58 protein-coding genes and 3 pseudogenes (1 of these 61 cut by a window edge) are annotated in these 56,269 nt (G+C 59.5%); 40 read left to right on the forward strand and 21 right to left on the reverse strand.

Annotated elements, in window-relative coordinates:
• The first annotated feature begins 197 nt into the window (after positions 1-197).
• Positions 198-968: an SOS response-associated peptidase gene (locus tag NL154_RS03790; RefSeq protein WP_221155566.1), complete on the forward strand. Its 771-nt coding sequence runs from the start codon at positions 198-200 to the stop codon at positions 966-968.
• Between the two features lie 177 nt (positions 969-1,145).
• On the opposite strand, the gene NL154_RS03795 is transcribed toward NL154_RS03790, so the two are convergent.
• Both NL154_RS03795 and NL154_RS03800 read right to left on the reverse strand, forming a co-directional pair.
• Positions 1,146-2,084, reverse strand: coding sequence for an IS110 family transposase (locus tag NL154_RS03795; RefSeq protein WP_210628346.1), 939 nt, complete (start codon positions 2,082-2,084; stop codon positions 1,146-1,148).
• Positions 2,085-2,708: 624 nt separating this feature from the next.
• The gene (locus NL154_RS03800; protein WP_434733603.1) at positions 2,709-3,671 is read right to left on the reverse strand and encodes a sterol desaturase family protein; all 963 of its coding nucleotides are present in this window, start codon (positions 3,669-3,671) and stop codon (positions 2,709-2,711) included.
• Between the two features lie 638 nt (positions 3,672-4,309).
• On the opposite strand from NL154_RS03800, the gene NL154_RS03805 reads away from it, so the two are divergent.
• From NL154_RS03805 to NL154_RS03815, 3 genes and pseudogenes are all read left to right on the forward strand, one after another.
• A complete protein-coding gene (locus NL154_RS03805) occupies positions 4,310-4,546 on the forward strand; it encodes a hypothetical protein (RefSeq protein ID WP_405048791.1) in 237 nt (78 codons plus the stop codon).
• Between the two features lie 327 nt (positions 4,547-4,873).
• The gene (locus NL154_RS03810; protein ID WP_221146790.1) at positions 4,874-5,245 is read left to right on the forward strand and encodes a COG4315 family predicted lipoprotein; all 372 of its coding nucleotides are present in this window, start codon (positions 4,874-4,876) and stop codon (positions 5,243-5,245) included.
• Between the two features lie 121 nt (positions 5,246-5,366).
• A pseudogene (locus NL154_RS03815) lies at positions 5,367-5,683 on the forward strand (sunset domain-containing protein).
• A 92-nt stretch (positions 5,684-5,775) separates the two neighbouring features.
• Here NL154_RS03815 and NL154_RS03820 read toward each other — a convergent pair.
• The 3 genes from NL154_RS03820 to NL154_RS03830 form a co-directional block, all read right to left on the reverse strand.
• Positions 5,776-6,024, reverse strand: coding sequence for a hypothetical protein (locus NL154_RS03820; RefSeq protein ID WP_210628774.1), 249 nt, complete (start codon positions 6,022-6,024; stop codon positions 5,776-5,778).
• 867 nt (positions 6,025-6,891) lie between these two features.
• The gene (locus NL154_RS03825) at positions 6,892-7,695 is read right to left on the reverse strand and encodes a heparin lyase I family protein (protein WP_210628773.1); all 804 of its coding nucleotides are present in this window, start codon (positions 7,693-7,695) and stop codon (positions 6,892-6,894) included.
• 129 nt (positions 7,696-7,824) lie between these two features.
• A complete protein-coding gene (locus NL154_RS03830) occupies positions 7,825-13,155 on the reverse strand; it encodes a DUF4082 domain-containing protein (protein ID WP_434733604.1) in 5,331 nt (1,776 codons plus the stop codon).
• Positions 13,156-13,779: 624 nt separating this feature from the next.
• Here NL154_RS03830 and NL154_RS03835 point away from each other — a divergent pair.
• Together NL154_RS03835 and NL154_RS03840 are read left to right on the forward strand one after the other, a co-directional pair.
• Positions 13,780-14,130 (forward strand): ethanolamine utilization protein, encoded by a 351-nt coding sequence (locus tag NL154_RS03835; RefSeq protein ID WP_434733605.1) that lies wholly within the window; start codon positions 13,780-13,782, stop codon positions 14,128-14,130.
• Positions 14,131-14,299: 169 nt separating this feature from the next.
• Positions 14,300-14,638 (forward strand): antibiotic biosynthesis monooxygenase family protein, encoded by a 339-nt coding sequence (locus tag NL154_RS03840; RefSeq protein WP_221146794.1) that lies wholly within the window; start codon positions 14,300-14,302, stop codon positions 14,636-14,638.
• On the opposite strand, the gene NL154_RS03845 is transcribed toward NL154_RS03840, so the two are convergent.
• From NL154_RS03845 to NL154_RS03875, 7 genes are all read right to left on the reverse strand, one after another.
• Positions 14,608-15,504 carry an alpha/beta hydrolase gene (locus tag NL154_RS03845; RefSeq protein ID WP_434733606.1) on the reverse strand — a complete coding sequence of 299 codons (897 nt, stop codon included), beginning with the start codon at positions 15,502-15,504 and terminating at the stop codon, positions 14,608-14,610. The genes NL154_RS03840 and NL154_RS03845 overlap by 31 nt on opposite strands.
• A 201-nt stretch (positions 15,505-15,705) precedes the next feature.
• A complete protein-coding gene (locus tag NL154_RS03850; RefSeq protein WP_434733607.1) occupies positions 15,706-16,326 on the reverse strand; it encodes a glutathione S-transferase family protein in 621 nt (206 codons plus the stop codon).
• Complete coding sequence (locus NL154_RS03855; RefSeq protein WP_434733608.1) at positions 16,319-16,801, reverse strand: SRPBCC family protein; 483 nt, start codon at positions 16,799-16,801, stop codon at positions 16,319-16,321. Before NL154_RS03855 ends, NL154_RS03850 begins: the two co-directional genes overlap by 8 nt.
• On the reverse strand, positions 16,798-17,127 hold the full coding sequence (locus tag NL154_RS03860) for an ArsR/SmtB family transcription factor (RefSeq protein WP_210628766.1): 330 nt from the start codon (positions 17,125-17,127) through the stop codon (positions 16,798-16,800). Before NL154_RS03860 ends, NL154_RS03855 begins: the two co-directional genes overlap by 4 nt.
• A 190-nt stretch (positions 17,128-17,317) precedes the next feature.
• Positions 17,318-17,734: a GFA family protein gene (locus NL154_RS03865; RefSeq protein ID WP_221155424.1), complete on the reverse strand. Its 417-nt coding sequence runs from the start codon at positions 17,732-17,734 to the stop codon at positions 17,318-17,320.
• 41 nt (positions 17,735-17,775) lie between these two features.
• Complete coding sequence (locus tag NL154_RS03870) at positions 17,776-18,240, reverse strand: SRPBCC family protein (RefSeq protein WP_434733609.1); 465 nt, start codon at positions 18,238-18,240, stop codon at positions 17,776-17,778.
• The gene (locus tag NL154_RS03875; protein ID WP_210628764.1) at positions 18,237-18,566 is read right to left on the reverse strand and encodes an ArsR/SmtB family transcription factor; all 330 of its coding nucleotides are present in this window, start codon (positions 18,564-18,566) and stop codon (positions 18,237-18,239) included. Before NL154_RS03875 ends, NL154_RS03870 begins: the two co-directional genes overlap by 4 nt.
• Positions 18,567-18,856: 290 nt before the next feature.
• On the opposite strand from NL154_RS03875, the gene NL154_RS03880 reads away from it, so the two are divergent.
• The 8 genes from NL154_RS03880 (at position 18,857) to NL154_RS03915 (ending at position 24,673) form a co-directional block, all read left to right on the forward strand.
• Complete coding sequence (locus NL154_RS03880; RefSeq protein ID WP_210628763.1) at positions 18,857-19,159, forward strand: hypothetical protein; 303 nt, start codon at positions 18,857-18,859, stop codon at positions 19,157-19,159.
• Positions 19,160-19,173: 14 nt separating this feature from the next.
• Positions 19,174-20,313 carry a sialidase family protein gene (locus tag NL154_RS03885; RefSeq protein ID WP_434733610.1) on the forward strand — a complete coding sequence of 380 codons (1,140 nt, stop codon included), beginning with the start codon at positions 19,174-19,176 and terminating at the stop codon, positions 20,311-20,313.
• A 97-nt stretch (positions 20,314-20,410) separates the two neighbouring features.
• Positions 20,411-20,977 (forward strand): nutrient deprivation-induced protein, encoded by a 567-nt coding sequence (locus NL154_RS03890; RefSeq protein WP_434733611.1) that lies wholly within the window; start codon positions 20,411-20,413, stop codon positions 20,975-20,977.
• The gene (locus tag NL154_RS03895) at positions 20,970-21,386 is read left to right on the forward strand and encodes a phage holin family protein (RefSeq protein WP_434733612.1); all 417 of its coding nucleotides are present in this window, start codon (positions 20,970-20,972) and stop codon (positions 21,384-21,386) included. The genes NL154_RS03890 and NL154_RS03895 overlap by 8 nt, the downstream gene beginning before the upstream one ends.
• Complete coding sequence (locus tag NL154_RS03900) at positions 21,386-22,393, forward strand: DUF3618 domain-containing protein (protein WP_434733613.1); 1,008 nt, start codon at positions 21,386-21,388, stop codon at positions 22,391-22,393. Before NL154_RS03895 ends, NL154_RS03900 begins: the two co-directional genes overlap by 1 nt.
• 330 nt (positions 22,394-22,723) lie before the next feature.
• Complete coding sequence (aac(3), locus tag NL154_RS03905; protein WP_434733614.1) at positions 22,724-23,527, forward strand: aminoglycoside 3-N-acetyltransferase; 804 nt, start codon at positions 22,724-22,726, stop codon at positions 23,525-23,527.
• Between the two features lie 133 nt (positions 23,528-23,660).
• Complete coding sequence (locus NL154_RS03910) at positions 23,661-24,002, forward strand: hypothetical protein (protein ID WP_168302381.1); 342 nt, start codon at positions 23,661-23,663, stop codon at positions 24,000-24,002.
• A 140-nt stretch (positions 24,003-24,142) separates the two neighbouring features.
• A complete protein-coding gene (locus tag NL154_RS03915; RefSeq protein ID WP_221146800.1) occupies positions 24,143-24,673 on the forward strand; it encodes a YidB family protein in 531 nt (176 codons plus the stop codon).
• A gap of 282 nt (positions 24,674-24,955) precedes the next feature.
• Here NL154_RS03915 and NL154_RS03920 read toward each other — a convergent pair whose 3' ends face one another.
• On the reverse strand, positions 24,956-25,801 hold the full coding sequence (locus NL154_RS03920; RefSeq protein ID WP_434733615.1) for a dienelactone hydrolase family protein: 846 nt from the start codon (positions 25,799-25,801) through the stop codon (positions 24,956-24,958).
• 969 nt (positions 25,802-26,770) lie between these two features.
• Between NL154_RS03920 and NL154_RS03925 the strand changes: the two genes are divergently transcribed.
• From NL154_RS03925 to NL154_RS04000, 16 genes are all read left to right on the forward strand, one after another.
• Complete coding sequence (locus tag NL154_RS03925; RefSeq protein ID WP_210628754.1) at positions 26,771-27,007, forward strand: spike base protein, RCAP_Rcc01079 family; 237 nt, start codon at positions 26,771-26,773, stop codon at positions 27,005-27,007.
• Positions 27,008-27,024: 17 nt separating this feature from the next.
• Positions 27,025-27,495 carry a terminase small subunit protein gene (locus NL154_RS03930; protein WP_210628753.1) on the forward strand — a complete coding sequence of 157 codons (471 nt, stop codon included), beginning with the start codon at positions 27,025-27,027 and terminating at the stop codon, positions 27,493-27,495.
• On the forward strand, positions 27,461-29,032 hold the full coding sequence (locus tag NL154_RS03935; protein ID WP_434733616.1) for a terminase: 1,572 nt from the start codon (positions 27,461-27,463) through the stop codon (positions 29,030-29,032). The genes NL154_RS03930 and NL154_RS03935 overlap by 35 nt, the downstream gene beginning before the upstream one ends.
• Positions 29,032-31,128, forward strand: a complete 2,097-nt coding sequence (locus NL154_RS03940) for a hypothetical protein (protein ID WP_434733617.1) — start codon at positions 29,032-29,034, stop codon at positions 31,126-31,128. Before NL154_RS03935 ends, NL154_RS03940 begins: the two co-directional genes overlap by 1 nt.
• A gap of 16 nt (positions 31,129-31,144) precedes the next feature.
• Entirely contained in the window at positions 31,145-31,456 is a 312-nt protein-coding gene (locus NL154_RS03945; protein WP_210628750.1) for a hypothetical protein, read from the forward strand.
• A gap of 40 nt (positions 31,457-31,496) precedes the next feature.
• A complete protein-coding gene (locus tag NL154_RS03950; protein ID WP_221155449.1) occupies positions 31,497-32,525 on the forward strand; it encodes a hypothetical protein in 1,029 nt (342 codons plus the stop codon).
• 15 nt (positions 32,526-32,540) lie between these two features.
• Entirely contained in the window at positions 32,541-33,515 is a 975-nt protein-coding gene (locus NL154_RS03955; protein WP_064817688.1) for a phage major capsid protein, read from the forward strand.
• A 22-nt stretch (positions 33,516-33,537) separates the two neighbouring features.
• Positions 33,538-34,323 (forward strand): hypothetical protein, encoded by a 786-nt coding sequence (locus tag NL154_RS03960; protein WP_434733618.1) that lies wholly within the window; start codon positions 33,538-33,540, stop codon positions 34,321-34,323.
• A gap of 180 nt (positions 34,324-34,503) precedes the next feature.
• Positions 34,504-35,067, forward strand: coding sequence for a hypothetical protein (locus tag NL154_RS03965; protein WP_434733619.1), 564 nt, complete (start codon positions 34,504-34,506; stop codon positions 35,065-35,067).
• A 35-nt stretch (positions 35,068-35,102) separates the two neighbouring features.
• On the forward strand, positions 35,103-35,807 hold the full coding sequence (locus NL154_RS03970; protein WP_434733620.1) for a hypothetical protein: 705 nt from the start codon (positions 35,103-35,105) through the stop codon (positions 35,805-35,807).
• Complete coding sequence (locus NL154_RS03975; RefSeq protein WP_434733621.1) at positions 35,804-37,627, forward strand: hypothetical protein; 1,824 nt, start codon at positions 35,804-35,806, stop codon at positions 37,625-37,627. Before NL154_RS03970 ends, NL154_RS03975 begins: the two co-directional genes overlap by 4 nt.
• The gene (locus NL154_RS03980) at positions 37,624-38,040 is read left to right on the forward strand and encodes a GNAT family N-acetyltransferase (protein ID WP_210628743.1); all 417 of its coding nucleotides are present in this window, start codon (positions 37,624-37,626) and stop codon (positions 38,038-38,040) included. Before NL154_RS03975 ends, NL154_RS03980 begins: the two co-directional genes overlap by 4 nt.
• The gene (locus tag NL154_RS03985) at positions 38,006-39,010 is read left to right on the forward strand and encodes a tail fiber domain-containing protein (protein WP_434733622.1); all 1,005 of its coding nucleotides are present in this window, start codon (positions 38,006-38,008) and stop codon (positions 39,008-39,010) included. The genes NL154_RS03980 and NL154_RS03985 overlap by 35 nt, the downstream gene beginning before the upstream one ends.
• Complete coding sequence (locus NL154_RS03990; protein WP_434733623.1) at positions 39,007-39,708, forward strand: hypothetical protein; 702 nt, start codon at positions 39,007-39,009, stop codon at positions 39,706-39,708. The genes NL154_RS03985 and NL154_RS03990 overlap by 4 nt, the downstream gene beginning before the upstream one ends.
• Before the next feature lie 159 nt (positions 39,709-39,867).
• The gene (locus NL154_RS03995; RefSeq protein ID WP_434733624.1) at positions 39,868-41,226 is read left to right on the forward strand and encodes a hypothetical protein; all 1,359 of its coding nucleotides are present in this window, start codon (positions 39,868-39,870) and stop codon (positions 41,224-41,226) included.
• A 50-nt stretch (positions 41,227-41,276) separates the two neighbouring features.
• Positions 41,277-41,837: an acyltransferase gene (locus tag NL154_RS04000; RefSeq protein ID WP_221122610.1), complete on the forward strand. Its 561-nt coding sequence runs from the start codon at positions 41,277-41,279 to the stop codon at positions 41,835-41,837.
• Between the two features lie 74 nt (positions 41,838-41,911).
• Here the strand turns inward: NL154_RS04000 and NL154_RS04005 are convergent, their stop codons facing one another.
• The 6 genes from NL154_RS04005 to NL154_RS04030 are packed head-to-tail and all read right to left on the reverse strand — an operon-like array spanning position 41,912 to position 48,387.
• Positions 41,912-43,609: a hypothetical protein gene (locus NL154_RS04005; RefSeq protein WP_434733625.1), complete on the reverse strand. Its 1,698-nt coding sequence runs from the start codon at positions 43,607-43,609 to the stop codon at positions 41,912-41,914.
• Between the two features lie 59 nt (positions 43,610-43,668).
• Positions 43,669-44,514, reverse strand: coding sequence for an FkbM family methyltransferase (locus NL154_RS04010; RefSeq protein ID WP_434733626.1), 846 nt, complete (start codon positions 44,512-44,514; stop codon positions 43,669-43,671).
• Positions 44,515-44,542: 28 nt separating this feature from the next.
• A complete protein-coding gene (locus NL154_RS04015; protein WP_434733627.1) occupies positions 44,543-45,283 on the reverse strand; it encodes an FkbM family methyltransferase in 741 nt (246 codons plus the stop codon).
• A gap of 5 nt (positions 45,284-45,288) precedes the next feature.
• A complete protein-coding gene (locus NL154_RS04020; protein WP_434733628.1) occupies positions 45,289-46,065 on the reverse strand; it encodes a class I SAM-dependent methyltransferase in 777 nt (258 codons plus the stop codon).
• A gap of 1 nt (position 46,066) precedes the next feature.
• Positions 46,067-47,395, reverse strand: a complete 1,329-nt coding sequence (locus NL154_RS04025) for a glycosyltransferase family 2 protein (RefSeq protein ID WP_221122615.1) — start codon at positions 47,393-47,395, stop codon at positions 46,067-46,069.
• A 5-nt stretch (positions 47,396-47,400) separates the two neighbouring features.
• Entirely contained in the window at positions 47,401-48,387 is a 987-nt protein-coding gene (locus NL154_RS04030) for a lysylphosphatidylglycerol synthase transmembrane domain-containing protein (RefSeq protein WP_434733629.1), read from the reverse strand.
• A 266-nt stretch (positions 48,388-48,653) separates the two neighbouring features.
• Here NL154_RS04030 and NL154_RS04035 point away from each other — a divergent pair, with 266 nt between their 5' ends.
• From NL154_RS04035 to NL154_RS04065, 7 genes and pseudogenes are all read left to right on the forward strand, one after another.
• Positions 48,654-48,908: a hypothetical protein gene (locus NL154_RS04035; RefSeq protein ID WP_221122617.1), complete on the forward strand. Its 255-nt coding sequence runs from the start codon at positions 48,654-48,656 to the stop codon at positions 48,906-48,908.
• Positions 48,883-49,044, forward strand: a pseudogene (locus NL154_RS04040) (glycoside hydrolase family protein); the annotation flags it as partial. The gene NL154_RS04035 and the pseudogene NL154_RS04040, both read left to right, overlap by 26 nt.
• 222 nt (positions 49,045-49,266) lie before the next feature.
• Complete coding sequence (locus NL154_RS04045) at positions 49,267-50,313, forward strand: acyltransferase family protein (RefSeq protein WP_434734141.1); 1,047 nt, start codon at positions 49,267-49,269, stop codon at positions 50,311-50,313.
• A 249-nt stretch (positions 50,314-50,562) separates the two neighbouring features.
• Positions 50,563-50,910 (forward strand): IS66 family insertion sequence element accessory protein TnpB, encoded by a 348-nt coding sequence (tnpB, locus tag NL154_RS04050; protein ID WP_221144469.1) that lies wholly within the window; start codon positions 50,563-50,565, stop codon positions 50,908-50,910.
• A 68-nt stretch (positions 50,911-50,978) separates the two neighbouring features.
• Positions 50,979-52,547, forward strand: coding sequence for an IS66 family transposase (gene tnpC / locus NL154_RS04055; RefSeq protein WP_434733630.1), 1,569 nt, complete (start codon positions 50,979-50,981; stop codon positions 52,545-52,547).
• Between the two features lie 43 nt (positions 52,548-52,590).
• Positions 52,591-53,598 (forward strand): hypothetical protein, encoded by a 1,008-nt coding sequence (locus NL154_RS04060; RefSeq protein ID WP_434733631.1) that lies wholly within the window; start codon positions 52,591-52,593, stop codon positions 53,596-53,598.
• 72 nt (positions 53,599-53,670) lie between these two features.
• Positions 53,671-53,871 (forward strand): hypothetical protein, encoded by a 201-nt coding sequence (locus NL154_RS04065; protein WP_434734142.1) that lies wholly within the window; start codon positions 53,671-53,673, stop codon positions 53,869-53,871.
• A 91-nt stretch (positions 53,872-53,962) separates the two neighbouring features.
• On the opposite strand, the gene NL154_RS04070 is transcribed toward NL154_RS04065, so the two are convergent.
• Complete coding sequence (locus NL154_RS04070; RefSeq protein ID WP_210628730.1) at positions 53,963-54,646, reverse strand: methyltransferase family protein; 684 nt, start codon at positions 54,644-54,646, stop codon at positions 53,963-53,965.
• A 127-nt stretch (positions 54,647-54,773) separates the two neighbouring features.
• A complete protein-coding gene (locus NL154_RS04075; protein ID WP_434733632.1) occupies positions 54,774-55,310 on the reverse strand; it encodes a hypothetical protein in 537 nt (178 codons plus the stop codon).
• A gap of 202 nt (positions 55,311-55,512) precedes the next feature.
• On the opposite strand from NL154_RS04075, the pseudogene NL154_RS04080 reads away from it, so the two are divergent.
• The 3 genes and pseudogenes from NL154_RS04080 to NL154_RS04090 all read left to right on the forward strand — a co-directional run.
• Positions 55,513-55,715, forward strand: a pseudogene (locus NL154_RS04080) (hypothetical protein).
• The gene (locus NL154_RS04085) at positions 55,690-56,154 is read left to right on the forward strand and encodes a lysozyme (RefSeq protein WP_434733633.1); all 465 of its coding nucleotides are present in this window, start codon (positions 55,690-55,692) and stop codon (positions 56,152-56,154) included. The pseudogene NL154_RS04080 and the gene NL154_RS04085 overlap by 26 nt, the downstream one beginning before the upstream one ends.
• Positions 56,154-56,269 carry the start of a DUF2486 family protein gene (locus NL154_RS04090; RefSeq protein ID WP_434733634.1) on the forward strand. Its footprint extends 247 nt past the window's final position, so only the first 116 of its 363 coding nucleotides appear in the window; its start codon is at positions 56,154-56,156; its stop codon lies off the right edge, out of view. The genes NL154_RS04085 and NL154_RS04090 overlap by 1 nt, the downstream gene beginning before the upstream one ends.

Below are 56,269 nucleotides of genomic sequence, written 5' to 3' on the forward strand. Positions count from 1 at the left end.
GCACGGTCATCACCTCGGCGCTCGTACTGGACAGCAGATCGAAGAGCTATAGCGCGTCGATCGAGTAGGATAGCTATCTTGTCTTTTGCTTCGGCAGCCGCGAAGCTGCGGAGCAATTCCGGGATTGTTGGAACGGCCAGTTCATCGACGCGAACGAAGTGGACAACAATGGCGTATGGACGCCGAGGGAGGGAGATGTGTGCAATTTATACCGGATGGACGCGAAGGATTGGGTCAATAAGTGGACCCAAGACGTCGAGAGTCTGGTCAACTTGATGCCGGCCTACCAGATGAACCCGGACCAGATGGGCCCGATCGTCCGCAACACAGCAGATGGCCGCAAGCAGCTTGTCCATGCGAGGTGGGGTCTTCCCTCGCCATTTTTCGTAATAAAGCAGGCGGCCGAGGCTCGGGCAGAGAAGTTGCGCCAGAAGGGCAAGCCCGTCGACATGGACATGCTCATCCGTATGGAGCCCGACAAGGGCGTTACCAACATCCGGAACCTGAATGTTCCCCACTGGAAGAAATGGTTCGGTGTCCAGAGCCGTTGCATAGTGCCGGTGACCAGCTTTGCCGAACCCGACCCCGCCAGCAAACAGGACGGGGGAAGCACCCCGAACGCTTGGTTCGCTCGTGACGAAGGCAAGCCGCTGATGTTTTTCGCGGGCGTCCACGTTCCGCAGTGGCAAAGCGTCCGCAAAGTCAAGGACGGATTGACGACCGACGACCTTTACGCGTTCCTCACAACCGAGCCGAACGATGTTGTACGGCCAATCCATCAAAGGGCGATGCCTGTGCTGCTGCTGACACAAGAAGAAGTCGACGTGTGGATGCGCGCCCCGTGGGAAGAGGCAAAGGCGCTCGCCCGCCCGCTGCCGAACGACGCAATCAGGGTGATCTCGCGCGAGGCCTACGGTTCGACCATCGTCAGCAACGCCGGGGAGCCGGTGCAAACGAGTTTGCTATGATCACTATTCGTGGAGAAGGGCATAAGGGCATTCAGCAGCGCCGGGCGCTAACTGATCATCGAGCACTATTGCAGTGTCGCCGGCTGCGCGAAGTGGGAAAGCTTCGGCTTTTCCCAATCGAGGACGGTCGAAACGCGCTGTCATTTCTGTCAATCGGAGCTAGAGTATCCGTTTTGATCAAGCGGCTTTTGGTGTCCATTTTTGGTTTTTCCGCAGGAGTGCGTTTGCCAGCAGGATGATCTTTCGCATGATGGCTGTGATGGCGACCTTCGGCGGCTTGCCGGCTTTGATGAGGAGGTCGTATTTGGCGCTGAGTTCCGGGTTGAAGCGGCATGCAACGAGGGCCGGCATGTAGAGTGCTTGCCGGACGATGGCCCTTCCGCCGGCAATGAAAGCGCGTCCGGTCCATCGTCCGGACTGACGGGAGATCGGCGCCAGTCCCGAGAGCGCGGCTGCGGCCTTCTCGTCAAGTTCCCCCAGTTCGGGCATCTCGATGAGCAGCGTAAAGGCCGTGACCCGCGACACGCCAGGGATCGAGATGAGAATCTCGAGCCTGGCCTTCAGGGTCGCGTCTTCGGCAATGAGCGCCATGATGGCCTCGTCCACGGCCTTGATCTGGCGCTCGATCTGCCTGAGCCGGTGGGTGTTATGTCTCTTCAACAGTGGATTGGACAGGTTCTTCGCCCTGTTCTTCGCGGCGGTCCTGTCCTTGATGAGGGCCAGCCGCGCCATATGCAACTCTTTCAGATCATTGTGGATTTGCGTGTTGGCTTGCAGGATGCGCGGTTCAAGAAGCGCGCCGAAGCGGGCCAACAGTGCGGCATCGATCCTGTCTGTCTTCGCAAGCCGGCCGGTGGCCTCTGCAAAGCGCCGGGCAACGCGGGGATTGACCTTGCAGAGCTGCAATCCCTGCATCGCCATGAAGCGCTCGAAGGCCTTGTGATAGGGGCCGGTTGGCTCATAGACAATGCGCCCCGCGCCCTTTGGGCCGATCCATTTGAGAATGGCAGCAAAGCCCTTGCGGTCATTGGTAACATTCAGCGTTTGGCCGTCCGGCAGGCGGTGCAAGTCGATATGGTCTTTCGAGATGTCCGCGCCGATGGTAATATCCGTCATCTTTTCCGCCTCCTATGCTTGTCATCCGAGCCCAAAGCTCAGGTATCCGTTCAGGACGATAGGAAAAGATGGGGGCGATCAAACTCTAGCTCGGCCCGGCATTCGCAAGAACGTCGACCTGCCATTTCACGATCCGTCCCCCATCGCCGGAGAAGGATGGCCGTCCTCTCCGGCGCTTCTTTATCTCAACAAGAAGCGTGGAAATCATAAGACAAGCTTTTCCGGGTTAGATTGAAGCATTCTGCCGGAGCAGGTTTTCGTCAGGGCGAAGGCGATTGGCGACGGGCATACCCCAGGTACGTCCGAGCCGATCGCCTTTGATCCTGGCGGAAGCATGCCCGGCCCACCGGCCGCACCGCTTCGCCGTGGGCGAAGCGACAAGTGCGTCCGGCGATTCCAAGGTCTTGCAGATTTGCCAGGCAAATCTGCGGGAGGGTTGGCTGAAACGGGCCGGCTGATCGACCGGCCGGCTTGGCCGTAGAACTGGGCTACGACGCGCGCCGGCCGGTCGACCATCCGACTCCGTTTGAGCCAACAGAATGCTTCAATCTAACCCGGAAAAGCTCTAGTTCGTTGATTCCAGAAAGCTGTCGCTTATCACAACAGAGCGATGCCAGCTTCGCGCTACCGGCGCTGTTTGTGGCCCGACAGCCCCCGCGGCGAGGCAGGTTTTCCCCTTATGGGGCTTATGCCGCACTTGGCCTTGGCAGCTTGCCACGCGCGTTGGAAGAAACGAATTTCCGTGGCGATGGTTTCGCGGAACGGATCGGTTTGGTTGAAGTAGTCGCGGTCCAGACCGAGCTTTGCACCGTCTGCATCGCCCTCGTAATAGGTGCCGAACAAATGATCCCAGATCGGGAAATAATTGGCGAAATTCTTGTCGTGATGTTCCGGCACTCGGGAGTGATGGATGAAGTGGTCGCGTGGTGACTGGATCACGTATTTGCCAAACCAGCCATGCCACGGAATGGCACTGTGCTTGACCAGACCAATGGCGCCAAAGGTGATGGTCACGAAGGCGAATTCGGCCGTTGGCAGGCCGATAAGCAGCGCCGGAACGACCATAATGGCCATGTTTATGGCCTTCTCCAGCGGATGCTCCCGCGACGAAGTCAGCGCGTTGAACTCTTCGGCTGCGTGGTGAAATTCGTGCAGCCGCCATAGTACGGGCAGCCGGTGCATCAACCGATGCTGCCAATAGCTCAAGAAGTCTGACAGCACTAGGAACAAGAGAACATGTGCCAAGCCAGGCAGCCTCCGGGCAAGGCCCAGGTGGGGGGCATTCTGAGCCGCGTGGGTGATGGCATAGGAAAGACCAAATGATGCGAGGGCCGCGAATAACGTAATCATTCCCGTCGCCTGAAGGACGAAATAGACGATGTCGGTGATTGTGGATTTGCTGCGTTCGAAGAAAACCCGACGGAACCCGGAACTGCCGAACCCCACATAGGTGAGCTCCACCGCGAAAACCGTCAGAACCAGGCCGATGGAAATGGCGAAACTGAGCGCCATTGCCTTACCATTCAGATAATAAGTGTTGTAAAAAAAGCTTCCAAGCTTGTGCAGGCAGTATTCGACCAGCACCATGGCACTGCTCCAAACACGAACCCTTACAGCTTGGTCCTGACGATGCGCTTTTGCCACATTGCTCAAAGGACGATCGGGGCGTCCTTTTGATGTATTACCGGCGGTGGAAGTGCAGTGCCGGGAGGCATGCAGGAGGGTCGAGGAGCACTCCGAAAAACTGCTGGAATTACATGGTCGGCCGACAGGCTCATGAAAAGAACTTAGGACGGGAACAATAATAGGCAGCGCCGTCGTAGGACCTTAGGCCGTGGTGAGATTTGTTCCACAGCAGCCTCTCGACACTTCGATGTGCGGCCCAGCGCAACCCATAACTGGCCCCGCCCTACCGAAGGCGGGGTTTTTTGGCATTGGAGTTTTGGCCGAAATGGTCCATTGATCCGGCATCGACTTTCCAGGAGGTTGGATGAGCGACAGCGGCAAGCCGGCGCTGACCAATTCGCCCCAGATGGCGACCACATGGAATGAATTGAGGAAACGGAGCTCCTCGAGATGATTGCTGGGCTGATCATCTGCGCCTCTCTGACGGCGGTCGACTGCGACACCGTGAAATGGGATGGGCAGAACATGAGACTGCTGGGGAAGGAGTTCCGTTCGTCTCCGGCATCGAGAGGCCGGAGATCGGGAGCCATGCCGAATGCATGAAGGAATGGAAGCTGGCCCTGATCGCCAAGGGCAGGTTAAAAGAGCTTTTGGCTGAAAAGGGTCTGAGGGTGGTGTTCAGCGGCTCGGTCGACAAGACGCCATCGCATCGGCCGCTCATCAACATCTACCGTACGAATGGTGAAGAAATCGGCAAGAAGCTGCTTCGGAAGGTTTCGCCAGGACGTGGAGCCCGAAGCAGCGAAATGATTGGTGCGACTGACGTCGGCTGCTGATTTGACGCCCGCCAAAAGGATGAGCCTCGGGAACCTTCATCGCGGCCCTACGTTAGTCCTGAGCGTGCGCTAGGCGCCCTCAACCGCCTTGCCATGCACGCTCACTGGCCCCGCGAGCCGCGCGGGGCTTTTTTTAAACGCGGGGTTCATCAGTTAATCTTGAGCCAATGCCGCAGCCAGGCTACAGCCCCGTCGCTCATCCACACAAGACAAATCCGAATCTGCATCGCCGTCAGTTAGATCACGGAACCGCCACCTCGCCGGAGCGTTTCTTGCTCACATCGGACCCTGCCAGATCCCGCTGGCACTCCCGAACTGGAGGTATTCATGAAAACGCTGATCGTCTCCATGGGCCTGTTGGCTGCGACTGTCTTTTCGGCTTTTGCAGCGGAACCGGCCAAAATGGTCGACACGAAGATGGGTAAGATCCTGGCAAACGCCAAAGGTATGACACTCTATACGTTCGACAAAGACGCCATGGGCAAATCAAACTGCGACGAGGCCTGCTTGAAGAAATGGCCGGCCTTCCACGCCGCCGCCAAGGCCAAGGCCGAAGGCGAATGGTCACTTGTCAAGGCGGCCGACGGCAAGGAGATGTGGGCTTACCAAGGAAAGCCGCTTTACACCTTCGCCGGAGACAAGAAGCCTGGCGATACGACCGGCGATGGCGTCGGCGGAGTTTGGCATGTCGCCAAGTAGTCCGGCGCACTGGAACCTTCAGGGCCGCTCAGCCCAAGCAGGTCCAGATAAGCCTTTTGGATAGATATTCGCCATGCTCTAACGCGGCTACAATCCTCGCGCGAAATGACGGGGATGCGGCATGCGTCAGGAGTATCGCGTTCCGCAGAAGAAATCGGTGCTGTTCAGGGCGCCGGGTTTGGTCATCGGCGCGGTCGCGTTTGGTGCAGCCGGCGGCTGGACTGCAAGCGACATGCTGGCCTCCTGGGGCGCTTCTGGCGGCTCCGGTCTATCGTGCAGGATCAAGGGCAACATCTCCATCGAGACTGGCGAGCGCATCTTCCATGTGCCGGGACAGCGATACGACGAGCAGACGAAGATCAGCCCCACGTATGGAGAACGATGGTTCTGCTCGGAATTTAAGCTTGGGCCGCCGGCTGGCGGAAAGCGAAATCGTAATGAGCGGAGATGGCCTGAATTGGAAAGGCCGCTTGCGTGGCGACCCTGTCGGTCACCTGCCGGCGCTCGGCATTCATGGCCGATATCACTGGTCAATGATGAGATGTGGACGTCGGCGCGTTGACCTGCAGCGAATGACTGCTATCAAACTTCATGATCAGCAGCGTGACCAGCTCCTCGCGCGTCTTATGTCCTTCATTAAATAGGTCGACTGCCGAGCTGCAAAGAAGCTGCATTGATTGTTCCGTCGGCGCGGCGTGATTGTGCCGGAACCAAGTACGAACAGCATCCGAAATCACGTTCACGTCTTCCAGCTGAAGTAAGAGATTGAAGTCCGCCATATCATCCTCCCTAAGCGTCGCAACAGTTCGCTCGGAGCGCGATAAGAAAACCGTAGTGCATCAGCCTTCTAAGACCAACCGTCAGTGCGGTTTCGCACATTTATGCATTCGACCCTAAGTCAAAGTGATAAAGTCGTACTTATTGCAGTAAAGAAAACATCGTTGAGAATAGTTGTGCAGCGCCTAGGTGCGCAAAGCCAAAAAAAACCCCAATCTGCTAATCCCCGCTGAGCTGCGGGGCTTTTTTTGCGTCATGCTTGAACCGCACTACAAAACCACGGCGCCCAATGCCCGACTTAAGTCCGTCTTTTTCTTGGTAAGAGTCGAGCTAGATTTTATTCATCCTTGTCAAGAGGACGCCAGGGAGGTTTAGCAATGTTGCTGTATCCAGTCAGAACCTCCCTGGCGAGACAAATAACGCCTTCTTCAAGTGCTCAATGAGAAGATGAAGCTGCGTTCTACTATGTCCAACACCGTACCGGAACATAGCCAGTCCCTCTTTCGTTGAAGCAACAGGAAAGCACGGGTGTTCCTCCTGTGCGATCCGTGTTGTCAAGCCTTGCCCCGTTACGGCGGGGCTTTTTTGTCGGCATCCTACCGGAGCCGCTCTACGCCCGATCATCTCGCCGCTGATTGAGGAAGCGATCGACAAGCTGATCGATCTTGACGAGACTGCCCGAGCCCACTTCCAGGAGAATTCGAAAGAAATCGCCGAGTGATGTTCAGTCGAGCTCATCCTCGGATCGTATCAAGGTGAGGGGTTCTAACACCCGCGGCCTTATGGCGCCGCCCACCTCCCTCCGTGCACTTCGGCTCCGCAAACTTCGTTGTTCGCGGAGCCGCCCCATCGCCGTCGATCCTGCTGAACTACTTCCAAACGAGAGCCTCACGCGACTTCGCCATGCTGACGTAGCGATAGTAGACCGTCGCGGGCACCACCAATTTGGTGCCAGTCGTGCAACACAGGTAGTTGCCGAAAAGAAAGTAATTTAGCTTATCGCATGAAAAACAGGTAACGCCGTGATAGTCCACGACCTGCTTCCCATCCAGAAACATCATGAAGCGTCCGTCGCCTTCCCTGGTCCATCGAACAAGGAGTTCGAAACGGTGCCAAGCGCCCGCCAGTTCGCTGATGGGCGCGACGCGCATGTCAAAAAGGTCAATACAGTCACCGCCGAACTGGGTCATCTGCTTCCCGCTTGGCTTTTCCATACTCCATGAAAGGAATTGGTCGTTGCTATGGGGATTGGTGGTCAGGGCCACGAGTTGGCATTGGTCCTGATCCTTGAATTCGACGAATATCTCGTGACCTCTGACCTGCTTCGAACCAATCGGAAAGTCGGGCACGAAATACATGTCCCAACCATACCATGCCTCCTTGGGTTGCTTGGCCTTGCGTCCCTGCTGAACCGTCGCGCGAGCCGACTGTTGCTCGCAGTCGTCCCGTACGCACGGACCTGGGTTGATCGAAAATTTGAACACCTTGGCCGCGTTGTACTGATCCAGCGGGTCTTTCACCATTGTAAAGCCGCCCGGCTGATTGCGCTCCGTCGTAACTCTAAACGGGTGGGTGAAGCCAGGAAGTTTAAATGTCCTTTCCGCACCGAATGAAAGATTTGCTGAAAGAACTGGCAGAAGTACTGCTACCAGGATTTTGCGGAGGAAGTTCAATATCCCAATATTCTTGAACCCTGAGCTTGACCGATTAGCTCTCGGCGGCATCGCCAGCCTCCCTCATTGTCTCGGCATCGCCTGTTACGCGTTCAATACTGCATAAGGGGGCTGCCGATGTGCTACGGCTCAAGTCGGTGCCAACAGGTTCCCGCCGGTCGGCACATTGGGGTCTGCCCAGCGACGGATGGTGCCGGTGCCCAAATCAGCACCGTAAAGCCAGCCGTCCGGTCCCTTCGCGATGTCTACCAGGTAGGGGACGCCGGTGTCGAAGACCTGTACGTTCGTGATCTGCCTGCTTGCGTTCATTGTTGCGGTGTACACATTTCCATTGACAAGATCCGCAAACATCAGGGTATCGTTGTTGTAGAAATCCCCGACCGTGATCGCGGAGGCGCCGTCAGGCGCGCCGTGGCTTCTCGATAGCAGCGGAAAAACAGCAGCCTGATCGGAAGGACTGTTTCGGTTCCCATTGTTGTAGAAGCTGATCGCCTGAGGGAGATCCTGGTAGCCGCCCGTTCGGCCGGGACCTTCCAGATACGGCCAACCGAAATTCGATCCGGCGGGACCGGTATTTATTTCCTCCCAACTGTTCCAGCCGACATCTCCGAGCACGGGCAGGTTGGTCACCGGATCGAAGGTGAAGCGATAGGCGTTGCGCACGCCGGAATAGAAGACCTTGGACTGATTGCTGTTGGGATCTGCGGGGTCATAGAAGGGGTTCCCCGGAACGCCCGCGCCGGTCATCGGATCTATCCTCAGGACTTTGCCGGACAGATTGTGAACGTCTTGAGCGCGAACCGTGCGAGGGTCCATGAAATTGTAAGACGTGCCGTCTCCGTTGCTGAAGTACAGCATGCCGTCAGGCCCGAAATGGAGAGCTCCATTGGAATGGGAGTCACTGTCCGTCGCCAGATAGTCCCGAATATTCTGGTTCTGGATTCCGGCGCGATCTGGATCGTTGTCCTGCGTTCCCACCTCGATCTGGCTTGCAGGGGCGGTAATGGTGGTGCCGTTAACGATGCCCGATGGCGGTATGTTCACAGCGCCGGTACTGTCGAGATCCGGACGGCTGGTGTATGCCCAGGTGCTATTGGTACCGGCCAGCACGACCATGCTGGCCGGATCGGCGATCATCGTGTTGGGGTTGACCGTAAGCCGAACGAGACGCGAAGGACGGTTCCCTTTGGTATCAGGTCCCGCCAGGCCGGTTCCATTCGCAGTTTCCGGCGGGTCGTAAGTGTAGAGCAGATAGACGTATGGATTTGCCGCGAAGTTCGGATGAATTGCCAGCCCCAGCATCCCCCGATCTCCGGGCGTATAGTTGACCTGGCTGGACAAATCGACAAGCGGCGTCGATCTCAACGTGCCGTTGTCCACCACCCGCACAACGCCATTCTGTTGCGCGACAACCAAATAGCGGCCATCGGGCGTCCAATCCAGGGTCGTTGGCTCGGTCAAGCCGGACACCACGGTCTGGCGGACCAGATTGCCGAGGTTGCTGTCGTCGTCCAGGATGTTGACGGTCGCGGTCGTTTGGCTCCCCAGGACAGCGCCTGTCGGGTTGCTCAAGGTTACAGTGAAGCTTTCGTTGCTCTCGGCCGTCGTGTTGTTGAGCAGCGGAACAGAAATGGTCTGGATCGCCTGCCCGGCGGCAAATGTGAGCACGCCCGTTGTTGTCGTATAATCGGAGCCCGCGATCGCGCTGCCATTGCTCGTAGCATATGCAACGGTGGCCGCGGCATCGATGTTTCCACTGCGCTGAACCGTGATCGTGGCGGCGACCGCCGCCTCCGACAAGGTGATGAGCGGATTGCTCACGGAGATGGTGGGTGCGGAGTCGTCGTCGACGATCGAGACCAGAACAGTCCGCGGCGCTGCCAGCGAGCCACCAGGCCCGGGATTCTGGATGCCGACGGAAAATGTCTCGGTCCCTTCGGCATCGGGGTCATTGACGATCGGGATTGCAAACGTCTTGCTGCTCTCGCCGTCCGCGAAAACAACTTGCCCGGTATTGGCTCGGCCATTGAAGGTCGGCGGCGTATAGTCCGCTCCAGCCTGTGCCGCTCCGGCTCCGCCGATCTCGTTGGTCGTGTATTCCAGTGTCAGCTGCCCGCTCGTGCTGCCTGTGCGAACGACGGTGATTGTTGCAGCGCCCGCTGTTTCACTGACGAAGATGGTGTTGTTGTCCCGCAAGGCAACGCTTGATCCAGCAGAAAACACGACATCGCGGAAGTAGTTTTCATTCTGGTAGACCAGGGTCGGAAACGTGCCGATGGTATCGTTGTAGACGCCGGCGCCGACCGGGGCGGTCAATCCGCCATTGCTGATCGGGTTGGCAAAGCCGTTCGAGGTCAGCGAATAGTAGCTGTTGGCATTGACCGAGACGACATAGGTGGTGCCCGCATTGATGACCAGCGGGCTTGCCAAAGTCTGCTGCTGCCATCCTGAGGCGGTCTCGTTGGTGAAGGTGACGCTTGCCAGTTGCTGCCCGGTAGCCGACCAGATGCGGCCGACATGCGTGCCGGTCTCGCTGGGGGCCTTGTAATAGCGGACCGCCTGGATCGAACCGGTATTGCTGCTGACGAAGCGCATCCCGACTTCCCAGTCCACTCCAGGCCCGTCGGTGAAGTTGGGTTGGGCCGGTGTCTGGGTGGTGAAGAGGCTGACGGGGCTGGAACTTACGGAGGTAATCGGGGCAGTCGCCGCGCTCACGACGGTCTCGCCAGTGCCAAGCAGGTCGGTATAAGTGGCATTGACCCGCACGCGCTTGCCGACGAGACTGCTGCCCAGTGTCAGGCTTTGCCCGCCCGCGACGTCACTCCACGTCGTGCCGTTGTCGCTGCTCTGCCACAGATAGCTGACGCTTGCCGGCAGGCCATCGATGTCACTGAGGCTGGCGGTCAAGGTCTGGCCCTGGCTCGCTATGCCAGTGATCGAGATCACGCCGGGATCATTGACATTGGCGACTGCCGAGGGCGTCGCCGGGCTGGTGACATTTTCGCTGTTGCCCAGGTTGTCGATGTAACTGGCTGTTGCCCGCACGAAATTGCCGACCTGGGCCTGCTGCAGGGTCAGCGTCTTGGCAGTCGCTCCGCCGATATTGCTCCAGGTGGTGCCGTTGCTGCTCTGCTGCCACTGATAGGTCACCGATCCCGGCACACCGTCCGCGTCGGTGACAGCGGCCGTCAACACCTGACCTTGCGTCGCGGTGCCGCTGATGCCAAGCACACCCGGGTGGTTGTCGGGATTCGCCGCCGCGGCAGAAAACACGACATCGCGGAAGTAGTTTTCATTCTGGTAGACCAGGGTCGGAAACGTGCCGATGGTATCGTTGTAGACGCCGGCGCCGACCGGGGCGGTCAATCCGCCATTGCTGATCGGGTTGGCAAAGCCGTTCGAGGTCAGCGAATAGTAGCTGTTGGCATTGACCGAGACGACATAGGTGGTGCCCGCATTGATGACCAGCGGGCTTGCCAAAGTCTGCTGCTGCCATCCTGAGGCGGTCTCGTTGGTGAAGGTGACGCTTGCCAGTTGCTGCCCGGTAGCCGACCAGATGCGGCCGACATGCGTGCCGGTCTCGCTGGGGGCCTTGTAATAGCGGACCGCCTGGATCGAACCGGTATTGCTGCTGACGAAGCGCATCCCGACTTCCCAGTCCACTCCAGGCCCGTCGGTGAAGTTGGGTTGGGCCGGTGTCTGGGTGGTGAAGAGGCTGACGGGGCTGGAACTTACGGAGGTAATCGGGGCAGTCGCCGCGCTCACGACGGTCTCGCCAGTGCCAAGCAGGTCGGTATAAGTGGCATTGACCCGCACGCGCTTGCCGACGAGACTGCTGCCCAGTGTCAGGCTTTGCCCGCCCGCGACGTCACTCCACGTCGTGCCGTTGTCGCTGCTCTGCCACAGATAGCTGACGCTTGCCGGCAGGCCATCGATGTCACTGAGGCTGGCGGTCAAGGTCTGGCCCTGGCTCGCTATGCCAGTGATCGAGATCACGCCGGGATCATTGACATTGGCGACTGCCGAGGGCGTCGCCGGGCTGGTGACATTTTCGCTGTTGCCCAGGTTGTCGATGTAACTGGCTGTTGCCCGCACGAAATTGCCGACCTGGGCCTGCTGCAGGGTCAGCGTCTTGGCAGTCGCTCCGCCGATATTGCTCCATGTGGTGCCGTTGCTGCTCTGCTGCCACTGATAGGTCACCGATCCCGGCACACCGTCCGCGTCGGTGACAGCGGCCGTCAACACCTGACCTTGCGTCGCGGTGCCGCTGATGCCAAGCACACCCGGGTGGTTGTTGGCACTGACAATCGCTGCGGTCGGCGTGCTCGCCCGGTTGGTTTCGACACCACCCAGCTGATCGGTGTAAGTGGTCCTGACACGAACTTGCCTGCCCACCTGCGCCGCCTGGAGTGTCCAGTTCGGACCGGTGGCTCCGGCGATGTCGGTCCAGGTCGTCCCGATCAGCTGCTGCCAGCGATAGGTGATCGACACGTTGGCGAGCCCATCGAGGTCGGTAACGGCCGCGGTCAGGGCTTGCCCTTGAACGGGCGTACCGGTGATCGTCGCCACGCCTGCGTCGTTCAAGTTGGCGACTGCCGTCGTCGGACCGCTGGCGACCGTCTCGTTGTTGCCAAGGGCATCGGTGTACGTGGCGGTCGCTCGAACCTGCTCCCCAACCAGTGCTTGCTGCAGGCTGAGTGTTTTCGCAGTGGCGCCGGCAATGTTGCTCCACGTGCCGCCGCCATTGCTGCTTTGCTGCCATTGGTAGGCGACGATGGTCCCGGCCGGGAGCCCGTCAACATCGGTAACACCCGCCGCGATCGTCCGATTTTGAGTTGCGGCCCCGATGATGGAGACGACGCCAATGTCGTTGCCGGCAGGATTGCTCGCGACGATCGGGGATGTGGCCAGGCTGGTTCGATTGTTTTCGGTTCCTCCCGACTGATCGGTATAGGTTACCTGGACGCGGACCTGCCTGCCGACCTGCGCTGCCTGAAGCGTCCACGTTGAACCGTTGGCGTTTGCGATGTTGCTCCAGGTGGTTCCGATCAGTTGCTGCCAACGATAGGTGATCGCCACGTTGGCGAGCCCATCCAGATCCGAGATCGCGGCGGCCAGGGCCTGGCCTTGTACGGGTGTACCGGTGATCGCGACTACGCCTATGTCGCTCACGTTGGCGACAGCGGTATTGGTGGTGCTGGCAACCAGTTCCTGGTTGCCCAAAGCATCGGTGTAAGCAGCGGTTGCCCGCACCCGCTTTCCGACCTGAGCCTGCTGCAAGGTCAGGGCGGCTGTGGCTGCACCTGTTATGTTGCTCCAGGTGGCACCGTTATCGCTGCTCTGCTGCCACTGATAGGTAATGACCGTCCCTGACGGTAACCCGTCAACATCGGTGACATTTGCCGCCAAAGTCTGATTCTGAGTCAGAGTCCCGCTGAGAGAAACGACGCCCTGCGCCATCACGCTACCTCCGCATCAACCTGTCAATGTTGCCTGCTAAGTCGTCGAGGCGTGGCCGCAGGAGTCCTGTGTCCCGCTTTTCCCACGCGCGCTGAACCCCACTGGGCGGACTATGCTCCGATCCTTTGGACTTTCCAATTAGCTCTTTCTTGGTAGAACTCTGTCAATCATCACACGCCTTGGATGCGCTGGAGCTCAGTTGCAGGCTGGCAAATGGATGCTGACGACGCGGCTTCTGCCGCTCCATGCGCCGATGAAGTCGAGGCTTTCGTGGCTCTGCGGCGTGGCCGGCAAGCGCCATGTCGATCCGATACGCAGGGCAGGGCGGCGCCTTTCGTTGTCGTTCGCCCAGGATCCGCGGCGCGTGATGGGCCAAGGCCATGGATTCCAGGCTCAAGGCCTGGAATGACGGAGAGCGGGGGTGCATTCCCACTCAACTCGCCGCCGGCGCAGCGTATCGCGCCGCTGGACCGGCGTCAGAGCACTTCGTTTCAGCGCGCCTTCGTTTGCTGGCGAGGCCTTCCGAGTGTCGCAGATCATTCCAATGGCGGGATATCGCGCCACGCTGAGGACTTGGCGCGGGAGATTTCCGCGTTACCTAAGCCGGCGGCATGGAGGTAGACAATGAAGATGCAGAAATTCGCGATCGCTGACGCTTCGCTGGAGCGTCCCCCGGGGCAGGAGGCAGACATTCTCGTCGGCAATCTCGTCGATGAGCGGCATGGCGGGCCGATCACCATCGGTTACGGACGCTACGCCCCTGGCCAGAGCCTGACCGAAACCATGGCGGTCGACGACGTCATGATCGTTCTGGAAGGGCGGCTTTCGATTTCGGCAGAGGCGGGGACGGTCAGCGCCGGGCCGGGCGAGATCGTCTACATGCCGAAGGGCGAGACCGTGACGATCCGCTCGCATGAGGAGGGCGCGCTCACCGCCTATGTCACCTATCCGCATTGGCGGCCGGCGCATGCGTAAGTCCCACGGCAACGAGATGCTTTTCCGCGGCCGCCTCGATTGATTTCCACGGCAGCTTGGGGTCGGGGACGGCGAGGGGGCTGACGTAGCCTGTGCCGGTATTGGGTTGCGAATTGACCGCACGACGGATGGTTGCAAAGATGTCCACTCGTCGCAACGAGGTTTTGGCATGTCTATCGCGACCTTACCTGCACCGCCCTATTACGTCGTCTGCTTCTCGTCGCAACGAACGGAGGTCGAGGACGGCTACGGTGACGTCGGCGCTGCGATGGTGGAACTGGCAAAGCAGCAGCCCGGATTTCTGGGTTTCGAAAGCGCCCGCCGTGCTGATGGGTTCGGCATCATCAACTCTTATTGGAGGGACGAAGAAAGCATCCGGGCCTGGAAAGCGGTCGTCGATCACGTCGAAGCGCAACGCCGGGGCCGGGCAGACTGGTATACGCGTTATGAAATCCGTGTGGCGCTCGTTGAAAGAGCTTATGGATTCGAAGCCGAACCACCGCGATGATCTTTGCCCTCAGACCGGGTCTCGCCGAGAACCGGCTCCCGTTCGTGACGGGATCCAGGACCGTTTCCTTTCAGCGCTTCCACGAAACGGATGACGTCACCGACCAGGCCATCGCTGAAGATATCGTTGTGACCCGCGCGGTCATAGATCAGCATCCGCTTGGGCTCGGGTGCGATCTCGTACAGCGCCTGCCCTGAAGACAGCGGGATGCTGTCATCAAGCCGGCCGTGGAGGAACAACTTCGGTTGTCTGACCTTGCCTATGTTGAGGTCCGATCGAAACGGATCCTTGAGAAGAATTTCAGCCGGGAGGTACGGATAGCGCGCCTGCGCAACCGACAGAACCGACAGGTACGGAGACACGAGGATGACGCCCCCGGCCGGCCTGTTCGCGGCCGTGTTCACAGCAACGCCGGTGCCAAGTGACCGGCCGAGCACAACAATCTCGCTTCCGGCATGTGCTGAAAGCCAGTCGAACGCGGCGATGCCGTCCGTCAGCAGGCCCTGCTCGCTGGGTGAGCCGGTCGAGCCGGGATAGCCGCGATAGGAAATCGCCAGCAATCCAATCCTGCGTGCAGCCAGCGCCTGTGCGAGAAACGCGTAATTGTCGACGCGGTCGCCGTTGCCGAAAAAGAGGAGCACGCAGGGCTTGTCGCTGTCGCCCTGGCTGTACAGTCCCTGAAGCTTCTCCCCGTCGGGCGTTCTAATGTTGACCGACTCGCCCCAACGCGCATCCTCGGCACCAGATGCGGCGCCGGCTCCGGGATAAAGCAGGCTTCGCTGCGAAAAATAGACCAGAGCCACGATCGCCATGTAGGCCACGACCGCCATCAGCGGCAAGATCAGCAAGTATCTTGTGGTGCTCACGACAGAATCTACCCGCCGGTTTGGCAATTCCCAGGACGCCTTGCGGCGACCGCGGCCGGTTGCGGCGTGACGTTCTCGGCGAAGGGTCAATATATGCACAAAGCGTTGTTGAAGAGAAGATGTCGAAATACGAAGATAATCTTCAATATTACCTCTGCGGTAACGCCTCTCAGGCTCGCAATAACCCTTCGCTCGCGCTTCTCAGGCTGGAAAAGGGTTTTGCCACGCATCCAGTTCTTCAAGCCGTCCGTACCATTTTTGCATATGCCGGAATTCGGCGAGCGGGATGTCGGCAGCGGTTGCATAAGGAAGTGCAGCTGCCAGTGCGAAATCCGCCACGGTCAGTGTCTTCCCGACGGCGACGCTGTTGGCGGCCAGATGATCGTCGAGCACCCGGCCATGGAGCCGAAAGTTTGTCTTCGCATCCTCGATCAGGGCGAGGTCAGGGTTCCCGCCGAACAACGGCTTGATCAAGCTTTCAAACCACAGCGTTGCCCCGTGCCGGGTGAAATGGCTGGCATCCCAGCTCAACCAGCGCAGCACGTCGGTCTGCCGATGGTCATGCGGCCAGAAATCCGACGCGACTGCGTCAGACAACCGGCACATGATGGCGTTCGCTTCCCATAAGGTTCCGGCATCATCCTGCAGCACCGGGACCTTTCCGTTCGGGTTCAGCGCCAGGAATTCCGCGGTGCGCTGCTCTCCGCTGGCCAGGTCAACCCTGACGAACTCGACGTCGGCTTGAAGAAAACGCGCGGCGGCGCAGGCCTTCCGCGGATTGAGCGTCTCGCAATAGTAGAGCTTCATCGTCGCCTTACCCATGATTTTGCCCTTCGGCGGTTCCCAGAAAAGAGTTCAATCGCTCGAAACTTTGCGACCAACCGGATTCATGACCCTCAAGTGAGGATGCGCTTGCAAATCCGCTCTGCCGAAAAGTCATTTCCGTGCCTCCATCGCTTTCCCTGAAGGTGATGGTGACGATGGTTTCGGGGCTGGTTTCGCCGGTTCCGGTCTCCCAGGCATGTGTGAACACAAGCCTGTGCGGCGGCTCGACCTCCAGATATTTTCCGCCGACCCAATGCTCCTCTCCATCCGGGGCAATCAGACAGGCGCGGTGTTTGCCGCCGGGCCAGGCTTCCAGCCTGTCGCCCACTGCCTTGAAACCGTGAGGCCCACACCATTGCGCCAAGGCTCTCGGGTCGGTCCATGCCCTGAAAACGAGATCGCAGGGCGCATCGAACTTTCGCACGAGAACCAGGTCATGGCTGTTGTCTGTTGCGGTCTCTGGATTGGTCATTTTTCGTTTCCTTGTACCTTGGACAGATAGTCATCGAGACGATCAAAGCTTTCATCCCAGAAACGCCTGTAATCGGCGATCCAATCTGCAATTGTCTTCAAGGCTGCCGGCTCGAGAATGCGGGGACGCGAATTCGCTTCCCGGCCGGAGCGGATCAACCCGGCCTGTTCCAGGACCTTGAGGTGCTTCGAGATGGCGGGCTGAGACAGTTCGAACGGATCGGCAAGCTCGGCCACCGTCGCCTTGCCGTTGGCAAGCCGCGCCAGAATTGCTCTCCGTGTGGGGTCGGAGAGGGCGGAAAAAATCGCATCAAGCCTGTCGTCCATGAATCACCAATTAGCTATATAGCCAAATGGTTATATTCTGTGCGACGGAATGTCAAAAGCAATTTATGCTGGTTCGGCAATGACAGGAAGAAACTCGACCCCTGTTGGGCAAGCGACGATGTCGTGAGCGGACCCTTCCCCGCTCGCGACCAAGCACCCGAGAGCACCATTTTGAGGCGCTACGCCAGCCTCACATCGGTGGCATCTTTTCGAAGTTCGGCACATCGGGGTCGACCCGATCCCAGGCGAGGCCGCGCACGGTGTAGGTTGCCATTTGCGGCCGATATCGCTCCGGCTCGTCGAGGCTGGCGGCGTGGATGGTGAAGAAATCGGGCATGTAGGAGAAGGTCAGATAAACAGGCGCGCCGCAGGCCGGGCAGAAGCCGCGCGTTTTAACGTTGCCGTTGTCGGCGACCATCTGCCAGTGGCTGGCCTCGCCTTCAAGCTTTACCGCCTGGCGGCTCGGGAAGGTCAGATAGGATCCGTGGCCGGTGCCGCTCGTCCTCTGGCAGTCGCGGCACTGGCAATCGTTCATCGCAATCGGCTCGGCCGAGATCTCGTAATGAATGGCGCCGCAGGCGCAGCCGCCGGTATAGGGCTTGCTCATCGCTTTCTCCTGAACAAATTTGTGATGTGGCTGGTGCCGGATCAGTCCTCGCTGCCGGCGAGGGCGCCGATATTCTTCACGACCTTCTTCCAGCCTTCGCCCATCTTCTGGAAGGCGGTTTCATTCCTCGGAAGCAGGAAGCCGGAATGAACGAGACGCAGCCGTGTGCCGTTTTCCGTCCTGGAGAGAAGGAAGGTGACGACGGTATCGAGCGGCGAGCCGTAGCCGGCATTCTCGGCATGTCCGCCTTTCCAGGCATAGGAGAGACGCTCATTCGGCTTCACCTCCAGCACCTCACAGTGAATGGTGCCGTCCCAGGCGCCGGCCGGCGTCGTCTGGTAGGTGAAGCGCTTGCCTTCGACCGGCTCGAATCCTTCAGGCATCATCAGCCAGCGGCCCATCAACTCGGCTGACGTCAGCGTTTTCCAGATTGTTTCCGGCGCGTGCGGGAACACTTCGTCGACGACAATCTCCTGCGTGTCGGGCTTCAATGCGGTGTCGGTCATGGATCGATTTCCTTCAGCAAGGTTCTGAGATCGGCAAAACGCTCGCGCCAGAAGGTGCCGTAATGGCTCATCCAGTCCACAAGCGGCGCAAGGCCTTCGGGCTCGGCGCGGTAATAGACATTGCGGCCCTCGGGGCGCTCGGCCACCAGGCCCGCCTGCTTCAGCGCCTTGAGGTGCTGCGAGACGGCGCCCTGAGTGACGGTGCTCGCCCGTGTCAGTTCGACGACGGTGATCTCCTTGGAGAGGACGATCTGCTCGAACACCGCCCGCCGGGTAGGATCGGCAAGGGCGCGCATGACGCTCGTAATTGGGGTGGTCTCGATCATGCAAACACAATAGCCGTGACTAATTGATGAGTCAAGACTAATTGGTATCTGTCTTCGGGATCTGAAAAGGGATCCTTGATCAGCCCTGTGACTGCACATTGCGTCTGGGCTCGCCACCGCGGCCGGAGCACCTTGCACGACGGCGACCACCGCCTGCTGCCGCTTTCCTTGTTGTCCGACGGATATCGGCGATTTCGGCGCGGAGCCGACACCATTACATCGCACCAGATTTAGAGCCGGGCTGGAACCTCGTCAGACCTGCGAAGTTTGCGAGACGAGGAGAATTCCACATGCATTTGATTCAGTTGTTTATTCCGGCAGCGCCGCAAGCGACGGTCGACATCGGAGACATTATCGCGACAATTCAGCGCGAGATGACGGAGCGCCATGGCGGTGTGACGGCCTATCTCAATTCCCCCGCAAAAGGGCTTTGGTCCAATGACGAGGGCACTGAAGAAGATACCGTCATCGTGATCGAAGTCATGGTGGGCAGTCTCGATCGGGCGTGGTGGCGCCAATACCGTCGCGAACTCGAACGGCTGCTCGGCCAGGATGAACTGCTCGTGCGCGCACTTCCAGTCGAGACCCTATGACAGCGGAAGCCTCCATGGACATGCAATTCCGCCATATTGAAATCTACAGGAGACAGGGCGAGTTCGCAGCCTGGCCGGCAAATTATGGTTTCTGGTCCTGGGGTGAGGAAATCGTTGTCGTCTTCGCGCGCGGCAAACTCGGAGCGAAGGGGGAATTGCACGAACTGGACCGTGATTATCCATTCGTCCCCTGGCAGGCACGCAGCCTGGACGGCGGACTGACATGGATCGACGAGCCGTTCTGCGGCCAGGTGCCCGCTGGGCTCTCGCTTTCGGCCGACGAGCACCTGAGGGCCGATCTCAAGATTCGCCCGCATCTGTCGGTTCGTGATGACCTCTGCGTTCTGGATGAACCCATAGACTTTCTCGATCCCGAGACGATCGTCATGTGCGCCAGAACCGATGTAGAGGGCGATGCTGTCAGCTGGTTCTATGTCAGCAGGGATCGATGCCTGACATGGCAGGGTCCATATCGTTTCACCGGTTTGCACCTTCCGATCTCGGCGCGCACCGATATCGTGCCTCTTGGCAGGCAGCATGCGCTCTTCATGCTCAGCACCTCCAAAGCGGACGGTTCGGAAGGCAGGGTGTTCTGCGCGCGCACTGCGGACGGCGGGCGCAGCTTCGTCCTTCAAGGCTTTGTCGGCCCGGAACCTGAGGGCTATTCGATCATGCCGGCATCCGCGGCACTTTCCGGTGGCGCCATACTGACCTTGACGCGCTGCATGGGGAGGGGCGGCGGCAAAGGTTGGATTGAAGCCTTCACCTCCCATGACGAAGGGAAGACCTGGACGCGGGAAGGCTGCATCGTCGGCGACACGGGCAGCAATGGCAATCCGCCAGCGCTTGGACGGATCGAAGGCATGCTACTGCTCGTCTACGGTTACCGTGATCCGCCATTCGGTATCAGGATGCGCATGAGTTTCGATGACGGCGAGACATGGGGCGCCGAGAAGGTCATCCGCAGCGACGGCGGCACGGCCGATCTCGGTTATCCCAGGATGATAAAACGCGGTGAGGGATCCCTGCTCGCCGTCTACTACTTCAACGATGGCGACGGAGAGGAGCGTTACGTCGCAGCGTCCATTGTCACGCCTGCCAAAGATCAAGAAGGAGCCGAGGACGGCGCGGCTTCATTGCAGTCGCAGATCTGAGCCATGCCGAAGCGGAACGTTTGGCATTCGCGGAACAAAGCGGGGCACCCGTGGTTCGGGGCTGCGGCAGTCGCCGCCACGACATGGGAGGTTAGACATGCAAAACGATTTCACAGATCCGGCAGGAAGAAGCGCAACGGCGCAGACACCGTCCTCATCCCCAGCTTTTGGTTCTTCGCCGGGAATGCGCACGTCCGTTTCCGATCTGGAAGCGAAGGTGAGCGAAGACATTTCCACCGCCAAGGAAGCGATCAAGGAAGGCGCCGACACGGCCGTCGAGAAAGCCAAGGAAGTCATTTCCGAACGCACCAGCTTCGCTGCTCGCCAGGTTGGCGGCGTTGCAACGGCACTTGAGAAAGCTGGCGCCGAAATGGAAAGCTCCGGTCAGGCTGAGGTCGGGCGATACGCCAGGCAAATCGGGCGGAGCGTGCAGACCGTCGCTCGGCGGATGGAAGGCAAGGACATCGGCGAAATCGCCACCATGGCCGAGGATTTCGGGCGCAAGCAACCGCTCGCCTTTCTCGGGATCGCCGCACTTGCGGGCCTGGCGGCAAGCCGCTTCCTGACGGCCTCCGCGAAAAGGCAAACAGTTGCCGCGCCGCGCGAACCGTCGATTGGCCTGCGCCCCGGCGCCGCAACGACCGGAGGCGGGAACAATGGCTAAAACTTCAGAGAACACACCCCTCTCCGAGCTCGTCAGTGGCCTCGTGGGTGATGTCACGGGCCTGCTCCGCAAGGAAATCGACCTTGCCAAGACGGAAGCCTCGGAAAAACTTTCGCAGGCGCTCAGCGGCGTGGAGGTTCTCCTATTCGGATTGGTCCTGGCGATCGGGGCAGTCGGCGTCCTGCTGAGTGCGCTTGTCGGCGGTCTCGCGGCCTTCCTCGTGACACAGGGTTTTACCCAGACCACTGCAGGTGCGCTCGCCTCTCTGATCGTCGGCATCATCATTGCCGGGATCGCTTGGGGCTTGGTCTCCCGGGGCCTCGCCGCACTTCGCGGCAACAACATGAAACTGGATCGTACTGCGACTTCGCTTCGCCGCGACGTTGATGTTGTGAAGGACAAAATCTGATGGAAAATTCAACGGAAAAATCATCGGCCGAGCTTCAGTGGGAGATCGACCAAGACCGCCGCCGCATAGGAGATCGGATTGACGCGATTCAGGAACGGATGTCGCCGGGCCAGCTCATCGATGAGGTCATTGCATATGCCAAGGAAAGCGGCGGCGCAGAGTGTGTCAGCAATCTTGGCCACGCCCTCAAGGCGAACCCTCTGCCGGTCGCGCTGATGGGCGTGAGCCTGGCCTGGCTCATGGCAAAAGGCAGTCCGTCATCAGGCGTGGCGACCTGGAGCAAGGATCCTGAATACCCGCTTTATCCGGCGACTGGCCGGGTCCGCAGGATTGGTCCGCCGGCAATGGAAAACGGAGCCCGTTACAGCCATTTTGCCGATGAATCCGGCAAGAGGTTGAAAGCGTTGACAGACGAAACAGGAGGTCGTGCCGGCCATTTCATGGACGAGGCGGGCAAGACCTATCGCGGCTTCGCCGACGCTAGCGGAAAACAGATCAATCAGATAAGCGACGAGACTGGTGCAATGCTCGACGCGGCAACCGGCTGGGCGGCGGAGAAATGGGAGCAGGCGAAAAGCGCCGCGAGCGACCTCAGCGCCCGTGCGTCTGACGCGGCGAGTTCGCTGTCGAGCCGGTCCTCTTCGGCGGCGACCAGTCTTCAAGAGCAAACGAGCAAACTCAACAAGGCGATCCTCACCCATTTCCGCGACCAGCCGCTCGTCGGCGGTGCCCTGGCTTTCGCGGTCGGTGCGGCGATCGGCGCGGCGCTGCCCCACACCGACACCGAGGATGAGTTGGTCGGCGAAGCCGCAGATAGCACGAGAGATAGCCTCAGCCATCAGGCCCAGGACGTCCTCGCGCAGGGTAAAGAGGTAGCGTCGGAAGTCTATCACAAGGCCGTGGACGTTGCGTCCGACGCTCATGATGTCATCAAGGAACGCGTGGTGGATGAAGCAGAAGCTTTCATAGATCGCAAGGATGGCCTCGGCGGAACCGATCGGCGGTAGAGGATCCATACCGGTCGGCCCCATGAAGGCTCCACGGACCGTCATCGATGACCATCAGCTTCATGTCGTTGAAAGCGGTGGTTCACGAAATGGAGTCCTCGTTGTGGATCTGGATGGCTGCGACAGTCTGGCGGAAGAGATGCTGCTTCCTCTCGAAAATAGCCAGCAGCGACCGATTGCGATCGTCCCGGCTACGGTTGGAGTTCCGCGCTTTCACCGCGGCGCGGAGGCAGGAGGCGCGTGAGCGGCAGCAGGGCGTCGCGAGCAAGGGTGTCCTGAAGTCCGCCCGGGAGCATTGACACCGGGCCACGTCCTGATGATCGTTGGCCGATGACCGCTCCGCACTTTCACACCCGTCTCTCGCTCAGCCAGGATCTGGAGAAGCTCGGACTTCACGCCGGCGACATGGTGATGGTTCATGCCGCCATGAGCAGGCTGGGGCGATTGCTGAACGGCACCGACATGTTCATCGATGCGCTGCGCGATGTCGTCGGCCCGTCGGGCACCATTGCCGCCTATACGGACTGGAACGGCGCCTATGACGAACTGCTCGACGAGAACGGCCGCGTTCCTTTCGAATGGCGCGACCATATCGCGCCTTTCGACCCCACGACCTCCCGGGCGATCCGCGATAACGGCATATTCCCGGAATTCCTTCGAACGACGCCAGGGGCGCGGCGCAGCGGCAATCCGGGCGCCTCGGTCGTGGCGATCGGCGCCAGGGCCGACTGGCTCACCGCCGACCACCCGCTCGATTACGGCTATGGCGAGGGCTCGCCGCTCGCCAAACTCGTGGCGGCCGGCGGCAAGGTCCTCATGGCCGGAGCCCCGCTCGACACGATGACACTTCTCCACCATGCCGAGCACCTGGCTGAGATCCCGAACAAGCGCCTGCGCCGCTATGAGGTGCCCTTTGCCACGCCGGCCGGCGTGGTGTGGCGCATGCTCGAGGAATTCGACACCGGCGATCCCGTCGTGGCCGGCTTCGAAAGCGATTACTTCGCCGGGATCGTCAGTGCCTTTCTTGCCGGCGGGCAGGGCGCGCAGGGCCTGGTTGGAGACGCGCCATCGGTGCTGGTCGATGCGGCTTCAATCTGCAGCTTCGCTGTCGCCTGGCTGGAGCATCAAGCCTGATCACGATGAGCGGCTCCGCGCTGCCGTGCAGGCTCTTGCTTCTCCCCTGGGCCCGCTCCTCCAACCTTACGGAACAAAATCCCGACGGCGATGTTGGTATGGCGATAAGCAATAAAGGCCATGGGAGGAATCCATGCATAAGTCTCTTCAGTTCGTGTTGATTGGCCTGGCCTCGATGACCGGCCTGACGATCGCACCGACGATTGCCGCCGCCCAGGATATGGAACTGCGCATCGGTCCCGGCGGCGTCGGCGTCTATGACCGGAATCGCGATTACGACCGCTACGACCGTTACGACCGTCGGGGCCCGCGCCGCTGCGATCCCGACGATGCGCTTGACATCGCCCGCAGCGAAGGCCTGCGCCGGGCCCACATCGTCCGCATCTCGTCTCGCAGCATCGTCGTCGAGGGGATGACGCGCCGCGGGCCGGACCGGATGATCTTCGCCAACCAGCGCGGCTGCCCGGAACTCTGAGCCGGCCTTGAGACAGTCGTGAATGCCGCCGGCACGGGGCCTTGCGCCCGCCGGCGGGAGCTTTCCACGATAGTGAACATTGCGCCCATTCAGCGCTCCGGCTGGCGTGAACCCACGGAGCACCACAGGAGGATTTCATCATGATGAGCGGTCAAATGAAGGCGCTTCTCGCCGTTCTTGCCGTTGCCGGTTACCAGAACAGGGACAAGATCCGGGAGCTCCTGCGGGGCTTCCAGAACCCGCAGCAGGCCGGCGCCGGAGGCCAGCCATCAGGCGGCCTCGGCGGCATCCTCGGCGGACTGGCCGGCTCCGGGGGTCTCGGTGGTCTTCTCGGCGGCTTGACCTCCGGCAGCATCGTCAGCGGCGGCCTCGGCGACCTCCTGAAAACCTTTCAGCAGAACGGCCAGGGCGACAAGATGGAATCCTGGGTGCGCCGCGGGCAGAATGCCGACATCAATGACGGCGAACTTGCCACAGCCCTCGGCCCGGATGTCCTGGACGAGATCGCCAGGAATACCGGCCTCTCGCATCAGGAGATCCTCGGCCGGCTGAGCCGCGATCTTCCCAAGGCCGTCGACGATCTGACGCCGGAGGGGAAAGTGCCGAGCGCCGAGGAGGCGTTCATGTCCTCGGCAAGCCAGGCGACGTCAGGGCGGCCGAGCGACATTTAGGCTGCGATGTGGAGGGGCGCCCGGCCGGCAGACAGCTGGCGCATGTTTGCTGGAACGATCGGGAGGCGCCCTGTCCTCATTCCGGAGACGTCGCCGGATTTCCCATGGAACTCAACCCACGCTCCGTCCTCCTCCGGCTTGACCCGAGAATCCACCACGCGGACATCGACCGGCGGCGGCCGTGGATTCCAGGCTCAAGGCCTGGAATGACAGAGATTGGGGTGTGCGTTGGCGCCAAACTCGCGGCTAGCGGATGAGCAGAGGCAGATCGCCAGTCAACCTCTACTCGGAGAGGTACTTGCGAAGAAAGGCGTAGACGCTGCGCATGGACTTCGCCGCGGCGTCGGGGTCGTATTTTTCGATATGACCCAGCACCCTCTTGCCCATTGTGAACTCCGGGGCGTCGAAATCGTGATAAGCGCCTTTGTAGACGTTGAGCTCAACAGATGGGCCATCGTCGCCAAGGCGGGCAAGGCTCTTCTGGCATCGGTCGGCCCGGCTCCAATTGTCCCGTTCGCCAATCAGGATCAAGGTCGGTGCTGACGGAGCGCCCCGATTTGCGTCGCAGGCGGGATAATAGGCGACTGCCGTCTTGAACTTGTGCTCCATAAGCTGCTCGTTTCCCTCGGTTTTTGTTGCGTCGAGCGTCGCGGTGGCGCCCGTCGAGAAGCCCATCAAGGCGACGCGGCTGATATCGACGGAGCTCGATTTCGACAAGAAATCCAGAGCGCCATAGGCATCGAAGACCTGCTCGGGAAGAGCGATTCGACAGTCATCGTCGAGCTTGCGGGTGGTGAAGCTGTCGACGACAAGCACGACATAGCCCCATTTGACCAGCCGTTTCGGCCAAAGCTCCTTGACGCTCAAACGCAGGTGATCGCAACCATGCAGAAGGACCACCGCCGGGAAGGGGCCGTCGCCGGGAGGGCGGGACAAATAGCCGAGCAGCGGCGTGCCCGGCGATTGGGAGAGAATTTCTCCCTGTTCGAGGGCCTTGCGGATGCGAAACGGGCTGAGCTTCACCGGCGCGCTTTCGAACCGCACCACTTCCTCGGCATCGGCCGGGGCCGCACAGAAGGGAACGCCGAGAAAAGTGACGAGGCAAAGAAGAAGTCCTGCAGTTTTCACCGACGCCTCCATCGGGTGATCGACAGGCTGCTATTTGTACGCCGAAGCTGACGCTTGGCAAAGCGGGGGCGGTCTGCTGCTATCAATTGGTGGGGGAGGCGTGATTTTCAAAAGTGGCCTGCACCACCTACGGAGGGTGGAGGGACGTTTTAGCCAAACGCTTGACGAATTCGGAACCGGCGTCGAAGTGAATTTCTACGCTTGAAAGTCCTTGATCACCCCCCGGCGGATCGTTTAGTCCTACCGTAAATCCAAGCTGCGAGATTTGAATGCAAAGGTGATCCGACGGTGAAGGCCGGCGACGCTTCGATTGCATGTGTCATTCGCCAGGGCTTTCCGGCCAGCGGCATCGAATATCACCGTGGGTTTTGCACAGCGCTCACCTCTTGCTCCGTCCTCCTCGGGCTTGACCCGAGGATCCACGCTGGTCTCCACTAGTCGCGGCCATGGATCCCAGGGTCAAGCCTGGTCAAGCCCTGGGATGACGGAGAGTCGAGGGACGTTCGGCCCAACGTTTGACCAATTTTTCTCCGCCAAATCCGAGCCGGCGTCGAAGGCAATTTCTGCGCTGCAAAGTCCTTGATCACCTCCCAGCGGATCATTTAATCCTACCGTAAATCCAAGCTGCGAGATTTGAATTCAGAGGTGACGCCGGCGGTGAAGGCCGGCGACGCTTCGATGGCGTGCGTCATTCGGCAGGGCTTTCCGGCCGGCGTCATCGACCACGCGGCTTGGCACAGCGCTCACTCCTTGCTCCGTCCTCCTCGGGCTTGACCCGAGGATCGGGCTTGACCCGAGGATCGGGCTTGCCCCTGGTATCCACGGCTGGGCTCCACCAGCGGCGGGCATGGATCTCAGGTCAAGTCCTGGGAGACGGAGGGTGGGGGAGCGCGCTTGGCCATATCGAGCATAGCAGCGCCCGACGCGGCCGTGTTGGCAGGACATCCACCTCTCATAAGGAGACTTACAATGGACCCCTCGATTGCTCCGGCCTCGCGGGCCGCCGTGGTGACGCCGAACGATACCGCGATTGTCGGCGCCCGGGCGCTTTATATCGGCACGGCCGGTGATGTGGCGATTGCGCCGCGGCGGGATGTGGATCCGGTCGTCTTCAAGAGCGTGCCGGCCGGGACGATCCTGCCGGTTCATGCGGCGATCGTGGCGCTGACCGGGACCACGGCCTCCAACATTATCGCCTTGTTCTGAGCGTCAGACACGGATCGATGGGCAGACCGAGCAAGTTCAGCCAGGCGCTGGCGGAAAAAATCTGCGCGCGCATCGCCGACCGGGAAAGCCTGCGCTCCATCTGCCGGGACGAGGACATGCCGGCGAAATCGACGGTGCTCTCCTGGCTGGCGGACGAGGACAAGGCGGCGTTCCGGGCGCGCTATGCGCTGGCCCGCGAGATCATGGCCGACAGCTTTGTCGACGAGATGGTCGAAATCGCCGACAACAGCAGCGACGACTGGATCGAAAAGAAGAATGCGGCCGGCGAGATCACCGGCTGGCAGGAGAACGGCGAGGCGATCCGGCGTTCGCAGCTGCGCATCGCCACCCGTCAGTGGGTGGCCGAGAAGCTCAGACCGAAGAAATACGGCGCCAAGATGGAGCCTGAACAGGGCGCAACGAGCGAGGTCTCGCAATTGCTGGAGGCGGTCAATGGCAGGACGCGCGGACTTCCAGGCGGCGGTTGACCAGTTTTCCGACTGGCGCTGGCGGCTGAACAATCTCTACTGGATCACCGACAAGGCGGGCCGCCGCGTCAGGTTCGAAATGAACATGATGCAGACGAGCCTTTTCGAGGAGATGCATTATCTCAACGTGCTCCTGAAGGCCCGCCAGCTGGGGCTGACCACCTTCATCCAGATCTTCATGCTCGATGCCTGCGTCTTCAACCGGGATATAAGAGCCGGCACCATCGCCCATACGCTCGGCGACGTGCAGACGATCTTCCGGGACAAGATCAAATATCCCTATGACAATCTGCCCGAAGGCATCCGCAACGCCGTGCCTGTTATCAGGACCAACCAGAGCGAATTGCTGCTCGCCAACAATTCGAGCATCCGCGTCGGCACGTCGCTGCGCTCGGGCACGCTGCAATATCTGCATATTTCCGAATATGGAAAGCTCTGCGCCAAATATCCCGACAAGGCGCGGGAAGTCCGGACCGGCGCCTTGAACACCGTGCAGGCCGGCCAGATGGTCTTCGTCGAAAGCACGGCGGAAGGCCAGGAAGGGCATTTCTATTCGCTCTGCGAGGATGCCCAGGTCAAGCAGCGCCAGGCACTTGTCCTGAGCGAGCTCGACTTCAAGTTCCACTTCTTCCCCTGGTGGAAGGAGCCGCAATATTCGATCGCCCCCGAGGGTGTCGTCATCAGCGACGTTTCCGTCAAATACTTCCGCCAGCTTGCCGAACAGGGCATCGAACTGACGGAGGGACAGAAGGCCTGGTACGTCAAGAAGGCCGAGATCCAGCTCGGCGACATGAAGCGCGAATATCCCTCGACGCCCGCCGAGGCGTTCGAGGCAAGTGTCGAAGGCGCCTATTATGCCGACCAGATGGCGCTTGCCGACGCCGAGGAGCGCATCGGCGTCTTCCCGCATGTCGAAGGTTATCCGGTCCACACCATCTCCGATATCGGCATGGACGATGCCAACAGCGTCTGGCTGTTCCAGGTGCTGCCCGGCCGCGTCAGGATGATCGGCTATTTCGAGCATACCGGCACCGGCATGGACGGCATGCTCGACGAGCTGGAGCGGCGCGCCGCCGAACAGGACTATGTTTACGGCGTCCACAACATGCCGCATGACATCAAGGTCAGGGAATGGACGCGCGGCGGCATGACCCGCATCGAGATCATGCTGAAAGAGGTCAGGGCGCGCGGCCTCGGCACGGTGCGCAAGGTCGAGCGCGCCTATGTCCACGACCGCATCAACGGCACCCGGCGCATCCTGGCGAAAGTCGAATTCGACCAGGCCGGCTGCGCCCAAGGCATCAAATGCCTGCGCAACTATCGCAAGGACTGGGACGGGGATCTCGGCGTCTTCCGCGGCGAGCCGCTGCACAACTGGGCTTCACATGGGGCGGATGCTTTCGGCGGTCTCGCCATCATCTTCACTGGCCTGGCGCCCGAACCGCTGAAGCCCGAGCGTAAGCCGCTGCCGACATTCCAGACCATGACATTCAACGAATTTGCCGATTCCACTCCGAGACAGAGCGAGCGTGTTTGATGGAAGACGAGACGACGGTTTTGGAAGGCGGGCAGCACTGGGATCCGGCAAAGGTCGGCGCCCATTGGCAGCAGGAGCTCGAACGCGCCCAGCGCTATTTCAAGTCCTGGCACGACCGCTGCGTCAAGATCGAGAAGATCTATCTCGACCAGCAGGCGGACCAGACGAGCGCCGCCAAGCGCCGCTTCCCGATGCTCTGGGCCAATACCGCGGTGCTGCAGCCGGCCGTCTATGCCCGCGTGCCGCAGCCGGTCGTCGAGCGCCGCTTCAAGGATGCCGAACCCGTCGCCCGCATCGCTTCGGAAATCGTCGAACGCAATCTCGCCTATACAGGCGACGAGGCCGATCTCGATTCGATCATGCGGGCGGTGCGCGACGATTTCCTGCTCTGCGCCCGCGGCACGGTGTGGCTGCGCTATGAGGCCGATTTCGAGCCGCTGGACATGGGTGTGGCGCCCTCGGACCCGGCGGCGGAAAACGGCTTGCCCGGCGGATTGGGCGCAGCCCTCGAAACGATTGCCGACGAGCGCGTCTGCATCGACTATGTCCACTGGTCGGATTTCCTGCATTCGCCGGCCCGCCGCTGGAAGGATGTCACCTGGGTGGCGCGGCGCGTGCCGATGAGCGGCGAGGAGATGGAAAAGCGCTTCGGCCGTGAGGCGATGGCGTCAGGCGCGGCCCAGGCTGCCGGTGCCCGCAAGGGCGAAAGCCAGGCCGAGCGCGCCGAAAACGAAGGCAGGACCCATGTCTGGGAGATCTGGTGCAAGAGCGAGAACTATACCATCTGGATCGCTGACGGTTCGCCCGTCGCGCTCGAAGTTTCCGAGCCGCCGCTGGAGCTGACGCATTTCTGGCCTTGCCCGCGCCCGGCCTATGGCACGATGTCGACGAGCTCGCTGATCCCGGTTCCCGACTATGTTTATTATCAGCAGCAATGCGATGAAATCGATCTTCTGACCCGGCGCATCAACAAGCTGACCGATCAGCTGCGGCTGAAAGTCTTCTATCCCTCCGGCGACGGCGCCATCTCGCCGGCGATCGAGAAGGCGATGCGGCCCGACAACGACATGGTGATGGTGCCGATCCCGGAATGGGCTGCCTTCACCGACAAGGGCGGCTCGAAAGCTGTCGTGACGCTGCCGATCGACGAGGTGCAGAAGGTGATCGTCGCCTGCATGGCGGCGCGCAAGCAGCTGATCGAGGACGTCTACCAGATCAGCGGCATATCGGACATCGTGCGCGGCGACACCCAAGCCTCGGAGACTGCGACGGCGCAGCGCATCAAGAGCCAGTGGGGCTCGATCCGCATTCGCGACCGCCAGGCCGAGCTCGCCCGCTTTGCCCGCGACATTATCCGCCTTGCCGGCGAAATCATCTGCGACCAGTTCCAGCCGGAAACGCTGATGCTGGTCAGCGGCATCAAGCTGCCGAGCATGGCGGAGAAACAGCAGGTGCAGATGCAGCTGCAGCAGATGCAGATGGCGGCCGGGCAGGCGGCCATGCGGGCGCAGCAGATGGGCCAGCCGGCGCAGGCGCCCCCCGCAATGGCGCCGCCGGAACTGCCGCCGCAGCTGCAACGGATGATGGGCCAGCCGACGATCGACGAGGTGGTGCAGCTCTTGCGCAACGACAGCATTCGCGGCTTCCAGATCGACATCGAGACGGATTCGACGATCGAGCCCGACGAGGACGCCGAAAAGCAGCGGCGCATGGAATTCGTCCAGATGGTCGGCGGCTTCATCCAGCAGGCGGGCGCGATGGCGCAGCAGAACCCGATGCTCGTCCCCGTCATGGTCGAGACGCTGCTCTTTGCCGCCCGCGGCTTCCGGGCCGGCCGTCAGCTGGAAAGCACGCTGGAGCAGGTGGGCGCCCAGCTTTCCCAGGCTGCGACCGCGCCGAAACCGGAACCGCAGCCGCAGCCTTCGCCCGCCGAGATGCTCAAGCTGAAGACGGCGGAGGTGAAGGCCGGTGCCGAACAGCGGAAAGCCGACCTTGGCGTGGCGCAAGCCGAGATCGAGCATCGCGCCATGCTGGAACAGGCGCGCGGAGAGGCGGCGGCGCAGGCGATCGACCAGATGCGCGCGAGCTATCAATAAGCCCGGGAGCAACAGCATGAGAGAACGTTATTGCCGCGTCTGCGGCGGCTGGCACGCGCTCGACGCCTGGCCGCACAATTGCATGCCGGTGAAAAACCTCGCGCGGTCGGACCTGCCCGCGCCGCATTTCGTCAGCGACAACATCGAGATCCAGTCGATGCATGACGGCCGGCATTACACTTCGAAAGCCAAGCTGCGCTCCGCCTATCAGGCGGCCGGCGTCGTCGAGATCGGCAATGAGAAGCCGCAGCCGATCGAAAAGCCGAAGACGGACCGAAAGGCGATCCGCAACGAATTACGGCGGGTCTACGCCGAATACAACGCCTGAACCTGAACGGGCATCAATCCCCGAAATAGGAAATCCCAAGATGGATATGGAAGACCTGAACGAGGCCGGCAACGGCAGCGAAGATTTTGGCTCGGAAAAGCCGGTCAGCGTCCGCGACAGCCTGAAGGCGGCGATCGACACTGTCGAAGGCGGGCCGGGCGATCTGCCGGGCCAGCCGCGCGACGGCGAAAATGGCCGCTTCCTGCCCAAGGGGCAGGAGCAGGCCGCTGCTGCCCGGACAGGGCAGGCGGCCCCGGGGGCTCGTGGCCCACAGCAGACAGGCGAGATTGACAGTCGCCAGCAGTCCGCCGTCCCCGGTAACCGGGTGCCGCCCGGCTGGTCGGCGGAGGCCAAAGCGCAGTTTTCAAGCCTGCCCGGCGAAGTGCAGGCGGCGATCGCCAAACGCGAGCAGGAGGTCGATCGCGGCTTCCGCGTCCTCCAGGATTACAAGGGGCTCGAGGAGTTCACCCCGATCGTGCGCCAGGCCGGCATGACCCATGCCGATGTTATGCGCCGGGCGATCGAGTGGGAAAACGCGCTGATCCGCGATCCCGTCAACACCGTGCTTCACGTCGCCAAGGTGGCCGGCGTCAATCTTCACGCCCTGGTCAACGGCCGGGCAGGGGAGGCGATGCAACGCCATGAGCAGGGCCAGACCGGGCCGATCAATGTCGAGGCCACGGTCGAACATGTTTTGAGGAAGAGGGACACCGAAACTCAGGTCGATGCCTTTCTTTCCGATCCGGCAAATGCCCATGCCGAAGACGTTCTCGACGACATGGTCGCCCTCATCAATTCGGGGCGAGCATCGACACTTCAGGACGCCTACGACGCCGCATGCTGGATGCGTCCGGACATCCGCCAGCAGTTGATCAGCCAGACTGCGCCGGCTTTCGTCCACCAGCAGCAAGCCCAGAGGGCCGCAGCGGCAGATCAAGCCCGCCGGGCCTCGCGATCCATCTCTGGATCTTCCGCTCCGGGCCCGACCCGCGATGCGGCAAGAGGCCAGCCCACGTCAATCCGAGACTCGCTTCGCGACGCCATGCGTTCCGCGCGCGGTCAAGTCTGATCAAAGGAATGATCAATGCCCATTTCGCCCAACCTCTCTGAAATCGTCACCACGACGCTGCGCAACCGCAGCGGCACGGTCGCCGACGACGTGACCAAGAACAACGGTCTTCTCACCCGTCTCAACAGCCGCGGCCGCAAGAAGCCCGTCTCCGGCGGTCGCACCATCGTCCAGGAGCTGCAGTATCAGGAAAACAGCACCTTCAAGCGCTATTCCGGCTACGACATCCTCAACGTCCAGCCCTCCGACGTCATCACCGCCGCCGAATACGACCTGAAGCAGGCCGCGGTTGCCGTCTCCATGTCCGGCCTCGAACAGCTGCAGAACTCCGGCGAGGATGCGATCCTCGATCTGCTCGAGCAGCGCATCGAGAATGCCGAGACGACGCTGAAGAACAATATCGCGCTCGACTGCTATTCCGACGGCACGGCCGATGGCGGTCGGCAGATCGGCGGCCTGCAGCTCCTGATCTCGACCTCGCCGACCTCCGGCACGGTCGGCGGCATCTCGCGCGCCACCTGGGGTTTCTGGCGCAACCAGAAATTCTCCGCCTCCGCCGATGGTGGTGCGGCCGCCACCAATGCCAACATCCAGAGCTACATGAACCGGCTCTACATGTCCTGCGTGCGCGGCTCCGACGCGCCCGATCTCGTCGTTGCCGACAACAACTTCTTCCGCCTCTACTGGGAATCGCTGCAGGCGATCCAGCGCATCACCTCGGCCGACAAGGGCATGGCCGGCTTCCAGTCGCTGCAATATATGGGCGCCGACGTGATCTTCGACGGCGGCTTCGGCGGCGGTGCGCCTCTCAACCAGATGTTCTTCCTCAACACCAAATACCTGTTCTACCGGCCGCACCGCGACCGCGACATGGCGCCGATCGGTGACGAACGCATGAACACCAACCAGGATGCCTTCGTCCAGCTGATGGGCTTTGCCGGCAACCTCACCATGAACAACGCCTTCCTGCAGGGCGTGCTGTTCGCCTGATCGAACGAAAGGATCAACATCCATGACCATCGCAACTTCCCAGACCGATCGTCTTGGCGCGAACCCGTTCGTCGTCGAAGGCCCGATCGTCGCCGGCTCCGGGATTCCGGGACCGAACTTCGCCCTCGGCGCGATCGCCGGCGGCGATCGTGAATCCGAATGGGTCTATTGCCAGCTGGTGCTGGCGTCGCAGACGACCCTGCAGCCCGGCCAATGGTTTCAGTGGAGCCGGGACTATGTCGCCTCGCTGCTGACCACGGCCGCCGCCGTCGTCGGCCAGCGCTGCGGCGTTTTCTCCGGTGCGGCCCAGCCGCCGACGCTGACGGGCGGGCCGGTTGGCGCCGTGACGCTTCAGCCCGGCACCTATTATGTCTGGCTGCAGCGCAACGGCCAGGCGCCGGCCCAGGTGGCGAGTGCAACGGCGGCCCTCGTCGTTGCCGAAACGACCACCACGGCGGGCCAAGCAAGCGCGTCTGCCTCGGCGACCGTCGGCACCAAGGCGATTGCCAACGTCAACTTTGCTGCCGCCAACCAGACGTTTGCGGCAACGACGGTCAACGGTTCTCCCGTGCTGACGAATCTCTCCGGCCTCAATGCCGGGTCCGGTCCGTTCATCGGCGCGGCCGTTGCCGGCACCGGAATTCCGGGCGGCACGACGATTGCGGGCATCACCTACGGCCCGAACGGCGTCGTCCAGAGCATCACGCTCTCGGCCAACGCCACCGCCAACGGCACCGGCATCACCATCACGGCGACCGGCGTGCTGGAGGCGACGCTGATGCGGCCGTTCCTGTCGAAGGTGAACTAAACCACGTCAGTCAATGGGCGCTTCGGCGCCTGTTGAGACTGCTGCTCCGACCCCTCCTCGTCATGCTCGGGCTTGTCCCGAGCATCTGCAGCAGATCCTCGGCACAAGGCCGAGGATGACGAGGAGGGGCGCTCCCACCGTCCATCCAAATCTCCCCGCCATCAACAGCGAGCAAGCACCATGCCCGACAGCAACACCGGAATTTATGCCTCCTTCAGCCTCGAGCCGGTCGAGCAGACCTTTCTGACCGAGAAGGAGGGCCGGCCGATCTTTGCCGACAAGGAATTCGTCCGCATCTTCATCGCAGGCGACAAGCACACCGAGGTCTATCGCGAGGTCACCGACAACGACAAACAGCGTTTTGCCGACACCTATAAGCGTTTCAAGGACGGCGCCGCCGCTCGCGAGCAGCTGACCGGCACGCCGCTTGCGCAATGGCCCTATCTGAAGCCGAGCCAGATCAAGGAGCTGGAGGCGATCAACATCTACACCGTCGAGCAGCTCGCCGCCCTCTCCGACACGGCCAAACAGAAGGTCGGCATGGGCGCCAACGAGCTGACCGCGGCTGCTCGCGCCTATCTTGCAACGGCCGAGAACTCCAGCGCCGCTTCCGCCTTTGCCGCCGAAAACGAAAGGTTGAAGGGCGAGGTCGGCCGGCTGCAGGAGCAGATGAAGGAAATGGCCTTGCGCTTCGAGGCGCTCGACAGGGAAGGCGAGGGCAAGGGCCGCAGCCGCGCCGCCTGAACCAGCATTCGAAACCTCAACCGGAGATCGCCCGCATGTCGCTGCTGACCATCATTCAGAACGTCTGCGCGGAGATCGACCTCGATCCGCCGACGGCCGTCATGTCGTCGGCGGATCCGCAGATCATGCAGCTGCGCATCCTCTCCACCCGCGCCGGCCGCGACCTGATGCGGGCCCATGACTGGTCGGCGCTGATGGTGCGGCGGCAATTCCAAGCGACCGGTACCGTCCCCGAGCCGGCCGAGCCCCCTTCCGACTGGGATCGCTTCGCCGCCAATGCGCGCATCTGGAACGTCTCTCGCCTCTCAGCGCTGAACGGCCCGGTGGAGCCGCAGATCTGGCAGCGCCAGACCATCCTCAATGCCAACCCGGTGCCGCAGATCTGGCGCATGGCGGCGGGCAGGCTCGACATCTACCCGAATGTTGCGGGTGAGACGATCGAATACGCCTATGTCTCCGGCTTCTGGGTGGCGGTGAACGGCGGCGCGGCCACTGCCGCCAACTGGGCTAACGACACCGACACGGCGCTCTTTCCCGAAGAGCTGCTCGAACTCTCGCTGATTTGGCGCTGGAAGCGAGCGAAGGGCCTCGATTACGGCGAGGAGCTTGCCTCTTTCGAACGAGCCAAGGAAGCCGCCATCGGCGCCGATCGTGCCGCAGGCCCTGTCGACCTTTCGCTGCCGGCGAGGGGACAGGCATTCGAGAATTATTGGCCCGGCACGATCACGGTGACGCCATGACCCGCAGACCTGTCCCTCCGAACGGCCGCACCCGCCGCGTTTCGCCAGGCAAAGACTGGATCGCGCCGATCGGCGGCTGGCGAACCGATGTCGAGATGGCCGATATGCCCGAAGACGCCGCCTTCCAGCTCGACAATTTCTTTCCCGAGGCCAACCGCGTCCGCGCCCGCTACGGCTTCCTCGCCTTCGCCACCGGCCTTGGCGCCGACGTGCAGACGGTCATTCCCTATTCCGGCGTGAGCAACAGGCTCTTTGCCGCCGCCGGCGACAAGATCTTCGACGTCACGGCAGGCGGTGCGGCCGGCGCGCCTGTCGTCTCCGGCCTCGCAAGCGCCCATTGGTCGGTGCAGCAATATACCAACCCGGCCGGCCAGGAATTCCTGCGTCTCGTCAACGGCCTCGACACGCCGCTGATCTTCAACGGCACCTCCTGGACCAACAATTTCCTGGTCGGCACGGCGGCACTCGCCACCCAGAATGTCGCCGTGCGCAACACCGCCTATACGCTGAGCTTCTTCGGCACCGGCTCGGTGACGCTCTCCGGCGCTTTCGCCGGCACGCTGAACGGAACCGGCGCCGGCAACCGGGTGTCGCTCACCTTTACGCCGGCGGCCGGCACGCTCACCGTCACCGTCACCGGAACGGTGACCAATGCTCAGCTGGAAAAGGGCGTGGCCGCCACGGCCTATGTCGCCTCGACGATGATCACGGGCATTCCGGACGCCTCGCTGCTTTGCGCCGTCACCGCCTATCGCTCGCGCCTGTGGTTCATCGAAAAGAACTCGACCAATGTCTGGTACCTCGCCACCGACGCCGTCAGCGGCGCGGCGACGGCGCTGCCGGTCGGCGGCAACATGAAATATGGCGGCACGCTTGTTGCGATCAACGTCTGGACGATCCCGGTGTCGACGGGCCTGCAGCAATGCCTGGTGCTGATCTCCTCGGAAGGCGAGGTGATCGTCTTCCAGGGCTCCGATCCTTCCAGTGCTGCCAATTGGGGCCTGATCGGCACCTTCAAGCTCGGCCGGCCACTCGGCACCGATCGGTGCCTGCTGTCGGTCGGCGCCGATCTCGCGATCATGACCACCGATGGCATCGTGCCGATCACCAAGGCGGTGCAGCTCGATCGCGGCGCCGCCAGCCTCGGCGCCATTACCGCCAGGATCGGCCCGACATGGCGCGCGACCGTCGCGGCGACCGGTACGACCTCGCAGGAATGGCAGCTTTCGAGCTTTCCGGCGCGGCAAATGGCGATCGTCAACCTGCCGTCTTCCTTCGGCCCCTATCAATATGTGATGAACACCGAGACCGGTGCCTGGTGCCGCTTCGTCGGCATGCCCGCTTCCTGCTGGGCGAGCTGGCAGGACCGGCTGTTCTTCGGCGCCGCCGACGGCACGCTTTACGAGGCCGAAGTCGGCGCCAACGACAATGGCGCGGCGATCGACGCGCTGATGGTCGGCGCCTGGAGCCGCTTCGGCGACGGGCTCTCGACCAAGCTTTCGAAGCTGATCGGGGTGACGGCCGAGATCGGCGTGTCCACTCTGATGTATGGCGGCATCTCGGTCGACTATCAGACGAAAGTGCCGACAGCGCTTCTGTCGTCGGTCGAGAACAATGCAGCGGCGAAATGGGGAACGGCAATCTGGGGTATTTCGAAATTCCCTGGCCTTTCGCTGGTGCGCAAATTCGCCTCCGCCGGCGGCGCCGGTTCGGCGCTTGCGCCCACCATCCGGGCGCTGATCTCGGGCTCGTCAGGCTCGGTCTCGGAAGCCGCTGTCGTCGGCGGCTCGCTGCTTTACGAGAGGGGCGCGCCGATTTGATCGTCTGCGAACCCAGTGCCGAGATCGCCGCCTGGGTCGGCGCCAGGATCGGTGTCACCTTCCACCCGCCCTACACCACGCTTGCCCATGTCGAGCGCGGCCGGATCATCGCCGGCTTCGTCTTCAACGTCTGGACCGAGCACGATATCGAGATCTCGCTCGCCGCCGACCGGCTGTCGCTGACGCTGATGCGCGCCGTCTTCGACTATGTCTTCAACCAGCTGGGCTGCCGCCGCGCCACCTGCCGCACCCGCGCCGACAACATCAGCGCCCAGAGGCTGCTCGCCAGAGTGGGCGCTGAGCCGGAAGGCCGCCAGCGCGGCTATTTCGGCGATTGCGACGGCCTGCTTTACGCCATCATGAAGGAGGATTTTCCCCATGGTCTCCACGCCAAAGGTCCCCAAGGCGCCTGATCCGACCCAGACCGCCGCGGCGCAGACGGCCACCAACGTCGACACCGCCATCGCCAATGCGGGCCTCAGCCACACCAACCAGTACACGCCCGACGGCTCGCTGGAATACAGGGTCAGCGGCTATCAGACGATGACCGACCAGACCGGCAAGACCTACAGGCTGCCGACCTATTCCGCCTATCAGACCTATTCGCCCGAGAACCAGGCGATCTACGACCAGACGCAGCAGACGCAGCTCGGCCTTGCCAGGCTCGCCAACGACCAGACCGCCAAGGTCTCCGGCATCCTCGGCACCAATGTCGACCTCAGCGCCGGCAATGTCGACAAATATGTCAACGATCACTGGCGCTCCGGCTTCGACAACCAATGGAACCGCGACCAGGCGAGCCTCGAGCAGAGCCTCGCCGACAAGGGCATCGCGATGGGCTCGGCGGCTTACGACAACGCCATGCGCGATTTTTCCACCCGCAAGCAGGCCGCCTCCGACCAGTATCTCGGCGACATGTATTCCAATGCGCAGAATTCGATCCTGACCGAGCGCAACCAGCCGCTGAACGAGATCTCGGCGCTGATGTCCGGCTCGCAGGTGCACCAGCCGAGCTACGTCAACACGCCGGCCACCCAGCTGCCGACGGTCGACCAGGCCGGCCTGATCAACGAAAACTTCAATCAGAAGATGGGCCTCTACAACCAGCAGCTCGCCCAATCGAACGCCGCCATGGGCGGCCTCTTCGGCCTCGGCGGCTCGCTGCTCGGCGGCTGGGCGAAATCCGACCGGCGGCTGAAGGAAGACATCCGCCGCGTCGGCACGCTGGACAACGGCCTGCCGGTCTACGCCTTCCGCTACAAAGAGGGCGGTCCGATGCAGATCGGCCTGATGTCAGACGATGTGCGCGAGATTCACCCCGACGCAGTGTTCGAACATGCAGACGGCTTCGACCGTGTCAACTACGAAAGGGCAGTGGCATGAGGGGTTTCCTCTTTGGTGGCGATACCGGCAAGAAGCAAAATGAGATCAGCGACGAGCGCAAGCGGCTGGCCCATGCCATGCTGCAGCAGGGAATGGATGCGAGCCCGGTGCAATCTCCGTGGCAGGGCGCGGCGCGCCTTGTCCAGGCCCTGATGGGAGGGCTGGCGATGCGCCGGCAAGAGCAGGAGATGGGGGCTGATGAACCCGGCAACGACAATTTCGCACCGCTGCCCGGCAACCCGCCTGTTCCCGGTGATAGACCCCTCTATGCCCCACTTCCAGCGGCGAGCGATGGCCGTCAGCAGCCCGCGGCGGCGCCTGCCGCCCAGAAGGGCGAAAAGCCAGGTGAGATCAGCCCGCAGACGCAGGCCGAATTCTTCCTGCAGGAGGATCCTCGTCTGATCGCCAGACTGAACGCCGCCAAATCGCTCGAGGAAGGGCAACGCCTGATGAACAGAGCCTGGGCTTTTAAAGGCTACGATGAGCCGGGGAACGAGGAGGTCGCCCACCGGCGCACCAGAGCCCGGAGCTTCATGCCGCAGTTTCAGACGCAAGGCGCCGCCGATCCCTTCGCTCTGCCCGACACCCCGCCCATTCCGACGCCCCGGCCGGCTTCCGGCAATCCGCGGGAGACGATGAAAAGAGGCCGCGAAGAGGCAGGGGCCGCGCTCGTACGTGCGCTTCTTGCACGGCTGTAAAATGGCCGGTGACAGGCGCGATTCAGGCTTTCAAGGGCAGCAACTCGTGAAAGCTCGCTCGGCGCCGGGAGCAGCCACCATGGCGCCGCCGGCAATTTGACTACTGCACAACTTTCGGCCTCGTAATCTCGGGGCCTCTTCCTTTCGGAGCAAGGTAAAATGCCCAGAAACCCATCAACCGGCGTCTATTCGAAACCCGCCGGCACGACACCCTCCGTCGGCCAGGTCATCGATCCCGCGCCATGGAACGCGTTGACCGTCGACCTTGGCAACGAAGTCACCAACTCGCTGCCGCGCGACGGCTCGGCGCCGATGACAGCGCCACTCAAGGCGGCAAGCGGCACGGTTTCGGCGCCCGGCATCGGCTTCGCCACCAACCCGCAAACCGGCCTTTATCTGAAGGGTGGCGGGCTCTTAGGGTTCACGCAGAACGGCGTCGACGTCGGCTTCGACAAGGCGTTGGTCTATGCGGCGAAGTCGGGCGATTACACGGCGGTGGCCTCCGACGACAATGCGGTCCATCGCTTTACCCAAGCCGTGACGCTCACCCTCAACGCAGCGGCAACGCTCGGCGCAAACTGGCGCTATTGCGTCATTGCCGATGGCGGCGACGTGACGATTGATCCCTCCGGCTCGGAGACGATCGATGGTGCGGCAACGCTTGTTCTCAAGAACGGCTATAGCGTCAACATCACAAGTTCGGGTGCCGCCTTTTTCACCGATAAGCTTTCCACCAGGATCGGGAGTAAAGCCGATAGTTCGGCTGTAGGGGATTTCGTCGTCGGCCTCATCCCTTCCAACAACGGTAGCAGCCCGAACACCCATATCGACTTCACCCCCGGCTCGGCCAGGTCGGGGTCGAGTTTCGTTTCCAGCGCGGCGTCGTTGACCAAAAGGGTGACGGGAACATTTGCGGCAGGAACGGGCGCGGGCGGCCTCGATGCCGGCGCCGTCGCAGCAAATGCGACATACTTCGCCTATGCCATGCGCAAGGACGCCGACCTGTCTTTCGACGTGGTTTTCTCGACCTCAGCGACGATCGGCGGCATCACCACGACACTGCTCACCGGCTATACCATCGTCAAATGCATCGGCGTCGTGCTGACCGATGGAAGTTCGAACATTCGGCCGTTTGTCCTGTATCCACGTGACGAATATACGTTCGTGATGCCGGTCAAGGATGCGATCGGTGCTGCTATCTCTACGACTTCGGCACTCCTGGCGCTGACAGTGCCAAATGGGGTTAAGGTCAAGGCGAAGCTGCGCTTCGAGTTCACATCGTCGGCAACGACCAACGCGGCTCTGCTATCAGACCCTGCACAAGGTGCCCTTGTAGCCGGCGCTGGCAGTGACGGCGCCAACGTCGGCTCTATCCAGGTAGCGAGCGGTTTTGCAGTGGGATCGCAGGAGATATGGACAAATACGAGTCGGCAAATTCGTATGACGTTGGGCGGGTCAACCGGTAGCATCTGGATCTGGACCGATGGCTTTCATCTCCCTTGCGGAAGGAGCTCTTGAATAAGCTCCACGCCTGTGTTTGACATGCTGCTATCACGCCGGGAGTAGAAATGGCACAGGTCGACAAGGCATCGTATCGCAATCGAGGCGGCATAATCCAACGGCTCGTTACTGCTTATAAGCGCTTCCGCTATTTCACCGCGGCCGGCGAGAATCTCGTGGTGAAGCCCAGCGCTGAGTTTCGCCTGGTCGGTCATGCCATCTTCAAAGTTGGCGATAACGTCACGATCCAAGACCAGTCGTTCTTTCAACTTACAATGCCAGAGCCCAAAGTCTTTATCGGCAACAACACCGTAATCGGCCGGCGCAACATCATTACGGCGAAAAACCGGATATCAATCGGCAATGATGTCCTAATCGGCTCTGATGTCCAGATCATCGATCACGGCCACGGCATGAGGCGCGATACGCCAATCAGGCTTCAGAAGGCCGAAATCGGTTTTGTCGAAATTGGTAACGATGTTTGGATTGGCGCTGGCGCCAAAATATTGATGAACGTTACGATAGGGACTGGAGCGGTAATCGGGGCAAATTCCGTGGTAACTACGGACATCCCGGACTATGCAATTGCAGTTGGTTCACCGGCGAAGGTCATTAAATACCGCAGCTAAATCGGTCCGGCCAATAACAAAGAGCGGTAGTGAGGAAATGCCGGCGTCTCGGCGTCTCACACACCGCTATACTGTCAAAGTGCTCGCAGCGTCACATTTACCAAGCCACTTAAGTGGGCTTTCAACTCGCTAGATTTGATAAAGCGAAAATATAGATACTCGTATGCGAGAGATGCGTTATCCCACGAGATTTTTTTGGATGATATTTCAAGCTCAGCTTGCGGTCCACTCAGATCGATATCTTTTGCGCTGGCCCAGGCGTCGCAGAAAAAAGCGATACGAGCGGGGTTCGTCGAATGAACTGGCTTTACGCCTGGCGCCGAGTCGATGCCGAAGAACTCTATGTGATGAGGCGTAAATGCCATCCTGGTCTGTCCGCCCCAAATGATGTGAAATTTCGAGGTATAATCAGCAAACCCATATTCCGAGGCCTCGCCCGGCATCGGAAACTTGTCGGTGATCCAATAGTTCGAAAAAGTCGACCATTGTGGATTATCAATAAGATATTGCGAGACCGCCAAGTCTTTTGCCGCTCGTGCCTGCCAAGCTGCGTAACTTCCCCACCACCGATTTGTAAATAATGTAAGAACGACCAGAAGTAACACGAACGAAGCTCTCTTGCCCTGCAAGCTAGGCGTTTTTCGCTCCAGAAATCGCAAAACACCGACCGCGATCACGGCCAGGGGAAGGGGCATCAGAATCCCATTTCTCATCAACACCCCAAGCTCCGGACTCTTTCCGACAAGGATATAGGGAAGAGTTCCGCAAAGAAGTGAGAAGAGCCCAAAGCTTACTATCTTAAGGCCGCCGCCTGGTCTCCGATTGTCGATATCCGGATTCCCGGCGGGTGGCGTTCTCAGGAGGAAAAATAAAGTGACAAAGAACATCGAATATATGAAAACAGCAAAAAATACATAAAAATTAAACTCAAACCAAATTGCAATAGGTCTAAACGCAACAGGCTTTACAATTCCGTTAACCACGAATCGGTAAGCATTATATGCGATGCTCGGGAGATTTATATCAAAGCTGTTATAATTCTTGTAAAGACCAGTTTTCTCATAATAAAATCCCTTATACGCCCAATATGCGATAGGAAGAGCTGCAAAATCTAGTTTTGATCTGCAGAATGAAAAAAATGTGGATATGAACCCTCGTAAGCCAACCCGCCGGGCCGCGTCGTTACTGTGGACGAGGTATGCAAGGAGGAAAGCAGCGGCGTAAAGTACAAGCAAAGAATTAAGTGTAAATGACGCAAAGTAAATAAGGAGGGATGCCCCTCTGGAGAGGTAGTGAAGGCCTCCACGAATCCGTTCAACTGAGATAAATAGGTACGTCGCCACCAAGAATAACGCATAGGCGTTGAAGTAAGTTGAGTATGTGATTATTACTGTAACGGTAGTTATTGGTAGCAGGTTCGAAAAAAGCGCAATATAAAAAGATTCTCGTTCATTGAGAAACCCGCTTCTTAAGGCGATAAGATAAGAAAAAATAACAGCGACGTATACGCCGAAAATTACTACAGATTTAAGAAGAAAAACATTTGGAATATAAGATAGAGGCCAAACGTAATATGTGAACATTGGTACAGCTGCGGACGAATACATGTTCATGATTGCGTTCCAGTCTCTAAAAAATAGTGACGAGAACAGGCCGGCGTCTTCCGCAAATATCCCTTCATTCAAGAAGGCCATCCAGTGCGTGCACAAAACTGAAATAGTCAGCAGAACCAAGCTGCTGATCCTGGGCACGCGTTGAATGTAGTCGCTCATGATGTCTCCTGAGATTCCAAATTCCCCAAAAAGTGGCTGCGGAAATGCTTTACGCGGTATCAATCTCTAGTGGCGAGCACGTTCAATCCTCCGCCTGTGGGGATGACCGATCTAATAAAGTCCGGGTTTCGCGGTAGTTTTCGATTTCTGGCAACATCGGATATCTCATATCCCATGCTCCAGAGTGAATTCAGAATCGCGTCAAATTTTTCTGGCTGCGATTTGTATACGTACGGCGCAAGCTCCAATAGAATTTTAGGCTGGTACTTTTCTATTGTTGCCTTGGAGCCAAGCAACACATCGCTTTCGTTTCCGTCAACGTCCAACTTAACGAAATCAATGCGATCGATCCCGTTTGCTGCAACAAATTCATCAAGTGTACTCATAGCCGCGCCAACTGTACCCATCAGGCGGCCGTGATGTTCAACATGCAGATCGCCTGTAGTTTCTAGCGGCCAACTCGAATACACCGCGTCAGGCAATTTAGTGTCAGTTGTTGCCATGAGCATCATCTGATGGGCGCTGATACGCGGCGATAACATTGGATTGAGTGCGATATTCGCCTTCTGTTTTCGGAATGCAAAAGCGGTCGGTTCAAAGGAAAACACCTTGCCGCGTGCTCCGACAAGTTGTGCCAACGGCAAGGTATGTGCTCCGATGTTTGCGCCGATATCGAGAACGACATCGCCTTCGTTCACTAGCCGCGCATAGAGCTTCAGAGTTTGCACCTCAAAACCACCCAGGACGTAGATTGCCAGATCTATCCCTTCCTTGAGGTCGATAGACCAAGTCACTCCCCTCCGCACGGCGATAAGCTCTGACGGAAGGTGAAAAAGACCGCGCCCCCAAAGAATTGCCGTCGAAATAGAGCGCGCAATCCTGATTTTGTTGCTGGTCGATAGCATGTGTTTTCGTCCTAAGTTGTTGGTGGCCTCACGGACGCGAGCGTTTGCTGAGGATCAGATTGCAGTATTGGCTGGCGTCCTGCGGGTCAAACTGAGCGCCGTCAAAATTATGCAAAGCAGCACCGCGGATCATTTGTATTTCCAGATCAAGTCGATCGATACAGGTGAGGAGAGCTGCCGCATCCACGCCGGCCTTTGAGAGGCCGTAAGGCCAATACTCCATCAAAATCTTGATATTCACGTTTTCCTGCAGCACGCGCTCAGCGCCCCGCAACACGCTGAGTTCGTAGCCTTGGACATCGATTTTAATCAGATCTACGCGCGTTCCGCTTGGGAAATACTGATCGAGGCTCATGACTGGGACACTGATTGCCTGTCGACCGTCACCGCTGTCAAAGGTACGATGATCGACATTTAACTCGTCAGATATGAAGAGTTTGATAGCTCCGCTTCGCTCCCCAACCGCAGCATGATTCAATCGAACATTGCCCAGGTTCCGCAAATTTTCTCTTAGTCTATGATAGTTCGCGGGGGCGGGCTCAAAGGCATGCACAATCCCACGGCTGCCGACAAGGCCTGACAGAAAGCGAGTGTAAACCCCGATATTTGCACCCACATCCACAATCGTCATGTCAGGCCCAACAAGCTCTCGTAGTAGCGCTCGCTCAGTCCGATCTGAATAGCTCTTCCATACGCGATAGATTGGGTGGTAGAGCGGAAAACAATACCTATACAGCAGATTGGCGATGGAGATGATCGTTGTGTTCATCGTTGTTACTTTGCGATCAAGTGCGCGCTAAAGAACGACGCGAACAGTCTGGGAAACGTACGGGCAAGCCGCCTATCAAGCGGGAGATAGAGCCGATAAAGCCAGTGTGGTACCGGAAATACTCTGGATATGCCTCCAGTCGCCATATAGGCGATACTCGTAAAATAACCTAGTTTGGTCGCCTTTAAATCGTATTGATTTGACAATGGTGCTAGCCAATCGTGACGCAAAAAGAACATCATATAGGGCATTGCCTGGTTTGAAGACGATAGGGGACCTTCAATCGTGTCTAGAACGGGTTGCGAAATTTGGAAATTAACCGGTTCATGATGGAAGAACTTAAGCAAGGGAAAGGAAACGGCAGAGAAAAAAGGTTCAACGAGTACCAGCTGCCCCCCTTTCTTAAGCTTTCGGCTTGCGCCGCTTAGAAAGAAAATAGGATCACGCAGGTGATGTAGTACATTTGTCATGGTGATCACATCAATACTGCGGTCCGGGATATCTTGTAAGTCTGCGATGTTATGACAATCAAAAACGATGTCTAAATATTCGAGATTAAGGACGTCTGTAGTTGTTACATGCGGCTGGAATATTTTCAGTGGTGATGTGCCGCTACCTATCTCTAGTACCTTTTTCTGAGAAAAGTTTGGGATATCGTCGAACAACTGTGAGTACAGTTCGCGATACCAAAGCATTAGATTGCGATTGCTTTGAAGTCGGTTACGATTCTCCAAAGTCGTTGCTAGGTCATGATCGTAAAGTTCTGTATTCTCGATCTTCATCTCAGATGAACTTTATTCGCCGAGCAGAAAAGGCGAGCATCGCCAATAGGATAACGCCGTGGCGCCAACGAGAAATATTTGTTTCTCCATAAAGCCTTTGGCGATAGCAGATTGGAACCTCAACTATCTTGAGGCCCATTCTTGCCGCGCCGAAAATTAGATCGAAATCTCCAAATGGATCGAAATCGCCGAAGTAGGAACGATTTCTGGCGAGCTTCAGATAATTGGACCTACTGATAACCTTTGTTCCGCAGAGGGTGTCTTTGAACCGTTGGCCGAGAACAAACGAGAAGGCCATAGCAAAAAACTTGTTCCCTAGTAGGTTGAAGAAGCGCATCGCTTTCTTCTCCATTGGATACACAAGCCGGGTTCCGTTGATGAATTCGCCCTTGTTGTCCTTAATCGCAGCGTAGAATTTTGGAAGATCCTCGGGTGGAACGGTCATATCTGCATCAAGAATCATAAGGATTTCATTCGAAGCAAGGCGGAATCCCTTTCGAACAGCGTCCCCTTTTCCCTTTCCTTCTTGCTGGTCAATTAGAATTCTACGCTCTGATCCATAGCGGGCTTGTGCGGCCTGGATCGCACTCCAGGTCTCATCCGTTGAATTGCCCTCGACGAAGATAATTTCGTCTTTGGGCCCCATGGGTGGAATGCGCCTGACAATTGCGTCGATATTGCCGGCCTCATTTCGAGCGGGCACGATGATGGAGACGGATGGCGCGTCGACTTCTTTCATCGCTATAGGTCTTGCGACGGCGATGTTCAAAAGACAAAGATTTCTGAATACTGGCAGAGGGGCGATGTAACGGTTGATAAAGTTGCTGACGAGCGGAATATACAGCGGGACTAGGACTTTTTGATCTAAGCTGATCAACTCGAAATTTTCGAGTTCCAGCAGGTTACGAACGTCCTCATGCGCTAACCAGTTTGCCTCAGGTAAGTTGCCTCGCCAGCCCAGGGCCGACGCGAGATTAACCAAAGGTCGCCATAGGGCGCTATAATAGGTAAGAACGAGGCGGGTTTCCGGATGGCACGCCTTATGCAGATCGGCGAATAGCTTTTGAATGTCGCGTTCATAGTGGATAAGTCCACCGATCACTAAGTATTCGGCGCAGGTTTGCTTAAGCTGTTGATAAGGAAGCACTGCATTTTCTCGAAAGCTCTCAGCGGAGGGGCTTTCGCTAGACTCTGGACGGAACGCGACTCGACCTTGGGGCATCGCACCTATTAGAAGTGACGAAGCAGGATCGATTTCTACGACGGAATTTTGAGGAAGTATAAAAAGCTCCAGGTACTTCCGGAGAAGGGAATAGAAATATTCTCTCATTAGTTCTAACTTTGCAAGACGCGCGCCAAGCGCCACCGGCCGTAAAGGATCGCTGCCGGCAGGACATAAGCTGTGAAAAATAGGAGATGGATAGCTGTCGCTACAAGAAAGCCTTCAGCGGATGAGCGCCCCAGGAGAATGAATGCAGAAACTACTGAAGCATGAAAAGTTCCGATACCAGAGGGTGCAGCAGGAAGCATCAGGCCTAGAGCCCCTGCGAACAACACGACGAGCGCCTCTTCGTAGCTGAGTGCCACTCCCACAAATTGTGCGGCAAACACATACGAAAGAGCGTACGCTGACAACCACATTAACAATGTAAGAATGCTGGGAGAGAACAGGTTGTTGAGCGTCATTTGCTCACCCACGCTGCGTATTAGCACTGCGACATGTCTATTAAAGAAGGATTCATGCCCGAAATAAGTGAATACCGCGCGGGCCCATCTCAGGAGAAGCGCGTTAAGGTATTTCACTAGCACAATTGCACCGAATGCAAGTCCGAGAGCCGAAGATATTGAAACAAATAGTATGTCAGTGTGGGCGGAATCCATCGATAGTGTTAGGATTACAGCAGCTAATACGCCGACGGCAGCGATCGTAATCAGATCGATTACCTTTTCAACCATTAGACTGCCAAATACCTCGGCTTGAGCTATTCGGCCTACGACATGGCTGTAGTGGACTCGCAACAGATCTCCACCTCTTGCAGGGAGAAACATATTGCCGCCGAGGCAGAGAATGGAGGCTATAAGAGAGGTGCTCTTGTTAAGTTTTCCACCTATCAGCAGCTGCCAACGGCAACCGTATATCACGGCGATCAAAAGAGCCGTAATCGAAAATGGCCACAGAGATGCTGGGTGAACGCCTTCCTTAAGTATACGAATAGTATCTTGCCAGCTGATCGAGCTAACCAGGAACGCAAGCAGTGCGAGGCTCACAAGATAAGCGAAAAAAGTGCGAGCACTTATTTTTGAACGAGCTTGTGCGGCCATCTAATTCGATCTTCGAAACCTGAGAGTCTTGAAGGCTAGACAGGCCGTGACTCCTGCCACTGGCCCCGGCAAATCTGGGAACACGACATACAGAGCGGCACCGCTTTAGCCGTATTCCGGCCCTCGACTACCCTTAAGAGAAAACTTTAGCAATAGACAACGATTATTGTACTGAGCGGTACCTTTATTGGGTCGCCGCGGAGCCACAGTTCAACACTCGTCTCCGTTCGGGAGGCGGGTTTATCCACAGCCCTCCGGAGTTCCCGATGCTCGTCCACAACTGGCGCGCCGTGGTCAGGCACGCCTGGTCCGTCCGTCTGATGGCGCTGGCGCTGCTCTTCATAGTCCTTGAGCCCGTGATCAATTTCGTCGCCGCAACTTGGGTGTCGCGCAACCTCTACATCCAGATTGGCATGTCTACGGCATCGGGGCTCTTCGCTGCGGCGGCGATCGTCGCCCGCGTCTTCGTCCAGCAGAAAATCTCAGGAGAACTGAATGGCAAACCGCCTGCAGAAAGGTAGCGCCGCAGCCGCGATGGCAGTTGCATTGGTCGGAAGCTTCGAAGGGCTCCGGCAGCACGCCTATCCGGACCCGGCCACTCAAGGCCAGCCGTGGACGATCTGCTACGGCAGCACCAACGGTGTGAAGCCGGGCGAGCAAGCGCGCCAACTGGGCCATCGTGACACCCCGCAAACAATAAACTCTGACGCGAGTAACCTTTGGGGGCGCTTCCAATCCCGGCATGATTGCGCTATTCCCGCCGAGAGACGGAGGGATTGGACGTTGGATGCTCTTGCACATCGGGAGTCGGAGATACAAGCGCGCGGTCGCATACGTGGATTGGATGGGCTTAGAGCAATATCATTGCTTTTGGTGCTGATGGCTCATTGGTCACCAATCCCGTATCTCAACAAAGTCGCCGAATGGGGGCGGGGCGGCCTATTAATATTCTTCGTGATCAGCGGGTTTTTGATCACGAGAATACTCATAGGCCTGGCTCGCCGAAGACCTCGGATTGAGGGGGTACAGCTTCTCAAGGGGTTCTATGGTCGGCGATTCTTCCGAATCCAGCCTATCTATTATCTGGCGCTCGCATTTGTCATTTGCATGGGATTGAATGGTGCTGTGCGGGAGGATGCGATTTATCACGTCTTCTTCGTGCAAAATCTTTCAAATGTGGTGCTCCGGAATGATATCGGAACTTACGGACCAGCCGCTCCGTGGTGGTCGCTTGCAGTTGAAGAGCAGTTTTACGTTTTCTGGGCCCCGATCGTTATCTTCTTCCGGCCGAATGCTTGGAAGCTTTCGCTATTCGGGGCATTTGCGGTCGCGATCGGCTGGCGTACTTTCGCCTGGTACGCCGATCTTGGCCAGGCGAACGTTCTGGTCACGCTCGGAAATCTGGATTCACTTGCTGCCGGCGCAGCGGTCGCCATCATCACCTCGACAGTTCGGATTACCCCAGCGGTGTCGCGCTGCTTCTCGGCGATGATGGTGGTTGGCATCGCGGCACTCTGCCTGCTGTCATATACAGAGATGAGCCAAGGAATATTCGCGTTTCGGAGTAGCCTTGTTGGAAAAGCGCTTGCCGATGTGCCGGTTTATATGATCGCCTCATCGCTTATATTTTTCTTCGCTGTTGGCGGCGCGAAAACCGCAGCGAAGGTGATGGAAAATCCCGTCCTAGTGTTCATAGGCAAGCGTAGCTACGGTGCCTATGTCTATCATCAGGTCGTGAACTACACGTTCTTTTTCGTCATAACACCGCTTTGGCTGGAGCCAAATTTTGGCATCCAACGTCAGTTGCATGGTTTCACTGAGTTTTGGGCTTTCACGTCAATCACGCTGCTGTTGGCCGCCTTGTCCTACAAATACATCGAGCAGCCGATATTCAGGGTTCGTGATCGGATCTATCCGACTACTTGATAGCGTTCATTGAACGTGTCGACCTTACTGAATAGCGAAAAACAGGTCGCCCGTCTCCTTTCGAGACGGGTGCTTTGCCGTGTTCAAAATCTGGAGCCTCCCATGCTCTCGCCAACTGGCGCGAGGTAAGCGTCCGGTGAAGCAGCCGTCGCGCATTGAGATCGGCTGCAAAGGTGGCCGCGTCCTGAAGGTCGATGCCTCGATTGCGCTGGCAACGCTGAAGGCCCTGATCCGGTCTGTGGAAGAGGCATGATAGGTCCAGGTGCGAATGCGCGAGTTTATCTCGCCTGCGGGGCGACCGACATGCGCAAGGGGGTCGACGGACTAGCGGCACTGGTGCAGACGGCACTGCGGCAAAAGCCGGCGTCGGGATCGGTGTTCGTCTTTCGCGGACGGCGCGGCAACCGTATCAAGCTTTTGTTCTGGGATGGCCAAGGCTTTTGCCTTTACTACAAGGTCCTGGAGAAGGGTCGCTTTCCATGGCCCTCGGTTGCCAATGGCACAGCCCGGCTGACGGCAGCGCAACTGGCGATGCTATGGGAAGGGATCGACTGGCGCCGGCCGTCATGGACCGCTGCGCCGAAGCGCACCGCATGAGGTAAAAATGCAATGTTTCCATTGCTATAGCTGGTGATCTTAGGCCAAATCAGCTATACGTTCCGGCCATGGAACAAAGCCTTTCCGAGCTGCCGGATGACGTCGAGAGCCTGCGCGCGATCATCGCCGCGCAGGCCGAAGAACTGACGCGTCAAAGCCAAAGGCTGCGCTCGCGTGACACTTTGATCGAGAAGCTGAAGGCCCAGCTCGCCGTCCTGCGGCGGGCCCGCTTCGGTACCTCGTCGGAGAAGATCGAACGCTCGATCGAGCAGCTTGAGCTGGCGTTGGAAGACATCGAGGCGGCGGACGCGGAGATCGAGGTCTCTGCGGGTTCCCTCTCGGGCACTCGCGAGAAGGCGCGGCCGAGCCGTCAGCCATTGCCGGATCATCTGCCGCGACAGGAGGTCGTTCACCCGGCGGCTTGCGCCTGCCCGGTCTGCGGTGGTTCCGACTTCATCCGCAACGGCGAGGCCATCACCGAGGTGCTCGACTATGTTCCGGCCTCCTTCCGGGTGGTGCGCCATGTGCAACCGCGCTTCACCTGCAAGGGCTGCGACACTGACATCAAAGGGACGATGCCGTCGCTGCCGATCGAGCGTGGCAAGCCGGGAGCTGGTCTTGTCGCGCATGTGCTGACCGCCAAATATTGCGATCACCTTCCGCTCTACCGGCAATCAGAGATTTATGCGCGGGAAGGCGTCGATCTTTCCCGTTCGACCATGGCCGATTGGGTCGGCAAGGCCAGTGCTCTGCTCGAGCCGCTCGTCGCGAAACTACGCGCGCACGTCTTCGCCGGCAGCCGCCTGCACGGCGACGATACGCCGGTTCCGGTGCTGGAGCCAGGCAAGGGCAAGACGAAGACCGGGCGGCTGTGGACTTACGTTCGCGATGGTCGTGCCTGGGGCGACGAGACGCCCCCCGCCGTCTCCTACTTCTACAGTCCGGATCGCAAGGGTGAGCATCCGAAAGCCCACCTCGTAGACTTCTCGGGCATCTTGCATGCCGATGGCTATGCCGGGTTCCGCGAACTCTATGAAGCGACCCAACCCGACAAACCTGCCGCCATCCAGGAGGCGGCCTGCTGGGCGCATGTCCGCCGCAAGTTCTTCGATCTAACCACCAGCCCCGGAACGCACCCGATCGCCGAAGAAACGCTTGTCCGGATCGGCGAACTCTACGACATCGAGAATGCCATCCGCGGAGCGCCGCCGGAAAAGCGCAAGAACATTCGCCAGCGCCAGGCCAAGCTGAAGATCGAGGCGCTCCGGCGGTGGTGGGACAAGATGCTTACGGAACTGCCGCGCGCAAGCAGCACGGCGGAGGCGATCCGCTATGCGATTACCCGCTGGGCGTCGCTTTGCCGCTTCCTTGACGACGGCACCATCGAGATCGACAACAATGCCGCCGAGCGGGCAATCCGCCCTATCGCGCTCGGCCGCAAGAACTGGCTGTTTGCTGGATCGGATAAAGGCGGCGAGCGCGCCGCCGCCATTCTGTCGCTGATCGAGTCCGCGAAGCTCAACGGTCTCAATCCCGAATCCTATCTTCGCGACGTCCTCACCCGCATCGCCGACTATCCGATCAATAGGGTCCATGAGCTGTTGCCATGGAACGTGGTCGAGGCCGCCAACCAATGATCACTGCCGCGGTCACCTGCAGTACACCAAAAAAGGAATCCCAATGCTCTTCAACAATCCGTCGCTGGATGAATTGCGGACCTTGCTCAGAGGCGTGCCAGATAGGGACTTCCGTATCCAGTTCTCAGAGCCTGCTGCCTACGACGATGCGCGCCTCAGTGTTGTAGACGAGATTTGTCACAGTGCAGGGCAGTCAGTGTCTATTAGGTTCTATGGGCACTATTCGAGCACGATCGACTGCGCGGTGGTATCGCGATTGTCGGCGTGCCGCTCGCTGTTCTTGGATTGCCTGCAACCTCTCGCCAATGTCGATGCAATCGCAGCGATGCGACCCCTGCAAACTTTTGGCATCAACGTATTCGAGGCGAACTACGATCAGGTACTGCGTTATCCGAGTGTTCAGGCCGCAAGCACACTCTTTATCGGCACCAACAGGAAGACCGATTGGAACCTCCAACCAGTGAGCGATTTTGCAAATCTGCGGACGCTAAGCGTCGACGGGCAGCACAAAAACATCGAAGTGTTGGCAGAAATGGGCGGCATTCGATCGTTGTGGCTCAATTCAATTCCGCGAAAGAGTTCCCTAGCTTTCGTCTCCCGCATGGCGGGGCTGAAGCAACTCAAATTGATGCTAGGCGGCCGCGATAACCTGGATGAAGTGAGCCATTTCCACGTCGATGATCTCGAAGTTATACGGGTCAAGGGCCTTACACGCCTCGATTGTTCTCTATTCCCAGCACTTCGGATGCTGAAGGTGGAAGATCAAGCCAAGATCGCAAGTCTCGACCTTACTAAGAATGTTGCGCTTCAAAAGGTTCATGTCAGTAATTGCAAGGTGCTGGAGCAAGTGACCATCGCTGGGTTGGAAAAACTTACAAGCTTGTTCATCGACAGGACCGCCATCGAACCTCAGGCTTTCCTGACAGCTTCGTTGCCACCTACACTTACAGCAGTAGACCTGTGTGGTTATGGGTTGCGACGCGACGCTGACATAGACGCACTCCTTCGATCGCGCGGATATCGATCGGTGTATCGGGACAGAATTCATTGATATGAGGGCAAAACACTTCCGACCGGACGCTTACGGCGCGAGGTGCTGAAGCACGCCTGGTCCGTCCGTCTGATGGCGCTGGCGCTGCTCTTCATCGTCCTTGAGCCCGTCATCAATTTCGTCGCCGCAACCTGGGTGTCGCGCAACCTCTACATCCAGATCGCCCTTTCCACGGCATCGGGGCTCTTCGCTGCGGCGGCAATCGTCGCCCGCATTTTCGTCCAGCAGAAAATCTCCGGAGAACTGAATGACAAACCGTCTACAGACAGGTAACGCCGCGGCCGCGATGGCCGTTACGCCGCGCCTGACGACCGCGTCGACCGTCACCGAGGACTGAGGGTCCGACGCGGCGGCGCGGTTCCCCTTATCCAATGGTCGTGGCGCGTTTGCCGCGCATGGGCAAAAACGGAATCACCCTGGGGACGCGCGAGGCATACGACCGGTAGTCTGGGAATGCCGCCCGGAGCACCGTCTCTTCGTTACTCATTCGGCGAAGTTGCAGACACCAATGCACGATTCCGAGAAATACCGTCCACGGAGAAAAGCTGAACAGGATCATTCCGATAATGAATATCTCCTCGGTCAGATAGAGCGGGTGCCGGACGATGGAATATGGCCCCGTTGTGACCAGAGCTCTTGCGCCAGGTGCTATGCTGAAACTGCGGCCGAGGATCGCAAGCATATATGCCGATGAAAGGAAGCCGACGATCATCAGAACCATTGCGGCAAGGCGCACAGCATCTGGCAACGCCATTGGCGGAGGCAGGAAGGCGATCAGCAGGAAGAGGAAGGTGCCTCCCATCGCCGTCAGGTATGGTTCAACGCCGCGCGCAGACCGCACCTGGGGCATTCTCGTCAGGGTCACGACACACATCATGCCGATAAATAAGATCGCAGCGATCTCAGCTATCAGGAATACGACGCCTTGGGACGGATAGTCGCCGGTCGTCATCGTCCGAGCGATCTTGGTCCACACAACAAGTATTGAATAGGAGCAGATGCCAATCCTGCCGATGACATCTGCAATAATCAAGTGTCGATTGTTCATTGGTGCCCCCGCGTTGTTTGGACGCATCTTCGCACGGTTGCGGAAAATGGCAATCGCAACCGTTTAAATTGGTGAATACCAACTATTGGGGATATGACTTACACGGACGCGCCGCCGGCGGTGTCCGTCAATGCAATGACACGCGATGCGCCAGCAGCCGGTCGATGCCGGCCCGGATGCGAATGCGGCGGATGATCTCGACGTGCGTGAAAACGCAGGCGAGCGCGGCCACGACGATCAACGCGGTTCCGATCAGCGCTGTCGGCAACGGCAGTGACCAGTCGATATAGCCATCGGGGAGTGACGCCCCACTGCGACCTGCTTCGGCTGTGCTTGCGGCGGCATTGGCAAGCACCAGCCCGAGCAGCGCAACATGCGCATGAACGAAGCGCGCCCTAAGAAACCGTTTCGGATGAAAAGCAAGATAGATGCCGAAAATCGTCATCGATGCAAACGCAGCGAGAAGTTCCCACGGTCCCATCCCTGCCGCGCTGAGTAACATGAGAGGCAGGCGCAGCACCGGCAGCAGCGTCAGGTAAAGCTCCCAAACAAACGGGCGTGATGGATACATGGCCAGCAGTAGCATGCTGGCGGCAAATACCGCACCGATGGCATAGACCAAAGCAGGTCCGAGACGAACAAAAGTCAGAACCAAGATTCGCATTCGCTTTCCTCCTTCGGCAAGCTCTGGTTCCAGGCAGAATATTCGCAAATGCTTGAGCAAGGCTTATCGCTCGATCGGCGCGGCATGAATGACTCCGGCTGCGGCGATTTGCAACCTTCCACAAAACTTATCCACCTTAACGAGGCGATTTCATGAACATCGGTGGCGCGAGGTGCTGAAACACGCCTGGTTGGTGCGGCTGATGGCCCTTTCGCTGCCGCTCTGCATCGTCTTCAGGCCACACTACACCTCGTCGCCGCAACCTGGGTGTTGCGCAACCTCCACATCGAGCTCGCCATATCGGCCACGTCGGGTCTTTTCACCGCGGCGGCGATCGTCGCCCGCATCGTCTTCCAGCAGAAAATTTCAGGAGAACTGAATGGCAAACCGCCTGCAGAAAGGTAGCGCCGCGGCCGCGATGGCCGTTGCTTTGGTCGGAAGCTTCGAAGGGCTCCGGCAGCATGCCTATCCGGACCCTGCCACCCAGGGCCAGCCGTGGACGATCTGCTACGGCAGCACCAATGGCGTGAAGCCGGGCGACCATAAGACGGTGGGAGAGTGCAGGGCGCTGCTTTCGCTCGAGCTGCAGCGGTACGCCAATGGCATAGAGCAGTGCGTCACCGTCCCGCTTCCGGATGCCCGCTTCGTGGCGCTGACCTCGTTCGCCTACAATGTCGGCATCAGGGCGGCCTGCGGCTCGAGCGCGGTCAAGCTCATCAACCAGGGCAGGACGGCCGAGGGCTGCGAGGCGCTCCTCAAATGGAACCGCGCCGGCGGTATCACCTTTCCCGGCCTGACGCGTCGCCGGCAGAAGGAGCGCGCCTTCTGCCTGGAGGGCATCTGATGTTCGGCCTTCTCGACGCGCTGAAGATGGGCGCCGGCATCGCCGCCGGCCTTGCCATCTATCACCTCTATGCGGTCTCGATCGGCTACCCCTCTGCGGCGCGCCAGGCGCGCGC

The organism is Rhizobium sp. YTUHZ044, from assembly GCF_051123975.1.
Classification (GTDB): domain Bacteria; phylum Pseudomonadota; class Alphaproteobacteria; order Rhizobiales; family Rhizobiaceae; genus Rhizobium.

Coding starts and splice junctions, on each gene's coding strand:
- NL154_RS03860 (WP_210628766.1), bottom strand. CDS start 17,127: ATGGACGACAGGCTTGATGCGATTTTTTCCGCCCTCTCCGACCCCACA.
- NL154_RS03875 (WP_210628764.1), bottom strand. CDS start 18,566: ATGATCGAGACCACCCCAATTACGAGCGTCATGCGCGCCCTTGCCGAT.
- NL154_RS03965 (WP_434733619.1), top strand. CDS start 34,504: ATGCCCGACAGCAACACCGGAATTTATGCCTCCTTCAGCCTCGAGCCG.
- NL154_RS03850 (WP_434733607.1), bottom strand. CDS start 16,326: ATGGGTAAGGCGACGATGAAGCTCTACTATTGCGAGACGCTCAATCCG.
- NL154_RS04010 (WP_434733626.1), bottom strand. CDS start 44,514: ATGCTATCGACCAGCAACAAAATCAGGATTGCGCGCTCTATTTCGACG.
- NL154_RS03935 (WP_434733616.1), top strand. CDS start 27,461: ATGGCAGGACGCGCGGACTTCCAGGCGGCGGTTGACCAGTTTTCCGAC.
- NL154_RS03995 (WP_434733624.1), top strand. CDS start 39,868: ATGCCCAGAAACCCATCAACCGGCGTCTATTCGAAACCCGCCGGCACG.
- NL154_RS04020 (WP_434733628.1), bottom strand. CDS start 46,065: ATGAAGATCGAGAATACAGAACTTTACGATCATGACCTAGCAACGACT.
- NL154_RS03895 (WP_434733612.1), top strand. CDS start 20,970: ATGGCTAAAACTTCAGAGAACACACCCCTCTCCGAGCTCGTCAGTGGC.
- NL154_RS03960 (WP_434733618.1), top strand. CDS start 33,538: ATGACCATCGCAACTTCCCAGACCGATCGTCTTGGCGCGAACCCGTTC.
- NL154_RS03800 (WP_434733603.1), bottom strand. CDS start 3,671: ATGGTGCTGGTCGAATACTGCCTGCACAAGCTTGGAAGCTTTTTTTAC.
- NL154_RS03915 (WP_221146800.1), top strand. CDS start 24,143: ATGATGAGCGGTCAAATGAAGGCGCTTCTCGCCGTTCTTGCCGTTGCC.
- NL154_RS04015 (WP_434733627.1), bottom strand. CDS start 45,283: ATGAACACAACGATCATCTCCATCGCCAATCTGCTGTATAGGTATTGT.
- tnpC (WP_434733630.1), top strand. CDS start 50,979: ATGGAACAAAGCCTTTCCGAGCTGCCGGATGACGTCGAGAGCCTGCGC.
- NL154_RS03940 (WP_434733617.1), top strand. CDS start 29,032: ATGGAAGACGAGACGACGGTTTTGGAAGGCGGGCAGCACTGGGATCCG.
- NL154_RS03835 (WP_434733605.1), top strand. CDS start 13,780: ATGAAGATGCAGAAATTCGCGATCGCTGACGCTTCGCTGGAGCGTCCC.
- NL154_RS03840 (WP_221146794.1), top strand. CDS start 14,300: ATGTCTATCGCGACCTTACCTGCACCGCCCTATTACGTCGTCTGCTTC.
- NL154_RS04005 (WP_434733625.1), bottom strand. CDS start 43,609: ATGAGCGACTACATTCAACGCGTGCCCAGGATCAGCAGCTTGGTTCTG.
- NL154_RS03855 (WP_434733608.1), bottom strand. CDS start 16,801: ATGACCAATCCAGAGACCGCAACAGACAACAGCCATGACCTGGTTCTC.
- NL154_RS03830 (WP_434733604.1), bottom strand. CDS start 13,155: ATGGCGCAGGGCGTCGTTTCTCTCAGCGGGACTCTGACTCAGAATCAG.
- NL154_RS03885 (WP_434733610.1), top strand. CDS start 19,174: ATGGACATGCAATTCCGCCATATTGAAATCTACAGGAGACAGGGCGAG.
- NL154_RS04045 (WP_434734141.1), top strand. CDS start 49,267: ATGGCTCATTGGTCACCAATCCCGTATCTCAACAAAGTCGCCGAATGG.
- NL154_RS03865 (WP_221155424.1), bottom strand. CDS start 17,734: ATGAGCAAGCCCTATACCGGCGGCTGCGCCTGCGGCGCCATTCATTAC.
- NL154_RS04000 (WP_221122610.1), top strand. CDS start 41,277: ATGGCACAGGTCGACAAGGCATCGTATCGCAATCGAGGCGGCATAATC.
- NL154_RS04025 (WP_221122615.1), bottom strand. CDS start 47,395: ATGAGAGAATATTTCTATTCCCTTCTCCGGAAGTACCTGGAGCTTTTT.
- NL154_RS03945 (WP_210628750.1), top strand. CDS start 31,145: ATGAGAGAACGTTATTGCCGCGTCTGCGGCGGCTGGCACGCGCTCGAC.
- NL154_RS04030 (WP_434733629.1), bottom strand. CDS start 48,387: ATGGCCGCACAAGCTCGTTCAAAAATAAGTGCTCGCACTTTTTTCGCT.
- NL154_RS03880 (WP_210628763.1), top strand. CDS start 18,857: ATGCATTTGATTCAGTTGTTTATTCCGGCAGCGCCGCAAGCGACGGTC.
- NL154_RS03805 (WP_405048791.1), top strand. CDS start 4,310: ATGAAGGAATGGAAGCTGGCCCTGATCGCCAAGGGCAGGTTAAAAGAG.
- NL154_RS03975 (WP_434733621.1), top strand. CDS start 35,804: ATGACCCGCAGACCTGTCCCTCCGAACGGCCGCACCCGCCGCGTTTCG.
- NL154_RS04075 (WP_434733632.1), bottom strand. CDS start 55,310: ATGCGAATCTTGGTTCTGACTTTTGTTCGTCTCGGACCTGCTTTGGTC.
- NL154_RS03890 (WP_434733611.1), top strand. CDS start 20,411: ATGCAAAACGATTTCACAGATCCGGCAGGAAGAAGCGCAACGGCGCAG.
- NL154_RS03820 (WP_210628774.1), bottom strand. CDS start 6,024: ATGGCGGACTTCAATCTCTTACTTCAGCTGGAAGACGTGAACGTGATT.
- NL154_RS04035 (WP_221122617.1), top strand. CDS start 48,654: ATGCTCGTCCACAACTGGCGCGCCGTGGTCAGGCACGCCTGGTCCGTC.
- NL154_RS04085 (WP_434733633.1), top strand. CDS start 55,690: ATGGCAAACCGCCTGCAGAAAGGTAGCGCCGCGGCCGCGATGGCCGTT.
- NL154_RS03810 (WP_221146790.1), top strand. CDS start 4,874: ATGAAAACGCTGATCGTCTCCATGGGCCTGTTGGCTGCGACTGTCTTT.
- NL154_RS03985 (WP_434733622.1), top strand. CDS start 38,006: ATGGTCTCCACGCCAAAGGTCCCCAAGGCGCCTGATCCGACCCAGACC.
- NL154_RS03955 (WP_064817688.1), top strand. CDS start 32,541: ATGCCCATTTCGCCCAACCTCTCTGAAATCGTCACCACGACGCTGCGC.
- NL154_RS03910 (WP_168302381.1), top strand. CDS start 23,661: ATGCATAAGTCTCTTCAGTTCGTGTTGATTGGCCTGGCCTCGATGACC.
- tnpB (WP_221144469.1), top strand. CDS start 50,563: ATGATAGGTCCAGGTGCGAATGCGCGAGTTTATCTCGCCTGCGGGGCG.
- NL154_RS03925 (WP_210628754.1), top strand. CDS start 26,771: ATGGACCCCTCGATTGCTCCGGCCTCGCGGGCCGCCGTGGTGACGCCG.
- NL154_RS03970 (WP_434733620.1), top strand. CDS start 35,103: ATGTCGCTGCTGACCATCATTCAGAACGTCTGCGCGGAGATCGACCTC.
- NL154_RS03900 (WP_434733613.1), top strand. CDS start 21,386: ATGGAAAATTCAACGGAAAAATCATCGGCCGAGCTTCAGTGGGAGATC.
- NL154_RS03870 (WP_434733609.1), bottom strand. CDS start 18,240: ATGACCGACACCGCATTGAAGCCCGACACGCAGGAGATTGTCGTCGAC.
- NL154_RS03795 (WP_210628346.1), bottom strand. CDS start 2,084: ATGACGGATATTACCATCGGCGCGGACATCTCGAAAGACCATATCGAC.
- NL154_RS04070 (WP_210628730.1), bottom strand. CDS start 54,646: ATGAACAATCGACACTTGATTATTGCAGATGTCATCGGCAGGATTGGC.
- NL154_RS04060 (WP_434733631.1), top strand. CDS start 52,591: ATGCTCTTCAACAATCCGTCGCTGGATGAATTGCGGACCTTGCTCAGA.
- NL154_RS03990 (WP_434733623.1), top strand. CDS start 39,007: ATGAGGGGTTTCCTCTTTGGTGGCGATACCGGCAAGAAGCAAAATGAG.
- NL154_RS03950 (WP_221155449.1), top strand. CDS start 31,497: ATGGATATGGAAGACCTGAACGAGGCCGGCAACGGCAGCGAAGATTTT.
- NL154_RS03930 (WP_210628753.1), top strand. CDS start 27,025: ATGGGCAGACCGAGCAAGTTCAGCCAGGCGCTGGCGGAAAAAATCTGC.
- NL154_RS04065 (WP_434734142.1), top strand. CDS start 53,671: ATGGCGCTGGCGCTGCTCTTCATCGTCCTTGAGCCCGTCATCAATTTC.